Source organism: Mycolicibacterium peregrinum (genome assembly GCF_001665625.1).
GTDB lineage: Bacteria > Actinomycetota > Actinomycetes > Mycobacteriales > Mycobacteriaceae > Mycobacterium > Mycobacterium peregrinum_B.
In genome coordinates this window covers 1-57,671 of the sequence record NZ_LZSY01000107.1, presented here as the reverse complement: position 1 = coordinate 57,671, position 57,671 = coordinate 1, and the positions used below count along the sequence as shown (strand labels likewise).

Genomic DNA, 57,671 nt, shown 5'->3' with positions numbered 1-57,671 from the left:
GGTGTCGCCACAGCCCGTGGCCTGGCCAGGATGTACGGCGCAATCGCGAACCACGGCCGTTTCGGTGGCGCGGACTACCTGTCCGAGCGCATCGTTGGCGGCTTGGCCGGTCCGCCCGGTTTACGCCCGGACCGCAATCTCGGGGTGCCGCTCGGCTTCCATCTCGGGTATCACTCGGTGCCGTTCGGGATCATGCCCGGATTCGGTCATGTCGGGCTCGGCGGGTCGGTCGGCTGGGCGGACCCGGCCAGCGGGCTGGCGATCGGGTTCGTGCACAACCGTCTGCTGACTCCGATGGTGTTGGACATGGCCGCCTTCGTCGGTCTGAATGCCCTGATTCGCAAGGACGTGGCCCGTGCCCGCGAGCGGGGATTCGAGGCGGTGCCGAACCTCGGCGCGGACCCGTACGAGTTGTCCAAACCCGTCGCGGGATAGTTCACCCAAATGGGAGCCGACCGGTTGCAACCAGCAGGTCGGCTCCCGTTCGTTGCGGAGGGTTGAGCGCGGGCCAGGAACGGCCACGTACCGCTTCTACCTGCAGTGATATACATCACACTATGTCCCATATTTGGGAGGCTCGTCCCGTGGTTGCAGCGCATGTCCACCGTTAACCTCGGCAGATTTGCTTTGGTAGACACATTGTGGTTTTTGTCACGCATTCGCGTACGGCGTGGGCTGGATCTCAGTCGGCCTGTCCTGGCACCGGAATTTGGTACGTCTACGTCTCCTGTGTTGCGACAGTTTCCCGGTCTGCGGTGATCCATGCTGGTTATGACGTTGCATAGTCAATGATGACCATTAGCTGATGCGTGATGAGGGTACACATTCGTACCATTTTCGCGTGCCTGCCGCATGGAACATGAATTCGGTTCAACTACGGATCCCATAGTTTGCGTGGCGGTTGCCAGCTAACTATTCGCAGTCGACCTATGAATTAACTGTGAGTGGTGAATCAAACACCGTTTTCAAACTATGGACAACCTGTGAAAGCGCCGCTCCGCGTCTTAAAACGGCTCGGGGTTAGTTAGCGGGATAATTACCCCCGCGCCGTGGTGGGGGGACATTGAGGGATCAATAGTGTTGGTGCACAGCAGTATTGGTGAACTATGGCAGGTGCCGACGATCCGGGTCCGGTGCCTCGCTGATGAAATTGGCCGGTGCTGCCATTTCTCAAGAATTGGTCCGTGCAGCGAACGTCTGAACGTTTTTGCGATCGGGTGTTTCCAACATCCAGTTGGTCCACGCGCTAGGCTACGGACCCGCGTTGGCAACGACTCGTACCGGATACGGGGATTCGGTACCGTGCGTCGAGGGCGACGTAGCGCACATTCTTTTCCGCGTTCTAAGTATGTTGATCGACGCTTTGCTGATCGATCGCATCGAGAGAGGTGAGCCAACTTGGCCGAGACACCAGTCACCCCGATTGCCGTAATCGGCATGGGCTGCCGTCTGCCCGGAGGGATCGACTCACCGGCCGCGTTCTGGCAGGCACTTCTGCGGCGAGACGACCTCGTCACCAAGGTTCCCCTGGATCGCTGGGACGCGGACGAATACTACGACCCGGAGCCAGGAGTGCCTGGTCGTTCCGTGTCCAAGTGGGGTGCGTTCCTCGACGATGTTTCAGGATTCGACGCGGACTTCTTCGGTTACGGGGAGCGTGAGGCGCCGTCCATCGACCCGCAGCACCGACTCCTGCTCGAGACGTCATGGGAGGCCCTCGAGCACGCGGGTCGTGCTCCCGGCGACATCGCCGGATCGTTGACCGGCGTCTTCCTCGGTATGACGCACAACGACTATCAGATGGTCGCTGCCGAGGCGGACGCGCTGGACGGCGCCTACGGTTTCGCCGGAACGAACTTCAGCCTGGCGTCGGGGCGTGTCGCCTACGCACTGGGCGTACACGGACCCGCGCTGACGGTCGACTCGGCCTGCTCATCGGGCCTGCTGGCCATCCACATGGCGTGCCGGAGCCTGCACGAATCGGAGAGCGACCTGGCCCTGGCCGGCGGCGCCTCACTCCTGCTCGACCCGAAGAAGATGGTGGCGGGCTCGGCGCAGGGAATGCTGTCGCCCACGGGCCGCTGCCATGCGTTCGACGTCGGCGCCGACGGGTTCGTCTCGGGCGAGGGCGTCGCCATGGTGCTGTTGAAGCGTCTTGCCGATGCCGAGCGTGACGGCGACCGGGTGCTCGCCGTGATCCGCGGCACCGCGGCCAACCAGGACGGCCACACGATCAACATCGCGACCCCGTCGGAGGAGTCGCAGAGCGCGGTCTACCGCGCGGCGCTGGCCGCCGGAGCGGTCGATCCGGTGACCGTCGGCATGATCGAGGCCCACGGAACCGGAACGCCGGTCGGCGACCCCATCGAGTACGCCAGTTTGGCCGCGGTGTACGGCACGGACGGCCCGTGCGCACTCGGGTCGGTGAAGACCAACATCGGGCACGCCCAGTCGGCGTCCGGAGCGATCGGTCTGATCAAGGCCGTACTCGCCTTGGAGCACGGCGCCGTTCCGGCCAACCTGCATTTCACCGAGTTGCCCGAGGCGATGGCCCGGCTCAACAGCTCACTGGTCGTCCCGACCGAACTGATGCCGTGGCCGGTCGCCGGGGAACACCCGCGTCGCGCGGCCGTGTCGTCCTACGGGTTGTCCGGTACCAATGTGCACGCGGTGCTCGAGCAGGCGCCCGCAGCCGGGTCCGAGCCCGCCGGTGCGTCGGGCGGTGACGGCGAGCCGATGATGTTCCCGGTGTCGTCCACCTCGGCCGACGAGTTGCGGCGGACCGCAGGCCGGTTGGCCAACTGGCTGATCCACGAGGCCGGCGACCAGCCGCTGCCGGATCTGGCGTACACGCTGACGAGGCGCCGCGCTCACCGGCCGTTCCGCACGACGGTGACGGCGGCGACCGCAGAGGAACTCGGGGCAGCGCTGCGGGAGGTCGCCGAGGGCGACGCGGTCTACGAGCCGGCCGTCGGAACCGGCGAGCGCGGACCGGTGTGGTTGTTCTCCGGCCAGGGTTCGCAGTGGGCGGGGATGGGTGCGCAACTTCTTGCCACCGAGCCTGCCTTCGCGGCGGCCATCGCCGAACTGGAACCCCTCATCGCCGCGGAGTCGGGTTTCTCGGTGACCGAGGCAATTTCGGATTCGGAGCCCGTCCAGGGCATCAACCGGGTGCAGCCGACGATATTCGCGATGCAGGTCGCGCTCGCTGCCGCACTGAAGTCCAGGGGAGTGCAACCCGGAGCGGTGATCGGCCACTCGATGGGCGAAGCCGCAGCCGCCGTGGTCGCGGGGGCGTTGTCGCTACAGGATGCCGTGCGGGTGATCTGCCGGCGGTCGACCCTGATGACCCGGATCTCGGGCTCGGGTGCCATGGCCTCGGTCGAACTGCCGGCGCAACATGTGCTGTCCGAGCTCGCCGCGCGAGGCATCACCGACGTGGTGATCTCGGTGATCGCCTCGCCGAAGTCCACCGTCGTCGGCGGAACCACCGAACGCATTCGGGAACTCGTCGCCGATTGGGAACAGCGGGACATCATGGCGCGCGAGGTCGCCGTCGACGTCGCGTCGCATTCGCCGCAGGTCGATCCGATCCTCGACGAACTCGCCGAGGTGCTCAGTGACCTGACCCCGCTCACGCCGACGGTTCCGTACTACTCGTCGACGTCGTACGACCCCCGCGACGAGCCCTACACCGACGCCGACTACTGGGTCGACAATCTGCGCCACGCCGTGCGGTTCTCGGCTGCGGTGCAGGCCGCCCTCGAGGACGGCTACCGCGTGTTCGGTGAGCTTTCTCCGCACCCGCTGCTGGTTCACCCGGCCCAGCAGGTCGCCCGCAGCCTGGACATCAACATCGCGGCACTGCCGAGCATGCGGCGTGAGACCGAGATGCCCACCGGTCTGCTGCAGTACGTGGGCGACCTGCACAGCGCGGGCGCTGCAGTCGATTTCGGGACGCTGTACCCGGCGGGCACCCTCGCCGACGCACCTCTGCCCACCTGGACTCGTCTGCCGCTGACCGTCAGCCGGGACGCTCGCGAGCACGTTCCCGGGGGCGGACATCTGCTCAGCGTCCATCCGCTGTTGGGTGCGCACGTCGTACTTCCCGAAGACCCCGAGCGTCATGTCTGGCAGGCCGATGTCGGTGTCGACGCTCAGCCGTGGCTGGCCGACCATCAGGTCCACAACGTGGCCGCACTTCCGGGCGCCGCGTACTGCGAGATGGCGTTGGTCGCCGGTCGCTCGCTGCTGGGCGATGCCTGCGAGGTACGCGACATCACCTTCGAGCAGATGCTGCTGCTCGACGCCGAGACCGTGGTCTCGGCCGAGGCGAAGGTGACCCCCGAGGGGGCAGTGCAGTTCCTGGTCGAGACGGCCGGGGATGGCGAACAGATCCGGCGTGCCGCGGCGGTGATCGCCGAGGCGGAGCCCTCGGAGGCGCCGACCCGACTCGATCTGACCGAACTCAAAGCGGCCCACCCTCGCCGTGTCGAGGGCGATGCGCTGCGTAAATGGTTCGGGGACAAAGGTATTCAGTACGGGCCGGCGTTCTCCGGCCTGGCGGCGGCATTCACCGCCGACGGTCCCGTCACCAGTGTGCTGGCCGAGGTCGCACTGCCCAGCGCAATCCGGTCCCAGCAGGGCGCCTACCAGATCCACCCGGCCTTGCTCGACGTGTGCTTCCAGTCGGTGGCGGCGTACGCCGAAGGCGAGGACCCGGGCGGTCTGCTGCTCCCACTGGGCGTGCGGAGCCTGCGTGCGTCCGGGTCGACCCGTTCGGCGCACTACTGCCTGCTGCAGGTCACCAACGCCGACGCCACCAGCGTGGAAGCCGATCTCGATCTGCTCGACGAGGACGGTGAGGTCCTGCTCGCCGTTCGTGGTCTGCGGCTGGGCACCGGCATGACCGAAAGCGGTCAGCGGGAACGCATCTTCAACGAGCGCCTGCTCGCCGTCGAGTGGCACGAGCAGGAACTGCCGGAGGCCCGGACATCCGGGACGGGCAAGTGGTTGTTGATCACGTCCGACGGTTCGGATCTGCTGACCACGGAGTTGGCCGACGCGCTGGAACCCGACCTCGGTGACGTGTCCACAGTGGTCTGGCCCGAAGGGGCGAACCAAACCGCCAACGCCGAATCGCTGCGCAAACACCTCGGTGCCGAGACCTACAGTGACGTCGTCCTGGTCCTGGCCGGCGCAGCGGCAACGGGGGACCGGGAGTCGGCGTCCCGGGGCCTGGGGCTGGTCCAGCGCGTGGTTCACATCGTGCGCGAACTGATCGACGTCGACGATCAGGCTCCGCGCCTGCACCTCGTCACACGTGGCGCGCAGTCGGTGCTGCCCGGCGATGCGCTCAACCTCGACCAGCTCGGACTGCGCGGACTGGTCCGGGTGATCGGAAACGAGCAGCCGCAACTGCACGCGACGCAGATCGACGTGGACGAGCGCACCGATCCCAAGGACATTGCCCGCCAACTGCTCGCCGGCAGTCCCGAGGACGAGACCGCCTGGCGCGACGGTCAGTGGTACACCGCACGGTTGGGGGCCAGCCCGTTGGCTGCCGACGAGCGGCTGTCCACCACCGTGGACCTGTCCACCGATGCGGTGCGCCTGAGCATCCGGACCCCAGGTGACTTCGGTTCGCTGGAGCTGACCACCTTTGAGCGGTCGGCCCCCGAGAGCGGCTGCATCGAGGTGAGGGTCAGCGCGTCGAGCCTGAATTTCGTCGATGTTCTGGCGGCGTCGGGCCGGTATCCCGGTCTCGCCGAGCAGTCCGCAGCGCTGGGCCGCGATTTCGCCGGCGTCGTCACGGCCGTCGGACCCGACGTCACCGACCACAAGGTCGGCGATCGGGTGGCCGGGGTTGCGGCGACCGGTTGCTGGGGCACGTTCGTCACGTGCGCGTCCGACCTGGCCGTCGCGCTGCCAGATGAGCTGGCGGTGGACAGTGCCGCCGCGGTGCCCACCGCGCATGCCACCGCGTGGTACGCGCTGCGGGAGCTGGCGAGGATATCGGCACAGGACAAGGTGCTGATCCATTCGGCAACCGGAGGCCTCGGCCTGGCAGCCATAGCCATCGCACGCGAGTGCGGAGCCGAGGTGTTCGCCACCGCGGGCAGTCCCGAGCGTCGGCAACTGTTGCGCGACATGGGCATCAAGTATGTCTACGACTCGCGCACGCTGAGCTTCGCCGATGAGATCCGCCGCGATACCAACGGATACGGTGTGGACGTCGTGCTCAATTCGCTGACCGGGTCAGGGCAGCGCGCCGGACTGGAACTGCTCGCCTTCGGCGGCCGGTTCGTCGAGACCGGAGTCGCTGACCTTCGCGGTGACGCCACCCTTACGCCGGCGATGATCCGAGAGGGCCTGTCGTTCCACGCGGTCGATCTGTCGTCGCTGAGCCAGCGTCGACCCGACGTCGTCCGCCGACTGCTGCAGACGGTGTTCGGCAAGCTCGCCGAAGGCGCGCTACCGCTGCCGGAGATCAGCACCTATCCGCTGACCGGATGGGCCGCGGCGTTGGAACTGATGGATGCGGCCGGGCACACCGGCAAGCTCGTCGTGAAGATCCCGGAGTCGGGCTCGGATACGGCGGTGGTGCCGCCCGAGCACGCACCGGTGTTCCGCGCCGACGGGGCTTATGTCATCACCGGCGGCCTCGGCGGCCTCGGACGGTTCCTCGCCGAGAAGATGGCCTCGGCTGGTTGCGGCCGGATCGTGCTCAACGCGAGGTCCCAGCCGTCCGCCGAAGCACTCGTCGAGCTCGACCGGATCCGCGGCCTCGGTACCGAGGTGGAGGTGGTCACCGGTGACATCGCCGATCCCGCCACTGCCGCGGCGCTGGTGTCGGCGGCGACCGCCACCGGGCTGGCACTGCGTGGTGTCCTGCACGCGGCAGCGGTCGTCGAAGACGCCACGCTGACCAACATCACCGATGACCTGGTGGCCCGAGATTGGACACCAAAAGCTGTGGGCGCGTGGAACCTTCACGATGCGACGCGGTCGGAGTCGCTGGACTGGTTCTGCTGCTTCTCGTCGGCAGCCGCCCTGGTGGGCTCACCGGGGCAGGGTGCGTACGCCGCTGCCAACAGCTGGTTGGACGGATTCACCCAGTGGCGGCGAAACGCGGGACTGCCGTCGAGCGCCATCGCGTGGGGTGCGTGGACCGAGATCGGCAAGGGTGCCGGTTTTGCCGAAGCCTCCGATTCGGCGATCGCGCCCGACGAAGGTGCCCACGCGTTCGAGACGATGTTGCGGCACAACCGTGGCTACGCCGGCTATACGCCGATCGTGGGGGTGTCCTGGCTCGCCGACTTCGCCAAGCGGGTCCCGTTCGCCGAGTCGTTCCGTCCCGCGAGTTCCGGGGATTCCGATGCCAGCGGGTTCCTCACCGAGTTGTATGCCAGTCCGCAGGACGAATGGCCTTCGCGGTTGCGCCGGCTGGTCTCCGACCAGATCAGCGTGCTGCTGCGTCGTTCGATCGACCCGGATCGTCCGCTGGCCGAATACGGTATCGACTCACTGGGCAACCTCGAGGTGCGGACCAGGATCGAGACCGAAACCGGGGTGCGGATCAGCCCGGCGGACATCACCACCGTCCGCGGGCTCGCCGACAAGTTGTGCGAGAAGTTGGTCGCCAATGCCGACACGGAGCTGACACCGACGGCGTGATGCCGAATTCGGTTGAGTTTATAGAGGAGTCACGTTGCAGTTAGGGTCCGTTTCGATCGGTTCGGTCGAAGAGTGGGACGCACCGCCCGGTTCTGCCGTTTCCTGGCGAGCCTCGCCGGCCTCGTGCGCCAAGGCGGCTGAAGCGCCCGTCAGTGACGTGCCGGTCAGCTACATGCAGGCCCAGCACCTGCGCGGGTTCGTCGATCAGCGAGCCAAAGGCCTGGACTACTCCCGTCTGGTGATCGTGACGTGTGACATTCCAGGGCAATGCGACATCAGGGCGATGACCTACGTGGTCAATGCCCATGTGCGCAGGCATGACACGTTCCGTAGCTGGTTCGAGTACCACGATGTCCACGACATCGTGCGGCACACGATGCCCAATCCGGCCGACATCAAGTTCGTGCCCACCCGGCACGGCGATCTCACGTCGGAGGAACTGCGTCAGCTGACGCTGTCGACGCCGGATCCGCTGCACTGGGACTGCTTCACCTATGGCATCGTCCAGTACCCGGATCGATTCACGATCTACGTGAGCATCGACCACCTGCACATGGACGCGACGTTCGCAGGTGTCACGCTCATGGAGTTCCACGCGATGTACACCACCCTCGTCAGTGGTGGCGCGCCCCTGGCACTTCCGGAGGCGGGCAGTTACGACGCCTTCTGCATGCGTCAGAAGGAACTGCTCGGTGCTTTGACGCCGGATTCGCCGGAAGTCAAGGCGTGGGCCGACTTCGCGACCAGCAACAAGGGCAGTCTGCCGGACTTCCCACTGCCCCTGGGCGATCCGCTCGAGCCGTGTGGAGCGGAGATGTGGGTCGAGACCCTCATGGACGAGGAGCAGACGGCCAGTTTCGAATCGGCATGCGTCGCAGCAGGGGCCCGCTTCATCGGTGGCATGCTCGCCTGCACCGGGATGGCCGAGCATGAACTGACCGGAGCGGATACCTACTACGGGCTGACACCGAGCGATACCCGCAAGACCACCGCCGACCTGATGACGATGGGCTGGTTCACCGGGCTGGTCCCGATCACCGTCCCGATCGCGGGTAGGTCCTTTGCCGAGTCGGCCGTTGCGGCACAGCAATCCTTCGACGCCGGACATCAGCTCGTCGATGTCCCGTTCTACCGGGTGCTCGAGCTGCGACCCGAATTGGATTGGCCGAGGCCGAATTTCCAGGTGATCAACTTCCTGGATGCCGGGGCGGCCCCGTTGTCGGTGCTGCTCACCACCGAGCTGGAATCGATGCGGATCGGCATGTTCAGTGACGGCGTGTACTCGTACCAGATGACGGTGTTCCTGGTGCGATTGAAGGACCGCACGGCGGTCTCGGTGGTCTATCCGAACAATCCCGAGGCACATGAATCGGTCGGCAGGTACGTCAAGGTGCTGAAGTCGACGTGTGCACGGGTGCTGGAAAACCTCAGCGCAGGGTCGCGCAGGTGAGCCGCGGAATGAAGTCAGAACAGGAAGGCACACTCGATGGCTGAGTCAACACTCAACGGCGTGTTGCGTGAGCGGGCGAGCATGCAGCCCAATGACATCGCCTACACCTTCGTCGATTACGAACGCGACTGGGATGGCGTTGAGGAGACCCTGACCTGGGGTCAGCTCTACCGACGCATCCGGAATCTGGCGGGGGAACTGCAGACCCACGCCGCAGCGGGGGACCGCGCGGTGGTGCTGGCACCGCAGAGCCTCGACTACATCGTCGCGTTCCTGGCTTCACTGGAAGCCGGGGTGGTCTGCGTCCCGCTGTCGACGCCGATGATCGGCGCCCACGACGAGCGGGTCACCGCGGTCCTGCGTGACGCGGCGCCCACCGTCATCCTCACCACGTCCGCGATTTCCGCGACGGTGACCCCGTATGCGGTGGCCCAGGACGGCAACCCGGCACCCGTCGTGCTCGAGGTCGACACGCTCGACCTGGATTCCCGCAAGGCGGTACGGCTGAGGCGCGAAGCCGCCCCCGAGACCGCGTACCTTCAGTACACGTCGGGCTCGACGCGGACTCCCGCGGGCGTGATGGTCTCGAACCGCAACCTGACGGCCAACTTCGAGCAGATGATGGCCAGCTTCTATCCGGACTACAACCGCGTGCCACCGGCCGACACGACCGTCGTGACGTGGCTGCCGCTGTACCACGACATGGGGATGATGGCGGGCATCGTGGCGCCGATCCTGGGTGGATGGCGCACGGTGATGATGAGTCCGTTGGCGTTCCTGGCCCGTCCGGCACGCTGGATGCAGCAGCTCGGCAGCGTGACCACTGGCCTGACCGCGGGACCCAACTTCGCCTTCGACCTGGCTTCGGCCAAGACCACCGATGACGATATGGCGGGTTGTGACCTGGGCAACGTGCTGAGCATCATCAGCGGCGCCGAGCGTGTTCACCATGCGACCGTCGAACGCTTCACCAAGCGGTTCGCCGCATTCAATCTGCAGGGCAAGGTGATTCGTCCGTCCTACGGCCTGGCCGAGGCCACGCTGTACGTCGCGACGCGCGAGCCGGGCAAGCCGCCGGTGGTGGCCCACTTCGAGCCCGAGAAACTGGCCGCCGGGCACGCCGAGCGGTGTGCCAGCGGAACCGCGCTGATCAGCTACGGGACACCACAGAGCCCCGCCGTACGGATCGTCGATACGGAGTCCCACACCGAGATGCCCGCCGGGATGATCGGTGAGATCTGGGCGCAGGGCGAGAACATCGCGGCCGGATACTGGAACCGGCCCGCCGAGACGCAGGAGACCTTCGGCGCGACCGTCGACGGCGTCCCCGGCGGAACATGGCTGCGGACCGGCGATCTGGGCTTCATCTCCGAAGGCGAGTTGTTCATCATCGGACGGGTCAAGGATCTCCTGATCGTCCGCGGGCGCAACCACTACCCGGACGACATCGAGGCCACGGTCTCGGCGATCTCCCGTGGGCGCGTCGCTGCGATTGCGGTGAACCATGAAGAGGAAGAGAAGCTGGTCGCCGTCATCGAGGTCAAGAAGCGTTCCGACGAAAGCCCGGAGGACCTGTCTGAGCGTCTCACGTTGATGAAACGCGAAGTGATCTCCGCCATCTCGACGGCGCACGGACTCAACCCCGCCGACCTGGCACTCGTGGCCCCCGGCTCGCTCCCGATCACCACCAGCGGCAAGGTCCGTCGTCAGGCGAGTGCAGAGCTGTACCGGCGGCAGGAATTTGCGAGGTTGGACGCCTGATCGGGGCTGAACCGAAGCGCTGAAACCACCATGTGGGCAACCCTTTTGCTGATGGCCATCGCGGTCAGCCTCGAACCCGTACGGATCGGGCTGACCGTGTTGATGCTGAACCGTCCCCGGCCGGTGCATCAGTTGCTGGCGTTCCTGTGCGGTGGGTTCCTCATGGGCCTGGTGGTCGGCGGGACGGCGTTGCTGGTCCTCGACGCCGCACCGCTGGCCGCAGGCACGCTCACCGTGCCCAGGATGCAGATCGGGATCGGCATCCTCGCCTTGGTCGCCGCCGTGTTGGTCGCCGCCAACGTGGGCTCGCGGCGGACGCAAAAGGCGGAGCCGGCGCCTGAGGAATCCGGCTCCGGCCAGGTGGCAGTGGCGGCGCCGCGTGTCGGTCTGCGAGACCGGATACGTGCGGTCATGCAAGGCAATTCGCTGTGGATGGCCGGCGTCAGCGGGCTGGGTATCGCGCTGCCGTCGGTCGACTACCTGGCGGCACTGGCCGTCATACACGCCTCCGGTGTCGCACCCGGCACACAGGTTGGTGCGGTGATCGCCTTCAACCTGGTGGCATTTGCACTCGTGGAGATCCCACTCCTGAGTTACCTGATTGCGCCGCAACGTACGCTGGTGTGGATGACCCGCGTGCACACCTGGATCCGTTCGTGCACGCGGCGCGACGTAGCGATGATCCTCACTGCGGCAGGTGCTTTGTTCATCACGATCGGTCTGCTGGGGATTTGAGCGGCAGCATGACACCGCCGACGGGCGGTGCTCAGAAGGGAGACGGCAGGATGCCTGGAGTCAACGGAGGACGTCGGCGCCGCGTGCCGCAAGGCCTGCTGGCCGGAACCTTCGCCGTCGGCCTCGTCGCCGCGGGAACGGTGTTCGGCGCCGGAACCGCGTCCGCCGAGAACGCGCTGATCTTCGGCGGCGCCCGCGGCCCCGGCATTCCGTGGGACCAGATCACCAACAAGGTGGGCCGCGGTTACTACCCGAATGCGAACCGGCGCATCGTCGAGTATCCCGCCGGGATGGTGTACGGCCGGCTGCCGGACAAGTTGTGGCCCGGCAACGACATCTCGACCGACAGCGTGGGCGACTCGGTGGACATCGGTGCGCGCAACCTGAAGACCGCGCTGCAGAACACTCCCGGCCAGACCGTGGTGGTCGGCAACTCCGAGGGCGCGCTGGTGCTCAGCGAGGCGCTGGCGCGCCTGTCGCAGGATCCCGGTGCGCGCGCCCCAGAAGGCGTGTCCTTCACATTGTTCGGGCCCCCGCAGTCGGTGACACCCTTCAGCCATTCGGTCCTGTCATCGCTGACGCCGGGAACGTACGTGCCGCTGATCGACTACACGGTGCGCGGTCCGGTGGAGAGCCAGTACGACACCACCCTGGTCGTGGGTGAATACGATTTCATCGCCGACTTCCCCGATCGGCCGGACAACTTCCTGGCGCTCGCGAATTCGCTTGTCGCGCTGGAGTATCTGCACACCGAGACGTCGTACTCCACCCGTGAGGACGTGCCGCCGCAGAACATCTTCGTCACGGTCAACTCCAAGGGAGCCACGCAGACGGCGTATTTCCTGCCGACCCAACTCCTGCCCCTGACCAGGCCGCTTCGCGATCTCGGAGTTCCCAACGAGCTGGTCGACCAGCTCGACGGCGTGGTTCGTCCCATGGTGGACGCCGGATACTCCCGTAACGACTACCCGGGTGCACCGGCTACCGGTATCGATCCCGTGGCCCGGGCCAACGTCGAGGAGTGGCTGCGGCAGGCCGGCACCGGTCTGTCGGAACTGCCGCCACAGCCGGCTCCCGTGTCGCAGCCCACGATCAAGCTGAGCCGCACCGACCAGGAGAACATCGACAAGGCCGTGCAGGGCATCAAGGTGAGCCCCACCGATCAGGCCAACATCGACAAGGCTGTGAAAGACGTCAAACTCAGCCCCACCGATCAGGCCAACATCGACAACGCCGCTCAGCAGGTGAAAAACCTGTTCCCAGGGATCGGCTAGCCGGCTCCGCCCAGCGTTGCCGAGCTCGGCTCAGTTGCCGGGCTCGGCTTCCTGCTTGACCCCCACCCGCAGCCGACTGCGCACCCGCTCGACCTGCCGGGTGACGAAATCCGACGGCCACCAGTTCGCCGTGCCGATCAGCGTCGCGATGGCGGGCACGGTCAAGGTGCGCACCAGGAACGTGTCCAGCAGAATCCCCACGCCCACAACGAATCCGGCCTGCACGACGGTGGAGATACTGGCGAACAACAGCCCGAACATCGATGCGGCGAAGATCAGCCCGGCTGCCGTGATCACGCCGCCGGTGGATCCGACGGTACGGATCACACCCGACCGCACGCCATGGGGCGACTCATCGCGTATTCGGGAGATCAGCAGCAGGTTGTAATCGGCTCCGACGGCGACCAGCACGATGAAGGTCAGCGCGGGAACGCTCCAGTGCAACTGTTGGCCGAGGACATACTGGAACATCACGACCCCGATGCCCAGAGCCGACAGGTAGGAGATCACCACCGAGGCGATCAGGTAGATCGGCGCGACCAAGGCTCGCAACAGGACCACCAGGATCAGCAGCACGACAGCGATCGTGAGCGCGAGGATGAGCCGGATGTCGTGGTTGTAGAAGTCGCGGGTGTCGCGGAGCATCGCCGGATATCCGGCGATCGACACCGAGGACCCTTCGAGCGCGGTGTTGGGCAGGGCGCCACGCGCGGTGTCACCGATCGCATTGACCAGGTTCATCGCCTCGGTGCCGAACGGGTTGATGTCGGTCTGGATCAGGTAACGCGCGGTATGACCGTCGGGAGAGATGAACGTCGCTGCGGCCTTGCGGAAGTCGTCCTGGGTGAGGATCTGGGCGGGCACGTAGAACCCGGCCATCGGGGGACTGGCCGCGTCGGTCTTCATGTTGAGTAGGAATGCCGACGCCTCGTCGAGCCCAGATCCCATCCGCTTGGTCTCGGCGACCAGTTGCGAGACCCCGTCGGCGATCTGTCGGCTGGCGTCGGCGAGGGTGTCGGCACCGGTCTGCAGGGTGCTGAGCTGCGAACGTGCCTGGGCCGGGTTGGCCAGACCCATGGATTGCATGGCCTTGCTCGCGGTGTCGATGGTGGTGCTGAGCTTCTTGACCGTGTCATCGAGGGACTGCATCGGATCTGTTGCCCGTAGATCCCGGGCCAGGGCAGCGATCTGATCGAAGGTTCCATCGGTGCGGGCCGCGGCCAGACGGCGCAGGGCTCCGCGGGCCTCAAGGCAGGCTGGGTCGGTCAGACAGACGGGGCTGGTGTCCAGTCCCCGCAGGACCGGATCGATCCACGGCATTCCGTTGGTCAGATCGGAGAAGTTCGAACCGAGTGAGTCTCCGAGTGCCCGCATACTGCTGACAAGCTTTGCCGCGCTGTCGACCTGCTGAAGTGTCGTATTGCCACCGACCTGCTTCTGCATTGCCGCCAGGGCATCGACCAGGCCACGCGCTCCGGCCACGCCGCGGGTGACCTGTGTGCGCACGTCGAGAAGGCTGGTCGCCAGGGAATCGGCGCCGTCGGTCAGCCGGTTGAGATCGCTTGCGCGCCCGTTGATCTGGGTTGACGCGTCATTGAGCTTGGTCCCGACCTCGCCGGCCTGATAGCTCAGTCGTGCCTGCTGCAGCGATTCTCCCGTGGGACGGGTGATCCCGCGCACGACGGCGATCCCGGGAAGCTGGCTCACCCGCTGGGCCATCTGTTCCAGGTCGGCCAGTGCCTGCGGCGTACGCAACTCGTTCGGAGACTGGATGATCAGATACTGCGGAATGGCCGAGCTGATCGGGAAGTGGTCTTCCAGGGCCGCATACCCCATCGAGCTCTCGGCGTGCGCCGGCAGCGCCTTGCGGTCGTCGTAGTTGTACTGGACGAGGGATGCGCAACTGGCCAGTGCCGCGAGGACGACCAGGCTGGCGGCCAGATGGGACCACGGTCGGCGCACGATGCGGATGCCGGACCGTCGCCAGAGTCGGCTCGTGAGGTCACGGCGCGGGGCGATCCAACCGTGCCGTCCGACGAGCACCATCACGGCAGGCAACAGTGTCAACGCGGCCAACAGCGCGATGCCGATGGCGACGGCGAGCGCGGTGCCCACCGTGGAGAACACGCCGAGTTGGGCGAACGTCATCCCGAGGAAGGTGACGGCCACCGTCGCGGCGGACGCGGCGATGACTTTGCCGATCGAGCCGAGTGCTTGTTCGACGGCGCGATCGGACTCCAGTCCGTCGCGCAGATAGTCGTGATATCGGCTGATGAGGAACACCGCGTAGTCGGTCCCGGCGCCTGCCATCATGGCGGTCAGGAACACGACGGTCTGGTTCGAGATCCCCATCCCGAGCGAGGCCAGGCCGGCGACCACTGATTGCGCTGTCACCAGGGAGGCCCCGATGGTGAGCAGGGGCAGCAGCATCGTGACCGGATTCCGGTAGATCAACAGCAGGATCACCAGGACCATCCCGATCGTGGCGATCTCGATGGCGGTCGTGTCGTGTTCGCCGATGTCGGTGAGATCGGCGACGGTGGCGGCCGGGCCGGTGAGGCTCGCGGTGAGCGAGGCGTCGTGCACGCTGTCCTTGACGATGGCGGCGACCCGGGTATACGACGCGTACGACTGCGGCGAACCGACGTTGCCCGCGATGCCCACGGGCAGGATCCAGGCCTTGCCGTCCTTGCTGGCCATGAACTCGCGCAGGGGAGGGGTACTGATGAAGTCCTGCAGCATCACGACGTCGGCGTCGTTCTTGCGCAGGTTGTCGACCAGCGTGCGGTAGGTCGCTTCGTCGGCCGGGCCCAGGCCCTTGTCGTTGCTCAGGACGACCAACAGCACGTTTTCCGAGCCGGATTCGTGGAACGCCTCGGTCATCTCACGGGTGGCGAGGGTGACGGGTGCGTGTGACGGCAGGATCGCGACGGGCCGTTGCTGCACCATCAGCGTCAGCGACGGGAACGTCAGTGGGAGGGCAGCCGTGATGGCCAGCCAGATTCCGATGACGAGCCACGGCCATCGCACTATCAGTGAGCCGAGCCGGACGAACAGCGAGGAGTGTTCGGCCGTGCTCGTAGATTCTGTCGGCGACGGCACTTTACGATCCTACGGGCGAGCGGGACGGCAGCGGGCGGTGCCGTGGGGACAGTGAATTGATGTGCGCCTCGACCTCACCGATCACCGATTGCTCGGGGACAGCCACCGCGTCTTGATCCGCCAGGAATGCGCGGACGCGAGTGCGAAGATCGCGCCGCAGCCGCAGGCGAAAATCCAGACCAGTCGGCCGTTCTCGATGGGTTGCAGCGCCGGAACAAGCGAAGTGACGATCCGTGTCGCGCACGCGAGCACGCCGCTGATCGAGGCGAACAGATAGATGTTGGCGATCCGCCGGGACCGCGGATCCTTGCGGAGGATCAGCATGGCGCGGGCACCGTAGCCCAGCAGGTAGATCAAGGTGCCGCAGAGGATGATCCAGTACACGCTGAGCCAGAAGTCGGTCGGTACCTGGAAGAAGTCGGCTCGGTACACCGCGGCGCCGTTGCCCATCGAGAACGTGGCCAGCAGGACCGGGATACAGATCGTCGCCGGGCGCTCGACGTACTGCTTGAACGAGCGTTGCATGGCGCTGTCGTCCTGGAGCCGGCCCAGGGAGTTGTACACGATGGCCGACGCCGCGACGATGTAGCAGTCGTGCCCGATGTAGTCCTCGACATTCCACTTGCCCGTCAGCTCGTAGAGGACCTGTCCGATGGTCGCCGAGGCCCAGGACGACATCAGGAGCACGGCCAGGCCCTGGAGCGCGATGTTGAGGGTGGCGGCCACCTCCCACCGACACGACCAGGTGACCCTCCTGATCCACAGGCTCCACAGGATGCAGGCCAGTGTGATCAGGATGAGTGTGGCGACGGACATAACGATCTGCCTCGGACGGTGTTGCGGTTCAGCTGACGTGCGGGTTGCTCACAGCGGGGGTGCGTCGGATCTCGGGGTCAATTGGGACAGTCTCTTGGAGCGGTGGACGGTCGGGCGCACGCGGGTGGCGGTATCCGTCGGTGCCACCGTCACCGGCGACGACTCCATGTAGTGCCAGACTTCCTGGCGGCTCATCAGCCCGAACCGGATCTGCAGGTCGGGGTAGCTGAGATGGAAGCGGTCGGCCACCTGCCGCAATTCCTCGGCATTGGGGTAGTCGGCTTCTTTCACACGCCGGTAGTACGTGCTGCTGGACACGCCCAGCGCGCTGTACACGGCCTTGGCGTCGACCTCGCCGTCCAGCAGATAGTCGAGCAGGGCCTTGAGCTGCCTGCCGTTCTCGTCGGTTCGCGGCATCAGAACACAATAGACCCCGGGCCCGGAGTTGGTCACAGCGAACCGCAGGGAAGCCAGCAATGACGTAATTGACAACGATGTCAGAGTTTTGGCACAGATCTCCCATTTTTGGGACTCTCTGGCTACCGTTACACCTATGTCTGTTTCCGTCCTGCCCCATGCATACGGCGCGAGCTCGTGGATCGCCGACTACGGCACCGCGGGGCCTCCCGTTGTCGCAGATCTGGCGTCGGTGTCCAGTTCGCTGGACGAGGTGTTGTCCGCGGAGGTGCACGAAGCCCAGCTCGCGATGGGTTGCACCGCCGAGGAGCTGCTGCTGGCTGCGCTGGGCCGGACGGTCGCCCGCACCATCGGTGAAGGTGTGCTGGTCGTCGACGTCGTCACTGGTCCCGAGCGCGCCGGATACCGCCGCGTCGGGGTGCCCTGCATGTCGCATCGTGGCCTGTCTGGGCACGAATTGCTCGCGGCGGCGCGGCCCGTCGTCGACAACGGGGACCACCCACCGGCGGACATCGCCTTCGCCTACGGCGAGGGGCCCCGGGCCGGTCAGTGCGAACATCCGCTGTCGTTGCACATCCGGCGTGACAGTGCGGCCACGATGAGCCTGGACTGGCGGTTCGACAGCCGCGGGTTCGACGAGTGCACGGTGCAGGAATTGGCCGAGCAGTTCCCGCTGGCACTGATCGAGGTCACCTCCGGTTAGGTGTGATTTCTCGACGATTTGCGGTGCTCACTAGACTGGGCGCATCGGCGCTGATCCGGCCATCACCGGGGAGCCTTCGGAAGAACAGTTGCGGGATCCGCGGCTCAGTAGAACCGGACGGGTGGGCCCGTGATCGCCTGAAAGTTGAGCGGCGCGCTGCGTGACAGCGCGCAAGCGGGGTGGTACCGCGGCGCTTGCGCACCCGCGCGACGTCGTCCCCGTGCCTAGGACACACAGGCTCCTCAATGAGGGGCCGGCGACGCGGCCCCACGGCCACGTCATAGGCACAGGAGACGCGTCAGTGACTGCCCAATCGGAGTCTTCAACGTCGGCCGGATACCCCAAGCCGGCGGCACCCAACTTCCCGGAGCGGGAACTCGAGGTGCTCGACTATTGGGCCGGCGACGACACTTTCCGGGCCAGTATCGCGCGCCGTGCGGATGCCGAGGAGTACGTCTTCTACGACGGACCGCCGTTCGCCAATGGTCTGCCGCATTACGGCCACCTGCTGACCGGCTACGTCAAGGACATCGTGCCGCGATACCGAACCATGCGTGGCTACAAGGTGGAACGCCGGTTCGGGTGGGATACGCACGGCCTACCCGCCGAACTTGAGGTGCAGCGCCAGCTGGGCATCGCGGACAAGGCCCAGATCGAAGAGATGGGCATCGAGAAGTTCAACGCGGCTTGCCGAGCCTCGGTCCTGAAATACACCGACGAGTGGCGCGCCTATGTCACGCGGCAGGCCCGCTGGGTGGACTTCGACAACGACTACAAAACCCTCGACCCGACCTTCATGGAGTCGGTGATCTGGGCGTTCAAGCAGCTGTGGGACAAGGGCCTGGCCTATGAGGGCAACCGGGTGCTGCCGTACTGCTGGAACGACGAGACCCCGCTGTCCAACCATGAGCTTCGGATGGATGACGACGTCTACCAGAGCCGGCAGGATCCGGCGGTGACGGTCGGCTTCACGGTGACCGAGGGCCCGCTGAAGGGCGCCCACCTGTTGATCTGGACGACGACGCCCTGGACGCTGCCGTCCAACCAAGCTGTCGCCGTCAACCCCGACATCGACTACGTCCTGGTGAAGGGCACCGACGGGCGGCGGTACGTGTTGGCCCAGGCGCGGCTCGCGGCCTACGCGCGCGAACTCGGGGAAGAGCCTGAAGTCCTCGGCAGCTATACCGGGCGCGACCTGCTCGGGACGCACTACCTGCCGCCGTTCCCCTACTTCATGGACGCACCCAATTCGTTCCAGGTGCTGGCCGCCGATTTCGTCAGCACCGAGGACGGCACGGGCATCGTGCACATGGCCCCCGCCTACGGCGAGGACGACAAGGCCACCGCCGACACCGCCGACATCGTCGCGGTCACCCCGGTGGACTCGAAGGGCCGTTTCGACGCGACCGTGCCCGATTACGCGGGTCAGCATGTCTTCGACGCCAACTCGCAGATCATCCGCGACCTCAAGAACGGTGACGGGCCTGCTGCCGCCAACGGCGCGGTGCTGCTGCGGCACGAAACCTACGAGCACTCCTACCCGCACTGCTGGCGGTGCCGCAATCCGTTGATCTACCGCGCGGTCTCGTCGTGGTTCATCAAGGTCACCGACTTCCGGGACCGGATGGTCGAGCTCAACCAGCAGATCACCTGGTACCCCGAGCACGTCAAGGATGGACAGTTCGGTAAGTGGCTCTCCAATGCGCGCGACTGGTCGGTGTCTCGAAACCGGTACTGGGGCAGCCCGATTCCGGTGTGGAAGTCCGATGATCCGGCCTATCCGCGGATCGATGTCTACGGCAGCCTCGACGAGCTCGAACGCGATTTCGGGGTGCGGCCGACGGATCTGCACCGACCGTTCATCGATGAACTGACCCGGCCCAACCCCGACGATCCGACCGGCAAGTCCACGATGCGCCGCATCGAGGACGTGTTCGATGTGTGGTTCGACTCGGGTTCGATGCCGTACGCGCAGGTGCACTACCCGTTCGAGAACGCGGAATGGTTCGACGGCGTCGGCGGTGCCGACAATGAGACCGGGGGCAGCGGCGAGGACGCGCATTTCCCGGGCGATTTCATCGTCGAGTACATCGGCCAGACCCGCGGCTGGTTCTACACCATGCATGTGCTGGCCACCGCGCTGTTCGACAAGCCGGCTTTCAAAACCTGTGTGGCGCACGGGATCGTGCTGGGCAACGACGGTGCGAAGATGAGCAAGTCGCTGCGCAACTATCCCGATGTCAGCGAGGTCTTCGACCGCGATGGGTCCGACGCCATGCGCTGGTTCCTGATGGCTTCGCCGATCCTGCGCGGCGGCAACCTGATCGTCACCGAACAGGGCATTCGTGAAGGTGTCCGTCAGGTGCTGCTGCCGTTGTGGAACGCCTACAGCTTCCTGGCGTTGTACGCGCCGAAGAAGGGCACCTGGCGCACGGACTCGGCCAACGTGCTCGATCGCTACATCCTGGCCAAGTTGGCGCAGTTGCGTGACGATCTGACCACTTCACTGGACACCTGTGACATCTCCGGGGCGTGCGACGAACTGCGGCAGTTCACCGAGGCACTCACCAACTGGTATGTGCGTCGGTCACGTTCGCGTTTCTGGGAAGAGGATGCCGACGCGATCGACACCCTGCACACCGTCCTGGAAGTGACGTGCAGACTCGCGGCTCCGCTGTTGCCGTTGGCCACCGAGGTGATCTGGCGGGGCGTGACCGGTGAGCGTTCGGTACATCTGACCGACTGGCCCGAAGCCGATGTGGTGCCGCACGACGCCGAGTTGGTGGCCGCGATGGATCAGGTCCGCGAGGTGTGTTCGGTGGGCTCGTCGCTGCGCAAGGCCAAGAAGCTGCGGGTGCGGCTGCCGTTGCCGAAACTGACTGTCGCGGTCGAAAACCCAACTGCCCTCGCCCCGTTCGCGGATCTCATTGCCGACGAGCTCAACGTCAAGGCGGTCGAGCTGACCGACGACATCGACGCCTACGGCAAGTTCGACCTCGCCGTCAACGCCCGCGTCGCGGGTCCCCGGATCGGTAAGGACGTGCAGGCCGCGATCAAGGCCGTCAAGGCAGGGGAGGGCGTGGTCAATCCCGACGGCACCCTGACCGCGGGACCGGTGGTGCTGCAGCCCGAGGAGTACACCGCCAAACTGGTTGCCGCCGACCCGGAATGGACCGCGGCTCTGCCCGACGGTGCGGGCCTGGTGGTGCTCGACGGCACAGTCACCGAGGAGCTTGAGGCCGAGGGCTGGGCCAAGGACCGCATCCGCGAACTGCAGGAACTGCGCAAGTCCACCGGCCTTGAGGTGTCCGACCGGATCGTCGTGCAGATGTCGGTGCCGGCGCAGTACGAGCCATGGGCGCGGGCCCATCGTGATCTCATCGCCGGAGAGATCCTGGCCACCGGTTTCGAATTCATGAGCACGGACACGGTGCTGGAGGGCACAGAGATCGGGGACGGAGTGCGGGTCGCGATCGCAAAAGCGTGAGGCGGTGGGTTCAGCCGCCGGCCACGCGCGCACTGCGGCCGGCGAACGCGACGGTGTCGCCCGGTCGTAGTTGGCGGCCGCGGCGCAGTTCGACCTCGCCGTTGACGCTGACCAGGCCGTCGGCGATGACGGACTTCGCGTCGGCGCCGCTGTCGATCAGGGAGGCCAGCTTGAGGAACTGTCCCAGGCGAATCGACTCGTCCCTGATCGGCACGTCATCCGGCGTCATGAAAGTCAGGCTAGCGCCATAGCATCAGCAACTATGAACGGCGCCGAGGTCACGGGCGCGGGCGGACGCTGGGTTCTGCACCTCGACATGGATGCGTTCTTCGCATCCGTCGAACAACTGACGCGTCCCACCCTGCGCGGCAGACCCGTGCTGGTCGGCGGCCTCGGCGGGCGCGGTGTGGTGGCGGGGGCCAGCTACGAGGCGCGCCGCTACGGCGCACGGTCGGCGATGCCGATGCACCAGGCCCGCCGGCTCGTCGGTGCACCCGCCGTGGTGCTGCCGCCCCGTGGCGCGGTCTACGGATTGGCGAGCCGACGCGCACTCGACACCGTGCGCAGCGTCGTCCCGGTGCTCGAGCAGCTGTCCTTCGACGAAGCCTTCGGCGAACCGGTGGAACTGGTCGGCGCCACCGCCGCCGACGTCGAACAGTTCTGTCAGCAGTTGCGGGCCAAGGTCCTCGAGCAGACCGGGCTGGTGGCCTCCGTCGGAGCCGGCTCGGGAAAACAGATCGCCAAGATCGCATCCGGGCTCGCCAAGCCCGATGGGATCCGGATCGTCCGCCGCGACGAGGAAGCGCTGTTGCTCGACGGCCTACCGGTACGCAAGTTGTGGGGGATCGGCCCGGTGGCCGAGGAGAAGCTGCACCGACTCGGTATCGAGACGGTGGGCGCATTGGCCGCGTTGTCGGATGCCGAAGCCGCCAGTGTGCTCGGCACGGCGGTGGGCGCCGCGCTGCATCGGCTGGCCCGCGGGATCGACGACCGCCCGGTGGCCGAGCGCGCCGAGGCCAAGCAGATCAGCGCGGAATCGACTTTTCCGGAGGATCTCACCACTCTTCGTCAGTTGCAGGACGCGATCGCACCGATCGGCGAACATGCGCACCGTCGCCTGGAGAAAGACGGTCGTGGTGCCCGGACCGTGACGGTCAAGTTGAAGAAGTCGGACATGAGCACGCTGACTCGCTCGGCCACGCTGGCCTATGCCACGACCGAGGCCGCCACCCTGATCGGCACCGCCCGCCGGCTGCTGCTCGACCCGGTGGAGATCGGTCCGATTCGCCTTGTCGGCGTGGGTTTTTCGGGGCTGTCGGACAGCAGGCAGGAATCCCTGTTTCCGGACCTCGAGCAGCTCGACGACATCTCCGACTCGCACCAGCATGAGGCCACCGAGGCTGCGCAGAGCAGCCCGACCGGCTGGCGCATCGGCGACGACGTCGCGCACCCCGACCACGGTCACGGCTGGGTCCAGGGGGCCGGTCACGGCGTGATGACCGTGCGCTTCGAAACCAGGGCCAGCGGTCCCGGGCCGGCCCGCACGTTTCCCGACGACACTCCCGGTTTCAGCCGGGCCGATCCGGTCGACAGCCTGGACTGGGGCGACTATCTCAGCGGCCTGGCCGACTACCAGAGCACGCCGTAGGTGGCATTCAGGATGAAGCCGTGCTCGCCATACGTCTTGCACGTCACCGTGCCCTGATAGCCGACCCCACAACTCGCGCCCCAGTTCTCCAACCGATGCCCCTCGGGCAGCACGTCGACATCGCGCGTGAACGAGGCCGTGTCGGAGTGGCGGTAGGAGGCGGGCCCGCCACTGTTGACGAAGATCTGGTTGCTGCCCGCCGGTGCATCGATCGGCACTGCGTCGCAACCGACCGGTCCGCCGTTGGGTCCGATTCCGCAATGCCGGCCGTCCGGGGTACGGAAGAACACGCCGTAGAAGTCGGTGGGTGAGCTGTAATGCCCCTCTGCTTTGGGATAGCTGTCGATGTCGTCGGCGCCGGGTGGTGGCTCCGCTGCCGCGGTCGGGGCCGGTGTCAGCGTGAGCAGGCCGATCGCCGCAATTGCCATGAGGTGATGGCGCATAGGTTCCATTGAACCGACGCCGTCAACCCCCGTGGCCGACTACCAGAGCACGCCGGAAGCGGCATCGAGCGAAAAGCCGTGCCGGCCGGACGTTTTGCAGATCAGTGTGCCCTCGTGGGTGACAGCGCAGGCGGCCTCCCAGTTCTCCAGTCGATAGCCTGCGGGCAGCACGCCTACATCCCGGGTGAACAGCTTGCTCCCCGAATAGCGGTAGGACGCCGGTGCTCCGGCCTCGACGAAGGTCTGGTTCATGCCCTCGGGTGCATCCGCGGGCACCGCGTCGCACCCGACCGGACCGCGGTTGGGAAGGATTCCGCAGTACCGACCGTCTGGGGTCTGGAAGTACAGCCCGTAGAAATCGGTGGGCGAGGTGTAGTTGCCCTCGGCGATCGGGTAGCCGTCGATGTCCTCGATCCCAGGTGGCGGCGGCCACGGCCAAGCCTGCGCGGTCGGAAGCGGGCCGAACACCGATAGGCCGACGGCAGCTGCCGCCACAATGTGGAAACGCACGTTCGCTATTTCAGCACAGGTCGTCAACCCCAGGCGTCGACGACCTCCGTTACGGGTCGCCCGGCAGCCAGTGCGGCCATCAACAGAACCCGCGCCTGCGCCGGGCGCAGGCAAGGGACCATCGTGGCGCCGGCGTCGACCAACTGCCGGCCGGGTCCGTACTGCGCGACCACCGGGCCGTCGGGAACCCGGGTCGACACCGCGATCACGACACCGGCGCGGCAGTACCGGCGCACCGCGTCGATCAGCGCAGTTCCCGCATTGCCCGAGCCCATCGCCTGGAGCACGACCGCGCGTGCCCCGGCGTCGACGCAGGCGTCCAGGGCGGTCGAGTCTGCTCCCGGATACGCGGCGACGATGTCGACTCGCGGTGCCGTCGCTGCGGACAACTCGCCGAGAAACGTGCGACGTTTGGTCGCGGCCGCTTCAAAACGACCATCGATGACCGTTCCGATCGCGTCGCCGGTGAAGGCGTTCAACTCGTCGGTGTGACGCTTACGAAGACCCAGCGGTTGCCACACGGTCCCGGCGAAGCTGACGACCACCCCGAGGTCCCGGGCCTGCGGACTGGCCGCGACGGTGATGGCGTGCCGCAGGTTGGCGGGACCGTCGGCGTCGGGCGCGTCGGCGCTGCGCTGCGACCCGGTCAGTACCACCGGCACGGCTCCGCCGTAGGTGAGGTCGAGCCACAGCGCGGTTTCCTCCAGGCTGTCGGTTCCGTGCGTGATGACGACGCCCTCGGCCCGGGCCGCTGCGGCGCCGGCCGCCGCTCGGATCACGTCCCAGTTCGCAGGTGTCAGCAGGGCGCTGTCGGTCGAGAGCACATCGACGATCTCGACGTCCGCGTCAACCGCCAGCCGGGCCGTCAGCTCGGCCCCGGCACGCGTCGGACGCCGGATCCCGGCGTGGTCGGTGCTGGTCGAGATGGTGCCGCCGGTGGTGATCACGACGACGCGGCGGCGCGGCGCCACAGCTCCTGTCACGGTCTCCGTCACGGTCCAGATTGTCCCGCAATTGTCCCGGCTCGACTGTTTGGGATGATGGGGGAGTGACTGATGAAACGTCAGGCCCGGTAGAGCCGGTGACCGACGCAACCGGGGATGCGAAACCATCCCCCGTAACCGCTGCTCCGCCCCGGCGGCGGCTGCGTCTGCTGCTCACCGTCGCCGCGGTCGTGCTGTTCATCGACCTGGTGACCAAGGTGCTCGCGGTACGCCTGCTGACGCCCGGACAGCCGGTGTCGATCATCGGTGACACCGTGACCTGGACGCTGGTACGAAACTCCGGCGCGGCGTTCTCGATGGCAACCGGATATACCTGGGTGTTGACGCTCATCGCGACCGGAGTGGTGATCGGAATCGTCTGGATGGGCCGCCGTCTGGTCTCTCCGTGGTGGGCGATCGGTCTCGGGATGATCCTGGGCGGTGCGACGGGAAACCTGATCGACCGCTTCTTCCGTGCCCCCGGACCGCTCCGTGGGCACGTGGTGGACTTCTTCTCGGTCGGCTGGTGGCCGGTGTTCAACGTGGCCGATCCGGCGGTGGTCGGGGGCGCGATCCTGTTGGTGGCGCTCTCGTTGTTCGGATTCGACTTCGATACCGTCGGGCGGCGGCGCCTGAACGACGACGCCGACGACAAAGCGGGCGACGACAAAGCGGCCGACGATGATCAGTCCGAGAAGGTTGATGACGCCGATCCGGAGACTGCGGCCGAAGACGAGTCGAGCGCGGTCGGGCGCCAGGCCGAGACGTCATAGTGACCACCCGGTCGATGCCGGTGCCCGAGGGCCTGGCGGGAATGCGGGTCGACGCCGGCCTGGCCCGGCTCCTGGGGCTGTCGCGTACCGCGGTGGCAGCGATGGCCGAGGACGGCGGTGTCGATATCGACGGCGCGCCGGCAGCCAAATCCGACAAGCTCGTCGCCGGGGCATGGCTGGAAGTTCGGCTTCCTGAGGCGCCCCCACCGGTCGAGAACACCCCGGTCGACATCGAGGGCATGGGCATCCTCTACTCAGACGACGACATCGTGGCCGTGGACAAGCCGCCGGGTGTGGCCGCGCATGCGACCGTGGGTTGGCATGGCCCGACGGTCCTGGGCGGGCTGGCCGCCGCCGGGTTCCGGATCAGCACCTCGGGCATCCACGAACGCCAGGGCATCGTGCACCGACTCGATGTCGGCACCTCCGGAGTCATGGTCGTGGCGTTGTCGGAGCGGGCGTACACCGTGCTCAAGCGGGCGTTCAAGCAACGCACCGTGGACAAGCGGTACCACGCGCTGGTGCAGGGACACCCCGATCCGTCGAGCGGAACCATCGATGCCCCCATCGGGCGGCATCGTGGTCACGACTGGAAGTTCGCGGTCGTCGAGGGCGGACGTCACAGCATCACCCACTACGACACCCTGGAGGCGTTCCAGGCCGCCAGCCTGCTGGACGTCCACCTGGAGACCGGCCGCACACATCAGATCCGCGTGCACTTCTCCGCGCTGCACCACCCGTGTTGCGGCGACATGACCTACGGCGCCGACCCGACGTTGGCGAAAAAGCTTGGGCTGGAACGTCAATGGCTGCATGCCCGGTCGCTGGCCTTCGCCCATCCGGCCGACGGCCGCCGCATCGAGATCACCAGTCCGTATCCGGCTGACCTGCAGGCTGCCCTCGACGTTCTGCGCCGCCACTAGCGGTGGGTGTGCAGGCACCCGCGCAGCAGACCGGCGCCACCCGCGCCGGGGTGCTCTACGGTGCGGGTGCCTACATCTGGTGGGGTTTGTGCCCCGGCTTCTTCCTGTTGTTACTCCCGGCGGGAGCGCCGGAGGTGCTGGCCCACCGCATCGTGTGGAGCGCAGTGTTCCTGCTGCTGGTGCTCGCGGTGGCCCGGCGGCTCGGTGACCTCCGCAGGTTGACGCTGAAGACCTGGCTACAGCTGCTGATTGCCGCCGCGTTGATCTCCGTCAACTGGGGGACCTACATCTATGCCGTGACCACCGGCCACGTCGTGGACGCGGCTCTCGGCTACTTCATCAATCCCCTGGTGAGCGTGCTGCTGGGCGTGCTGGTGTTCCGCGAACGGATCAGCCGATGGCAGGCGGTCGCCTTGGTGCTCGCACTCGTCGCAGTGGTGATCCTGACCGTGGAGCTGGGCGCGCCGCCATACATCGCGGTCGTGCTCGCGCTGTCCTTCGGCATTTACGGCCTGATCAAGAAAGTGGTGCAGGCCGACCCGAGAGTGAGCGTGGCCACAGAGACATTGGCAGCGTTTCCCTTCGCGGCCGGTTATCTGATCACGCTCGAGGTGCTGGGCCGGGGAAACTTCCTCGACCACGGCACCTGGCACGCGCTGCTGTTGTTGCTCGCCGGGCCGGTCACCGCGGTCCCGCTGCTGTTGTTCGCCGCGGCCGCACAGCGCCTCCCGATGGTGACACTGGGCCTGTTGTTCTATCTCAACCCTGGGCTGCAGATGGCCTGGGGGGTGTTCATCGGCCACGAGCCGATGCCGTTGGGCCGGTGGATCGGGTTCGCCCTGATCTGGGTGGCGTTGGTGATCATGACGGTCGGGGCGCTGCGCAAAAAGCCGGCCGAGATTTCGGCCGACTTTGTCGATCAGGTGCAATCGGAATCGTCATCACGGTGACAGGCTGAAAACCGAAACCGGGAGGACACCGTGCAGTACTGCCTACTCATGCATTATCAGGAGGGCCCGGAGGCGGGCCTGAGTGACGAGGACATGGAACCGGCGCGGGCCGCATTCGCCCGCTATGCCGACGATCTTGACGCGGCCGGAGTGCTCATCGGGACACAGGTACTCCAGTCGGCGTCAGCCTCCACGACCTACACCGCACGTACCGGTGCCGTCGAGATCCAGGACGGCCCGTTCGCCGACACCAGAGAGCGGTTGGGCGGCGTGTTCGTGATCGACGTGCCCGATCTCGATGCGGCATTGGCGTGGGCGGCGAAATGCCCCGCCGCGGCGTGGGGTTCGATCGAGATCAGGCCCGTCGCCGTGACCTATCGCAGTGGCCGGGGCTGGTACGCCCCCTGAACACACCGGCCTCGGCGCGCCTCGCGCAGGTGGTCGGCCGGTCCTACGGCCGACTGCTTGCGTTGCTGGCCGCCCAGAGCCGCGACATCGCCGCGGCCGAGGACGCCTTGGCCGACGCGCTCGAACGCGCCCTGCAGCGGTGGCCACGCGACGGCGTTCCGGCCAATCCCGAGGCGTGGTTGGTGACCGTGGCGCGAAATCGACTGCGGGACATGTGGAAATCGCCTGCCTATCGGCTGACCGGGCCATGGACCGAGGACCACGACGTCGCCTGGGAGATGGCGGACCCCGCGGCGGTGATTCCCGACTGTCGGCTCGAACTCATGCTGGTGTGCGCCCATCCGGCCATCGCCGCCGACATCCGCACCCCGTTGATGCTGCAGACGGTTCTGGGGGTGGAGGCCGCCGCCTTCGCCTCGGCCTTCGCGGTTGCCCCGGCAACCATGGCGCAACGACTGGTGCGGGCCAAGAAGCGCATTCGGGACACCGGGATCCCGTTCACCCTGCCGGAGCGCGCCGACCTCGATGCGCGGCTACCCGAGGTACTCGAAGCGGTCTACGGCGCTTACTCGATCGACTGGCTGTCCGTCCCGCAGACAACGACCGTCGAATCGCTGTCGTCCGAGGCCCTGCACCTGGCCATGGTGCTCGTCGAGTTGTTGCCCGAGGAGCCCGAGGTTCTGGGCCTGGCCGCACTGATGTGTCTGTGCGAGGCACGTCGTCCCGCGCGCCTCGACTCGGACGGCAACTTCGTGGCGTTGGACGATCAGAGCCGGGATCGGTGGGACGGCGAGCTGCGCGCGCGGGGGGAGCGCCTGCTTGCCCGTGCACACGGCTTCGCGCGTCCGGGCCGGTTCCAGTACGAGGCCGCGATTCAATCGGCGCACTGCGCCCCCGACGTCGACCGGCATGCGCTGCGCAAGTTGTATCGGGCGCTGATGCGGGTCGGGCCGTCACTGGGAGCGGCTGTGGCTTTGGCGGCCCTGGACGGCGAAATCGACGGCGCTGACGCCGGACTACGCACCCTCGACACGATCGCCGACCGCTCCGCCGGAGTGTTTCAGCCGGCGTGGGTCACCCGCGGGCATCTTCTCGCCGAGGCAGGACGGGTCGACGAGGCGGCCGCGGCATACCGCCGTGCCATCGAACTGACCGCCGACGATGCGGTGCGGACCTACTTGGCCGGACGGCTGATGGGGCTCCGATCGACCGGCCAGACCGGACCGGGGTCGTGACCCATCTGGGAGACTCTTTGCGAACGCATCTTTTGACCTCATTCTGGCAATGTCATAGTGTTTGCTGAATGACTGTGCGAAGCGGGCCTCGGGCCGCTCGTCGGCCCGGTAGGCCGGTTGGCGCCGACGCTGCGCAAACCCGTGAACGCATCCTGCACGCGGCCTATGAAGTCATCAACGAGCGCGGCTACGCGGCGGCGACATTCCAGGAGATCGCGAATCGCAGTGGTCTGAGCCGCCCGACCCTCAACTATTACTTCGCCAGCCGCGAAGAGCTCTACAGCGCGCTGCTCCAGCAGGCGCACGATGTCGTCGTTTCGTGCATTCGCGTGGCGAAACAGCATGAAGGAACGTTGGATCGGTTGCATGCCTACATCGATGCGGTGGTGGCGGTGTGGCATCGGGACCAGGCTGTGGTCGGGTTCCTGGCCAATGCGCGGCTTGAGGCCTACCGGCACCCGGGCCTGCCCGCCGCCACCGTCGCGGCCACCCGCGGGTTCCTCGGCGAGGTGGTCACCGAGGCGATCGCCCGACGCGAGGTGTCCCCGTACACCGAGCCGGCGACCCTGGTCGAACTGCTGTACGCGATGATGTGGGGAGTGGGTGCCTACAGTGGTTGGCAGGGCCGGCCGGTTGATGTGCCGGCGATAGCCAAGCAACTGCATCAGGTGATCGGAAACGGGTTGCTGTCGATCGCTGATCGTGATCGCTGAAACCTCGGCGCAGACACGCGTGGCGACACGCCCGGAGGGTGTCGGTGGTCGGCAATAGACTGGCCACTCTATGAGCGGTTCATCTTCGGGGTCCTTCGTACACCTGCACAACCACACCGAGTACTCGATGCTGGACGGGGCTGCGAAGATCACGCCGATGCTGGCCGAGGCTCAGCGGCTGGGCATGCCGGCGATCGGTATGACCGACCACGGCAACATGTTCGGCGCCAGTGAGTTCTACAACTCGGCAACCAAGGCCGGCATCAAACCGATCATCGGCATCGAGGCCTACATCGCGCCGGCGTCGCGGTTCGACACCAAACGGGTTCAGTGGGGTGACCCGAGCCAGAAGAGTGACGATGTCTCGGGCAGCGGCGCCTACACCCACATGACCATGGTCGCCGAGAACGCCACCGGTCTACGCAACCTCTTCAAGCTGTCCTCGCTGGCATCGTTCGAAGGTCAGCTCGGCAAGTGGTCGCGCATGGATGCCGAGATCATCGCCGAGTATGCCGAAGGCATCATCGCGACCACCGGTTGCCCGTCCGGTGAGGTGCAGACCCGGCTCCGGCTGGGTCACCGCCAGGAGGCGCTGGAGGCGGCTGCCAAATGGCGCGAGATCTTCGGCCCCGACAACTTCTTCCTGGAGTTGATGGACCACGGCCTCGACATCGAGCGTCGGGTCCGTGAGGGCCTGCTGGAGATCGGGCAGAAGCTCAACATTCCGCCGCTGGCCACCAACGACTGCCACTACGTGACGCGCGAGGCCTCGCAGAACCACGAGGCCCTGCTGTGCATCCAGACCGGCAAGACCCTGTCGGACCCGAACCGTTTCAAGTTCGACGGCGACGGCTACTTCCTCAAATCGGCCGAAGAGATGCGGGCGCTGTGGGATTCGCAGGTTCCGGGCGCGTGTGATTCCACGGTCCTGATCGGCGAGCGGGTGCAGTCCTATGCCGACGTGTGGGCGCCCACCGACCGCATGCCGGTGTTCCCGGTGCCCGACGGCCACGATCAGGCATCGTGGCTGACGCACGAGGTGACGGAGGGGCTGAACCGGCGGTTCCGTGGAGACGCCGTACCCGCCGAGTACACCGACCGTGCTGCCTACGAGATCAAGGTCATCTGCGACAAGGGCTTCCCGTCGTACTTCCTGATCGTCGCCGACCTGATCAACTACGCCCGTTCGGTCGGTATCCGGGTGGGGCCCGGCCGTGGCTCGGCCGCGGGATCGCTCGTGGCGTACGCGATGGGCATCACCAACATCGATCCCATCCCGCACGGCCTGCTGTTCGAGCGGTTCCTCAACCCGGAACGACCCTCCGCACCTGATATCGACATCGACTTCGACGACCGCCGCCGCGGCGAGATGCTGCGGTACGCGGCCAACAAGTGGGGCAGTGACCGGGTGGCGCAGGTCATCACCTTCGGCACCATCAAAACCAAAGCGGCGCTGAAGGACTCGGCCCGCGTGCATTACGGCCAACCTGGTTTCGCGATCGCCGACCGCATCACCAAGGCGCTGCCGCCGCCGATCATGGCCAAGGACATCCCGGTGTCGGGGATCACCGATCCCAACCATGAGCGGTACAAGGAAGCCGCCGAGGTCCGCGCCCTGATCGACACCGATCCGGATGTGCGGACCATCTTCGAGACGGCGCGCGGCCTGGAGGGCCTGGTCCGTAACGCGGGCGTGCACGCCTGCGCGGTGATCATGAGTTCCGAGCCGTTGGTCGACGCGATCCCGCTGTGGAAACGGCCGCAGGACGGCGCCATCATCACCGGCTGGGACTATCCGTCGTGCGAGGCCATCGGCCTGCTGAAGATGGACTTCCTGGGCCTGCGGAACCTGACGATCATCGGCGACTGCATCGAGAACATCAAAGCCAACCGCGGTATCGACCTCGACCTCGACACGTTGCCTTTCGATGACCCGGCCGCCTATGAACTCCTCGGCCGCGGCGACACCCTTGGCGTGTTCCAGCTCGACGGCAGTGCCATGCGTGACCTGCTCCGCCGGATGCAGCCCACCGGGTTCAACGACATCGTCGCGGTGCTCGCGCTGTACCGCCCCGGCCCGATGGGCATGAACGCCCACAACGATTACGCGGACCGTAAGAACGGTCGCCAGGCCATCAAGCCCATCCATCCTGAGCTCGAAGAGCCGCTCAAGGAGATCCTCGCCGAGACCTACGGCCTGATCGTCTACCAAGAGCAGATCATGTTCATCGCGCAGAAGGTCGCCTCCTACACCATGGGTAAGGCCGATGCGCTCCGCAAGGCCATGGGTAAGAAGAAGCTCGAAGTGCTCGAGGCCGAGTACAAGGGCTTCAAGGAGGGCATGACCGCCAACGGGTTCTCCGAAGCCGCGGTGAAAGCCCTGTGGGACACCATCCTTCCGTTCGCCGGGTATGCGTTCAACAAGTCGCACGCGGCCGGCTACGGCCTGGTGTCGTACTGGACGGCCTACCTCAAGGCGAACTATCCCGCCGAGTACATGGCCGGTCTGCTCACCTCGGTCGGTGACGACAAGGACAAGGCCGCGGTCTATCTGGCCGACTGCCGTCGTCTCGGCATCACGGTCCTGCCGCCCGACGTCAACGAGTCGGTGCAGAACTTCGCCTCGGTGGGCGATGACATCCGGTTCGGTCTGGGGGCCATCCGCAACGTCGGCGCGAATGTCGTTGCGTCGCTGATCAGTACCCGTACCGAGAAGGGCAAGTACGCCGACTTCTCCGACTACCTCAACAAGATCGATATCGCGGCCTGCAACAAGAAGGTCACCGAATCATTGGTGAAGGCGGGTGCGTTCGATTCGCTCGGCCACCCCCGCAAGGGGCTGTTCCTGGTGCACACCGACGCTGTCGACTCGGTGCTCGGCACCAAGAAGGCCGAGGCGATGGGCCAGTTCGACCTGTTCGGCGGTGCTGACGACGGCGGCGGCACCGACGCGGTGTTCACCATCCGCGTGCCCGAGGAGGAATGGGAGGACAAGCACAAGCTGGCGCTCGAACGCGAGATGCTGGGGCTGTACGTGTCCGGCCATCCGCTCAACGGGATTGCCCACCTGCTGGCCAACCAGGTCGACACCCAGATTCCGGCGATTCTCGACGGCGATGTCGCCAACGATGCGCAGGTGGTGGTCGGTGGCATCCTGGCCTCGGTCAACCGTCGGGTGAACAAGAATGGCTTGCCTTGGGCCTCAGCCCAATTGGAAGATCTCACCGGTGGCATCGAGGTGCTGTTCTTCCCGCAGACCTACTCACTGTTCGGTCACGAGATCGCTGACGACGTGGTGGTACTGGTCAAGGCGAAGGTGGCTGCCCGGGATGACCGGATCTCGCTGATCGCCCATGAACTGGTGGTACCCGACTTCAGCAGCGCCCAGGCCGACCGGCCGCTGGCGGTGAGCCTGCCGACCCGGCAGTGCACCATCGACAAGGTCAGTGCGCTCAAGCAGGTGCTGGCCAACCATCCCGGCACGTCCCAGGTGCATCTGCGGCTGATCAGCGGTGAACGGATCACCACGCTGGAACTGGATCAGTCGCTGCGGGTGACGCCGTCCTCGGCGCTGATGGGCGACCTGAAGGCGTTGCTCGGGCCGGGTTGCCTGGGCTGATCGTCCAGGTCGATCTTCACGATCGCGCTGTCGGGCCACAGTGCCCGGTCCCGCGCGCGCCGTAGTTTTTGCAGCAACGGAAGGTTGCTGTGCACATTGGTTACTCCGGGGATCTTCAGTAGCGGCATGATGTTCCACTGCCAGCCGTAGCGCCGGTGCAGCGCACGGTTGGCCTCCTCGGCGTCCTCACCGTGCAGGACCGTGGCCCGACCGGTCAGCCAGGTGGTGCCCGTGATCCGGCCCCGGTGATCGCAGATCACCAGTTCGACGTCGGGCCGCGCCGTGATTCTGCGGGTCTTCGGGCCGATCTTGGTGCGGAACAACGCCGTTCGGCCGTCGAGCACGAACCAGATCGGGGTGTCTGCTGCGGTGCCGTCGCGGCGAAAGCTGCGCAGCAGCGCGTATCGGGAGTGGCTCAGGGTCTCCAACGTGGATTCGGTGTGTGGCATGTAGCCAGTCAACGACTTAGAGTTGACTCTAAGTCAAGCGCAGAAGGAGGGCAGATGGGCGCGACGCTGACCATCGGAGACGTCACGCAGCGGTCGGGCATCGCCCAGACCGCGCTGCGCTACTACGAGCAGGTCGGCTTGTTGCCTGCACCGCATCGCGTGGGCGGGCAGCGCCGCTACCAGGAGTCGGTCCTGATGCGGCTGGAGGTGATCAGGTTGTGCAAGACGGCGGGCTTCTCGCTGACAGAGATCGCGCTGCTGCTCAAGGACGACACCCCGGGCCGCCCCTTGGCTCGCGAACTGGCGCAGACCAAACTGGCCGAGATCGACGAGCAACTGAAGTCGCTGGCGCGGGCGCGGGCCATCATCGAGTGGGGGATGCGGTGCACCTGCCCGTCAATCGAGTTGTGCACGTGCGGGATTCATCACGAATTGCCGGCCTGACGAAGGAGCGGCAACAGCCGCTCGGGTCGATTATCTCGCGCGGAATGGCGTGGCTGCGTCAGAACCGGTAGCGCAGAATGCGCGCCTTGCGTGCAGTGGCCTTGCTGAGGCCGGAGGCCCGCGTGGCGATCCGCAGCATTCCGGGGAAGCGGTCGACTTCGGGCTGGTAGGCCAGGCTGGACTCCTCGATCAGACGCAGCTGCGGGTTCCAGGATTCGGGATGGTGTGCATCCTTGAAACCCGCATAGCCCCATTGGCTTCCGACGTCTTTGAACATCTTGGCGGGGAAGAACTTCAGCGCCGCCTTACTCATCCATCCGATGCGACCGTAGTCATTGAATGCGAGCTCGCCGGATTCGAAGTGTTCCGTGATGGTCCGGAAGATACCGGCGATCACCGGTTCGGTGAGGAACGCGAACAACCCGTCGGCCACCAGCATGGTGGGGCGATCCGACGGGATCGGGTCCGTCCAGTCCGGGTCGGCCAGCGACGCAGAGACGGTGTGCGCCTGGGGGAGTGAGGGCAGCACCCGATCTCGCAGTTCGCTGATTCCGGGCAGATCGACGCTGTACCAGTCGACCGCGGCCGGCGGCGCGACGCGATGGACGCCGCTGTCCAGACCTCCGCCGAGGTCGACCACGACGGCATCGGGATGATCGACGACGAACGCACGGACCCGATCGTCGAGCATCTTGGCGCGCAACGCCGACTGGCACACCACGCTGGTCTGTACACCGAGTCCGGCGAAGTCGTAGTCGAGTCGTGCCACCGTTTCGTCGGCCATCGTGTCGCCGAGGATGGGGTTCGCCCATCTGCTGTCGAGCGCCCTGGCATACAGGGTCAGGAACGCGGTTTCCTCCACCGGCGTCAGGCCCGTCGTCGCAATACCCACAACCCGACGGTACACCCGGTAAGGACTGAACATTTGGGCGAAAACGTTTACCGCCCTTACGATCACGCGCTGCCGACCGGTGGTGTGGGTGAAAGGGGGGTGGGCAGTGAGCTGACCGCAGCCTACGGTGGGAGCCATGCGCAGCATGCACGTGAGCGTCTGGATCGAGGTTGCCGCGGACGCGGTGTACGCCTACGCGGCAGATCCGCAGCACCTGGCGAACTGGGCGGCGGGGCTGGCTGAAGGTGGGCTACGACTCACCCCGCGCGGATGGGTCGCCGATTCGCCGATGGGTGAGGTCACCGTCGAATTCGCCGGCCCCAACACGCTGGGAGTGCTTGACCACGTGGTGCGGTTGCCCTCGGGTGAGGCCGTCTACAACCCGATGCGGGTGGTGCCGGGCGGCGTCGACGCCGAGTCGTGCGAAGTCGTGTTCACCGTCCGGCAGCGGCCCGGCGTGACGGACTCGGAGTTCGAAGCAGACGTGGCTGCGGTGGCAGCGGATCTAGCGACCTTGCGGCGGCTGCTGGAGGGTCACTGATCAGACGGCGAAACGTGGCCGAGGCTCAGCCACACGACGATGGTCGCCGCGGCTGCGGAGAGTACCGCCGGGGCGGCGCTCATGGTTGCCACGCCGACGATCACCAGTACCAGCGCACCGACCGCCAGGGCGATCAGCTTGTAGGTCGGCCAGGGCACCCCGGCGATGTCCACTTGGTGATCGGCCCGGGAGGCGACACTGCGAAAGTTCCCGGCGGTGGTCATGTATTGACGATAGCTCGCAACATTGATTTCGGCTAGCCGAAACCTTGGATGTGGCGTGTCGCTTTATCGGTCCAGACTGCTCAACAGCGGGCTTCCATCCGGTACTGGACCTCGGCCGGTCGGGTGGGGCGGTCCGCGAACCAGCCACGCGCCGTGCCGCTGATATGGAATGTGGTGCCATCGACGCTGGCGTCGGCAGGCGCTGTCACATTGGCCGAGCCGCCGGTGAACCCTTCCAACCCGGTCAAGCGCATGACTTTCGGCTCGACGGTGGCGCCGGTCTGGATGATGGCCGTGAAGCCGGGCGTTTCCGGCTGAGTTTCGATGGTCCACAGCCAGGACCGCTGCGTGCAGAGCACCGAGAACGTGGTCGGGACCTGCTCGCCGTTGATGAAAATCCGCGCCGTGTAGGCATCCGCAGGGATGCCGGTGGCCGCCGCGCAGGCAGATAACGCCAGCGCGCCTACCGAAACGGTGTGTGCCGCTACCCGCCGCGCCCGCTGCTGCATGTGCCGCATGACGGTTGTTTTCCCAGTTCGGAGTCCCTTCAACCACCTGCTGTTGCTTTCCTCGCGATAGCCGTCCAGCTGCCGGGGTCCCGTCGCGTGTCCCCACCCAACTGCAGAGAAATGCCTGGCCAGTGGCACCATTGAACGGTGACTGCCGATCTGAGCAAGGGCTCCCGAGTCTCCCCGCTGGCTGCGCCGCTTTCCGCGGCCGACATCGACGAGGCCGCCAAGCGAATTTCCGGCGTGGTCACCCGCAGTCCGCTGCAGTTCAACGAACGGCTCTCGGACGCGACCGGAGCCAATGTCTACCTCAAGCGTGAGGACCTGCAAGCAGTGCGGTCCTACAAGGTGCGCGGGGCGTTCAACCTGATGGCGCAGCTCTCTCCCGAGGAGCTCGCCGCCGGCGTGGTGTGCTCATCGGCGGGCAACCATGCGCAGGGCTTCGCCATGGCCTGCCGGTCGATGCGGACCCACGGTCGCGTATACGTGCCGGCCAAGACGCCCAAGCAGAAGCGGGACCGGATCAGGTACCACGGCCGCGAGTTCATCGAGCTCATCGCGGTCGGGTCGACCTACGATCTGGCCGCTGCCGCGGCGCTCGACGACGTCGCCCGGACCGGGGCGACCCTCGTACCTCCGTACGACGATGTGCGGACGATGGCCGGGCAGGGCACCATCGCTGCCGAGCTGCTCGACCAACTCGACGACGAGCCGGACCTGGTGATCGTCCCCGTCGGCGGCGGCGGCTGTATCTCCGGAATCACCACCTACCTCGCCGAGCGTGCCTCGGGCACGTCGGTACTCGGCGTCGAGCCGGCCGGTGCGGCCTCGATGATCGCCGCGCTGGCCGCGGGCCAGCCCGTCACCCTCGATCACGTCGACCAGTTCGTCGACGGCGCGGCAGTGGCGCGGGCCGGGGCGCTGCCGTATGCCGCGTTGGCCGCGGCCGGTGACATGGTCTCGCTCACCACGGTCGACGAAGGCGCGGTGTGCACCACGATGCTCGACCTGTATCAGAACGACGGAATCATCGCCGAGCCTGCCGGTGCGTTGTCGGTCGCGGCGCTGCTGGAGGCGGACATCGAACGCGGTTCCACCGTCGTGTGCCTGATCTCCGGCGGGAACAACGACGTGTCGCGGTACAACGAGGTGGTCGAGCGGTCACTGGTGCACCTGGGGCTCAAGCACTACTTCCTGGTCGACTTTCCGCAGGAACCCGGGGCGTTGCGCCGTTTCCTGGACGAGGTTCTCGGACCGGGCGACGACATCACGCTTTTCGAGTACGTCAAGCGCAACAACCGCGAGACCGGTGAGGCACTGTGCGGTGTCGAGTTGAGTGCAGCGACCGACCTCGAAGGCCTGCTGGCCCGGATGGCGGACTCCGACATCCACGTGGAGTTGCTCGAACCCGGGTCGCCGACGTACCGGTACCTGACCTGAGGAACCCGACCTGAAGGGCGAGCCTTCAGGCGCTGATCCCGGTGGCCTCGAATCCGGCGCTCACCGCGGCGACCTTCTCATCCCGAACGCTTTCGGAGTCTCCGCGGAACAGAGACTTGGCCACCAGTTCCACGGCCCGGCGGCTGTCACTGAAACCTGACGTCCGCGAAAGATGAAGTGTCAGTGCGAGGTAGAACAGCGCTGCCACATCCTGGGGCGTGAAGAGATGGCCCTGGCCGTTTTTTGCGCTGATGATGTTGAACGCCGCCTTGTTGTGGATGCCACTGTTGGTGTGCACACCGCCGTTGTCCCGGGTCGTGTGTACATAGTCGCGCATGTGCGCGGGCTGGCCGCGCCGGGCCGGATCACTCAGATCCCTCAGGGGTACGCCGGTACCGTCGAGTTCTTCACCCATTTCCCAGTTCCAGCTGTCGATGTCGGGTTTCTGGGAGTTCGCGATGATCGTCCCCATGATGTCCGAGTAGGACTCGTTCAGCGCGCCGGACTCGTCCTTGTACTCGAGACGGGCCGTGTTGTCGGTCAGTCCGTGCGTCATTTCATGCGCCACGACGTCCATCGCCACTGCATACGACCGCAGTTCGCCGCCGACACTGCGCTGCCCGTACACCATCTGGGTGCCGATCCAGGCGGCGTTGCGCCATTCCTGGGGTGTCGCGGCCTGGATAGAGGTGCAGTTGATGGACGAGATGAACGGACCGCCCTGGTTGTCGAGGCCGTTGCGCTGCAACGTGTTCAACAGATAGTCGGCAACCTCCTGGGCGTTGGCGTGGGCACTGATCGCCGCCGGGCTCCAAGGTGCCGGTGGATTGGAGATCGGCGCCGCGCCCGGTAGTGAGCGGAACTGCGATTCGATCTTGCGGAACCCGAAATCGTAGGTCTCGATGCGCCGGGTGGGATCCACCAGTCGCTTGTTGTCGTTCTCGTCGCGTTCGGCCCGGATGCGGCGGGTCTGGCCGAGGGCGTCGGTCGAGTCCAGCTCTTCCAGGGTCCACGAAATCGTCTGGGTGCGGGGAAGTTTGGCGACGAGATCGCCGGAGTGCGCGTCGACAACGTAGTCGAAGAGCTCCGGCAGGGTCTCCGGGTGACCGTCGGAGGTGCGCTCGCGGTGGCGCTGTACGTTCTTGGCGATGTACACGAGGCGCCAGACGCTGGAGTCTGCACTCTTGTCGAAGTAGAAGTAGAGCCGGGGTGGCTCCGGCAGTGGCAATGCGTCTTTGCCCGCATCCTTGACGATCACGTCCTGGGCCTGCGCCGGCGATATGGTCGCGACCGCGTCGACCCCTTCGGGATTACCGATCGCCGAGTTGACGGCCAGCATGTTGTTCGCGTCGTCGAGTTCGATCGTGACGAGCGACCCGTACACCGGGATGCGTTGGCGGTATTGGGCGAACTTCACGACGGTGGATTCGGTCAGCGGAATCGACTCGGTGCCCAGGGCCAGGTACTCGGTCACCGGGCCTGCGCTGCTGTCGGTGATCGAGGGCACCTCGGGGCTGGAGATCATCTGGTTGAGGTAGCGGCGTGCCGCCGATTCCGGATCGAGCGTTGCCACGTCGATCGCCTGCGCCCCACCGGGCACAACCGCCTCGTCATTGATGGCCTGTACTGCCGGGCCCTGGTACTTGTCCGCGCTGTGCAGTGCAAAGCTCTCTAACCCGTTGTCGTTCATGAGTTCTCACATCTCCTGCTCCGAGGGTTGGGCTGCCCGGGTGCGGACCGGCCTGCGCCGGCGCCGTGGCACGGCCTGATCATGCGCCAGAGTGCGGCGCAGATGCGTGCGTAGTGGCCTACTCGAATATCGCGGCGATCGGGAGCTTGGATGCGTGTGCGGGCCACCGCGATGCGCGTGCTGCCGGCGTCGACGCCGAACACAGGTAGTGATGTACGCGCGCGCCCCTGCCTCCGGGCGCTTACCGTCCTGACGTGGGTATTCGCCCCACTGGAGATCCGCAGCAAGGAAGAGCCGACCATGGCCGAACACATCATGCAGTCCGGTGACACCCTCACGGTCGCGGAGTCGGCATCGACCCGCGTTCGGCGCAACATCTGGACGCTCGATCACATCGATCACTGGCACCCGACGATCTACGCCTACGCCCGCGCAGTTCAGGTGCTGATCGGCCGGACAGATGCGGATCAGCTGGATCCGATCGGTTGGCAGTATCAGTCTGACATTCACGGCACCACCGTGAAGCCCGACCGGTTCCGCAATCAGTGCCAGCACTTCTGCTGGTTCTTCCTGCCCTGGCACCGGATGTATCTGCAATGGTTCGAGCGGATTGTCACGTCGGCCATCCAGGAACTCGACGACGTCGATGAACAGACCAAGTCGACCTGGGCGCTGCCTTACTGGAACTACACCAGCGACGACCCGGACCGCCGCCGGCTGCCGCAGGCCTTCCTCGATACGACCCTGCCGGACGGGGTGACACCGAATCCCCTGTGGGTGCCCGGACGGAACCTCAACGACGGCTCGTCACTGCCTGCCTCCGATGTCGACCTGACGAGTGCGCTGGCGCCCGTCGACTTCGCCGGGTTCGGCGGGTTCGCCGGTGGGCGTACGGGATTCAGTCATGCCGGCGAGGACCCCGGTGCGGCGATGGGACCGTTGGAAGGAACGCCCCACGGTGCCGTCCACGTGGGTGTGGGTGGACTGATGGGATCGTTCAACACGGCGGCGCTGGACCCCATCTTCTGGCTACATCATGCCAACATCGACCGGATCTGGGAGATCTGGCGGACGATGCCGGACCGCGCCAACACCACGGAGGCCGCCTGGCTGAGCGGTGTGACCTTCCACTTCCATGACGAGAACCGGGCGACGCTCACCGAGACGGTTCAGGAGGTGCTCGAAACTGCCCCTCAGCTCAGCTACAGCTATGAGGACATCGCCGCCCCTGTCGCACTGGAGGCACTCATGCCAACCGCACCTGCGCCCGAGAACCCACCGGAACTCGTCGGAGCATCGGATCGCGCGATCGCCCTCGCCGGTGAGGCGACGAACGTCACCTTCGCCATCGCGCCACCCCTGGGCCCTCTGGCCCAGGAGGAAAGCCCGGTATCCCGCGCTTTCCTTCGGATCGAGGATGTGACGTCCCCGGCGCCGGTGGGCGTCACCTACAAGGTGTATCTCGACGTGGGCGGCGGTGAACCCACTGTCGATGATGACCATTTCGTCGGTGTCGCCGCATTTTTCGGGATCGAGGAAACCATCAATCCCGACAATGAACACGGCGGGATGCGGCTCGCCTACGACATCACCGGTCTGTATCAACGGTTCACCGCCGAAGGGCGGTGGAGTGACCAGGTCAGCGTCACCTTCGTGCCGCAGTACGTGGAGCCGGCCGCTCATCCCATCCGGCTACCGGGGGCTCAGGCCTCGGCACCGCAGGAGCCGGGACAGGCGCGCGTCGGGCGCGTGAGTGTCTTCCTGCAATGACTCTGGCTGCAGCACCGGCGCGGCCATCGCCCTGGCGACGGTTGTGGTGGCGGCATCCGGAGTTATCCGTGCTCACGGTTTCGGTGGCTGCCTGGTCGGCGGTGACGGTACTGCACGTGATGATTCCGGGTCACGTTGGCGCCCATCACTGTTCGGCAGTGCCTCACGCTGCGGCCCACCACCATGGGGCGTCAGGGTTGGGCGTCGTCGCAGAACGCTGCGCGGCGATGGGTCCCGGTGTGCCCGAATTTCCTGCCTCGCTGGGAATGTGGGTGGTCATGGCCGCGGCGATGATGCTGCCCACGACGCTGCCCGCCGTGCGGTCGATATCGATGAACGGCAGGTGGAATCGGCGGCACCGCAGCCAAGTGTTGTTCGTACTCGGTTATCTCGCAGTGTGGTCGGTGTTCGGTGCCGCAGCGCTGGCCATTGTCTGGTCGATCGGTGTGAAAACAGTTGGTGTTCCGGTGGTCTCGGGTCTGCTCGCGGGCGCGGCAGCCTGGGAACTGACCCGCCGGAAGCGGTTGTTCCTGCGGGCGTGTCATCGGGTACAGGCGCTGCCTGCGGACGGCCGGCGAGCGGACCGGGCATGCGTCGGCGAGGGCCTGCGTAACGGGCTGCGCTGTGTGGGCGCCTGCGGCCCGATGATGCTGCCCATGGCGTTGGCTCCGCACGCACTGTGGCTGATGGTGGTCCTCTTCGGAGTCGCGGCGGGGGAGAAGTTGGTCACGAAAGCCGTGGACCATCTGCCGGTGTTCGCGGCAGTTCTGGCACTGGTCGCCGTCATCGTGGCGTTCGGTGCGCCGGTCCGCTGACCGCCCACGTGACGAGGGCGCAGCCGGCGAAGGCGGCGCCGAGGAGCGCCGAGGCGGTCCAGCCTGCAGCCGAGAACGCGGCGGTCGTGGCGGTCGCACCCAGGGCTGAGCCGAGTGAGTAGAAGAACATATAGCCGCCGATGACGCTGCTGGTGCGGTGCGGGTGGGCAGTGGTCAGCAGGTGCTGATTGCTCACATGGACAGCTTGCACCGCGAAGTCGAGCACGAGGACACCGACGACGATCGGCAGCAGCGACCATGACACGTGCCCGATGGCCAGCCACGATACGGCCAGTAATGCGAGCGCCCCGCCGGTGACCGTACTTGCGAACCCGGCGTCAGCCCAGTGTCCGGCCCGGGCGGCGCCGAGTGCGCCTGCGAGGCCGGCGATTCCGAAGAGTCCGATCTGAGCTGTGCTCAGATGCCACGGATCCGCCGCCAGTGGCAGCGCCAGGCCGCTCCACAGCGTTCCGAACGAGGCGAACAGAAAGAACGCGATCACCCCGCGCGAGACGAACAGGCGGTCACCGAACAGTCGGCCCAACGACGCCAGCACCTCGACGTAGGTGGTGTGCGCACGGGGCGGGTCTGGCGGTGCTGTTGCTGACGCTGGCATGTCTCGTGCTGCGGCTCCTCCCGCCGCCACGCGGGATCCGAGGATGCCAATGACGACTCCGGAGGTCACCACGCCGAGGGTTCGGCCGCGTTGTTCGGGTGTGGACAGAGCCGCAGCGTAGGCGACCGTGGTCTGAACGACTACCGCGAACAGGCCGGCCACCGCCAGGCCGGCTAGCAGTAGCCAGGACTGTGCGGCCGTCGCGGCCAGTGTTACGCCCACTGCGGCCAACACCAGGTGCCCGCTGATGAGCCGGCGGCGATCGACCATGTCGCCGAGCGGGACGAGGGCGAACAGTCCCACCAGATAACCCAGTTGTCCGGCGGTGACGATCGATCCCAGCTCGGCATCGGGCACGCCCAGGTCGTGGCCGATCAGGGTCAGCACCGGCTGTGCCGCATAGATCGTTGCCACGGCCACTGCGCACACGGTGGCGAGAAGCATCTTCAGGCCGACGGTCGGTTTCATCTACCCTCCAATTGGTTGCATATTGCAACTGAACCGACGCTACGGCAGAATAGTTTCATTCAGCAACTCTTCAGGGGGAGCGATGGGCGAGGCGATGCCGTACAGCGATGACGTGACCTGGACCGATCCCGCATGTCCGGTGGCGCGCACCCTCGACCTGGTGGGGGATCGCTGGAGCCTGTTGATCGTGCGTGACGCCATGGACGGAGCCCGCGCCTTCACCGATTTTCAGCAGCGGACCGGCATCGCGCGCAACATCCTGACCGACCGCCTGCGCCGATTGGTCGACCGCGGCATTCTCGACCGGGAGACGGCCGCGTCGGGCCGGCGGCAGGTGTACACCCTCACCCAGACCGGTCGTGACCTCTTCACGGTGGTGGTGGCGCTGCGCCAGTGGGGTGAGCGGCATGCGTTCGCATTTGGCGAGACGCACTCGGTGCTCGTCGACACGAGCGGTGATCGACTTTCGGAACTACGGCCGACGAACTCGCGCGGTGCCGTCGTGGACCTCGACGGCACGTCCGTGCGAAAGGTTCACTGATCGCGCTTGCTACGCAGGACGGCGAATGAGTGGCCGGCCAACACCATGGATTCGGCGCGGATGTCGGGGGTTTCCCACGCCAGGAGCAGCTCGCCGGAAACGGGAACCGTCACCGCCTCGGTGCCCAGGTTGCAGGCGATCGACACGGCCCCTCGATGCAGCAGAATCCAGCGCTGCTCTTCGTCGAAGTCGATGGACATGTGGTCGAGCCACGGATCTGCGAGGTCGGGTTCGCTGCGCCGCAACGCGATCAGGGCGTGATACGTGCGGTGCAGCCGATCATGATCACCCTCGGTGACCTCGCCCCAGTTCAGTTTGGAGCGCTGGAAGGTCGCCGGGTCCTGCGGATCGGGAATCTCGTCGGCGTCCCAGCCATGCTCGGCGAACTCGGCTTTGCGCCCCTCGGCAGTGGCGCGGGCAAGGTCCGGCTCGGGGTGTGAACTGAAGAACTGGAACGGCGAGGAGGATCCCCATTCCTCACCCATGAAAAGCATCGCCGTGTAAGGAGATCCGAGTGCCAACGCGGCCTTGACCGCCAGCTGGCCGAAGGTCAGCAACTGTGACGGCCGGTCGCCGACGGCGCGGTTGCCGACCTGGTCGTGGGTGAGGGTGTAGGCCAGCAGCCGAGTACCCGGAATCGTGGCGGTGTCCAATGGCCGACCGTGCCTGCGGTGCCGGAACGACGAATAGGTGCCGGCATGAAAGTAGCCGTGCTTCAACGTCTGCGCCAACGTCGCCAACGATCCGAAATCCGCGTAGTAGCCCTGCCTTTCGCCGGACACCGCGGCGTGGATGGCGTGGTGGATATCGTCGTCCCACTGTGCGGCGAGCCCGTACCCGCCGCGGTCGCGAGGAGTGATCAGCCGCGGATCGTTGAGGTCGCTTTCGGCGATCAGCGACAGCGGTCGCCCGAGTTCCCCGGCCAGGGCGTCGGTGTCGGTCGCCAGTTCCTCGAGCAGATGGATTGCGGTGTGGTCCACCAGTGCGTGCACTGCATCCAGGCGTAGGCCGTCGGCGTGGAAGTCGCGCATCCAGCGCAGCGCGCAATCGATGATGTAAGTGCGCACCTCGTCGGCGTCGGCATCGGACAGGTTGATCGAACTGCCCCACGGGTTGTGGCCGGATGACAGGTAGGGGCCGAACCGCGGAAGGTAATTGCCCGAGGGGCCGAGATGGTTGAACACCGCGTCGATCAGTACACCGAGACCACGCCCATGGCAGGCATCGATGAGCCGGATCAGTCCGTCGGGACCGCCGTAGGGCTCGTGCACTGCGTACCAGAGCACGCCGTCGTAGCCCCACCCATGGGTGCCGTTGAAGGCATTGACCGGCATCAACTCCACGAAATCGACACCGAGATCCAACAGGTGGTCGAGCTTGTGGATGGCGGAATCGAATGTGCCCTCGGGAGTGAAGGTTCCGACATGAAGTTCGTAGATCACCGCGCCGCTGATCGAGCGGCCCGCCCAGCCGCTGTCGGTCCAGGCATCGGGCGCGGGCTGCCACAGCTGGGAGCGTTCATGTACACCGTCGGGTTGGCGCGCTGAGCGAGGATCGGGCAGCACTGTCGGATCGTCGTCGAGAACGAACCCGTATCGGGCGTCGCTACGGCTGGCGACCTCGGCACGCCACCAGCCGTCTTCGGAGCGCACCATGTCGTGCAGCGTTCCGTCGACGTCGACCCGCACGCGGTCGGGGGCCGGTGCCCACACGGTGAATTCAGTCATCGGTACGCTCCAGCAGCGCCACCGGCGAATCGGCGAGCAGCTCGGTCAGCGGGACCGACCCAGCCCACTGACGCCCGCTCAGTCGATCCAGCCACTGGCCCACGGGCAGCGGCAATATTGTGTCTTCCCAGCCGGTTTCGGCCAGCGCCACGGTCCATCGACAGGCGGCCACCACCACATCCTGACCTCGCAGAAACGCCACCAAGTGTCTCGCGGCACTGCCGGTCGCCGGCAGCGGGGCGTAGGCGCCGGCCAGGAATGTCTCGGGCCGGGCCCGGCGGAGCGCCAGGGCGGCCATGGTCACGCGCAGCTTGTCGTCGTCGCCGCGCTCCGCAGCTCCGCGCAGTGCCGCATGGTCGACCGGGCGCCGGTTGTCCGGATCGACCAGGCTGTCCTCGGTCGTCTCGGTGCCCTGGTAGACGTCGGGGATGCCGGGTGCCGTGAGCTGAATGAGTTTCTGGCCAAGGATGTCGTTGCGGGCATGGGCTTCGAGTCGGCTCACCAATGCCGTCAGTTCGGCTGCGACCGGCCCGTCGAGCACGCGGTCCAGCCAAGCGTGTACCTCGTTCTCGAAATCCACGTCGGGGTCGTGCCAAGACGTCCTGGTGGCGCCCTCCCGGATCGCCTTCTCGGCGTAGCCGTGCAGCCGGGAGCGAAGCTCGTCGGTCACGGCGCCGTCGACCGGCCAGACGCCGAAGATGTTCTGCCACAGGAACAGTGCGGTGTCACGGTCGGGGGGAGTAGACGTTGCAATCCACCGCTCGACCGAATCTGCCCACGTCTCGGGCACCTGGGACAGCAGGCCGATGCGGGCGCGGACATCCTCGCCGCGCTTGGTGTCGTGGGTCGACAATGCGGTCATCGTGGCCGGCCAGGCACACATTCGCGCCGTCGCCCGCTGATGGAACTCAGCCGCCGTGACCCCGAACAACTCCGGTGCGCCGCCGACCTCGTTGAGCGACACGAGACGCGCCTCGCGGTAGAACAGGCAGTCTTCGACGGCCTTGGCGGTCGCGGCGCCACACAGTTGGTTGAACCGGGAGACCACCTCGCCGCTGCGGGACATGGCTACCGAGATGGCGGTCAACGCTTCGGTGAGTTCGGGTGCGGCGCAGGCAGACTCCTGTATCGCCACCGGGAGGATCGTGCCCAGTGCCGGATAATCACTGCGGTACACGCCGATCCTGCTGATCAGTGTGGCCAGCGCCGCAGGCAGTCGGGGGTCGTGCTGCCCGGTCACCGCCGTGACGGATCGGCACAGTCGGCCCAACTCGCTGGCGAGGGTCTCGGCCACAGCAGCCCTCTTGAGCGTCGATTCGGCCTCGGGATCCGGATCGCCACTCACCGCGGTGAGCGGGCTCTCGGCGGCCGGGTCGACGAACAGTCCGCCGATCTCACGCAACGTGTCGTACCCGGTGGTGCCGTTAACCGGGAGCGATGCATCGAGGCTTTCGTCGGCGGCCAGGATCTTCTCGACCACGATCCACGCGTCGGGGCCGGTGAGCTCACGCAACCACCGCAGATAGCCTGCGGGATCAGACAATCCGTCCGGATGGTCGATACGCAGACCATCCACCAATCCTTCGTCGAACCAGCGTTTGACCTCCACATGGCTGGCGTCGAAAACGGCACGGTCTTCCTGGCGCAGTGCGGCCAGAGACGTGATCGAGAAGAAGCGCCGGTAGCCGCAGATTCCGCTGCGCCAACCGGTCAGCCGGTAGTGCTGGCGATCGTGCACTTCGCTGCCGGTACCCGCGCCGGTCCCCGGTGCGATGGGGAAGACCAGATCGCCCAGGCGCAGCACGTCGCCGTCGACCACGAGGTCGGCGACGTCGTCATCGGAACCCAGGACCGGCAACACGATCCGGCCGGCATCGAGATCCCAGTCGATGTCGAAGTAGCCGGCGTAAGCGGAATCTCGGCCGTGCCGAAGTAGGTCCCACCACCACGGGTTCTGCTCGGGATGGGCAACACCGACGTGGTTGGGCACGATGTCAACGATCAGCCCCATGCCGCGGGATCGGGCCGCTTCCGACAGGCGCTGTAGACCTTTGGATCCACCAAGTGCGGTCGACACCGTGGTGGGATCGGTGACATCGTATCCATGGGTCGATCCCTGTGCGGCCGACAGGATCGGCGAGAGATAGAGGTGTGACACACCGAGACGGTCGAGGTAGTCGAGCAGGTTCACCGCATCGTCGAATGTGCAGCAGTCCCCGCGCATCTGGAGCCGATACGTGGACAGCACCGGGCGCGGCATGTCAGGCCGTCTTGCGTAGGACGAGTAGGGAGCGGGCCTGTAGCGAGATCTTCTCGCCGGCGGCCACCACCAGATCGGAATCGCCCGTCGGACTGGCGGTGTCGAGGTCACCGGTCCATTCGGCGGCATAGTCGCCGTTGGGGGTGACGAAATCCTGCTCGTGGTCATTGGCGTTGAAGCACAGCAGGAACGTGTCGTCGACCACGCGTTCACCGCGGGCATTGGGGGCGGGGATGGAGTCGCCGTTCAGGAACACCGCGACACAGGTTCCCAATCCCGTTCCCCAGTCCTCCGGAGTCATCTCGGTGCCGCCCGGAGTGAGCCAGGCGATGTCGCGGACCTGATCACCACTGCGGATCGGTTTGCCCTCGAAGAACCGGCGACGACGGAACGCCGCATGGCGCTTACGGAATGCCAGTACCTTGCGGGTGAACTCGAGGTGCTCGGCATTGGTCTCCAGCAGCGACCAGTCCATCCAGGACAGCTCGGAATCCTGGCAGTACACGTTGTTGTTGCCCAACTGGGTACGGCCGATCTCGTCGCCGTGCGCGATCATCGGGGTGCCCTGCGACAGCATCAGCGTCCCCACGATGTTGCGCATCTGCTTGGCGCGCAAGGCCAGAATCGCCGGATCGTCGGTCGGTCCCTCGACCCCGCAGTTCCACGAGCGGTTGTGACTCTCGCCGTCGCGGTTGTCCTCACCGTTGGCCTCGTTGTGCTTCTCGTTGTACGACACGAGGTCGTTGAGAGTGAACCCGTCGTGACAGGTGACGAAGTTGATGCTGGCACCGGGACGACGGCCGGTGGCCTCGTACAGGTCCGAGGAGCCGGTCAGCCGGGAGGCGAACTCCCCCAGAGTTGCGGGCTCGCCCCGCCAGTAATCGCGCACAGTATCGCGATACTTCCCGTTCCATTCGGTCCACAAACCTGGGAAGTTGCCGACCTGGTAGCCACCCTCGCCGATGTCCCACGGCTCGGCGATGAGCTTGACCTGGCTGACCACCGGATCCTGCTGGACCAGATCGAAGAACGCCGAGAGGCGGTCCACGTCATAAAATTCGCGGGCCAGTGTGGAGGCCAGGTCGAACCGGAACCCGTCGACGTGCATCTCCAGGACCCAGTACCGCAGTGAGTCCATGATCAGTTGCAGCGTGTGTGGGTGCCGCGCGTTGAGGCTGTTGCCGGTCCCGGTGAAATCCTTGTAGTACTCGGGCTGTCCGTCGAGCAGACGGTAGTAGGCGGCGTTGTCGATGCCGCGGAAGTTGATGGTCGGACCGAGGTGGTTGCCTTCGGCGGTGTGGTTGTAGACCACGTCGAGGATCACCTCGATACCCGCGTCGTGGAACGCCTTGACCATGGTCTTGAACTCGGCCACCGCGCCGCCGGCGTGCCGGGTGGCGGCGTACTGGAAATGCGGGGCGAAAAAGCCGACTGTGTTGTAGCCCCAGTAGTTTCGCAGCCCGAGATCCAGCAGGCGGTGGTCATGCATGAACTGGTGCACCGGCATCAACTCGATCGCGGTGATGTTCAGCGACTGGAGGTATTCGATGATCACCGGGTGACTGAGTCCGGCGTACGTCCCCCGGAGTTCCTCCGGGATTCCCGGGTGGGTCTGGGTCATGCCCTTGACGTGTGCCTCGTAGATCACCGTGTCGTGATACGGCGTCTTGGGCGCCCGGTCGGATCCCCACTGGAAGAACGGGTTGATCACCACGCTGGTCATGGTGTGACCGAGAGAGTCGACCCCGGGCGGGTTTCCGGTACCGGGCGGCTCGGCGTTCAGGTCGTAGGAGAACAGGGCCTGGCTGAAGTCGAAGTCACCGTGAAACGACTTGCCATACGGGTCGAGCAGTAACTTGCTGGGATCACACCGATGGCCGCTGCCCGGATCCCATGGGCCGTACACCCGGTACCCGTAACGCTGGCCGGGGGTGACCGTAGGTAGATAGGCGTGCCAGACGTACCCGTCGACCTCTTCGAGGTTGATCCGATGTTCTGTGCCGTCCTTGGCGATCAGACACAGCTCGACCCGTTCGGCGACTTCGGAGAACAACGAGAAGTTGGTGCCGGCACCGTCATAGGTGGCCCCGAGCGGGTAGGCCTCGCCGGGCCACACAGTCGACATCGGCGTGGGTGCTGACGATGGAGGCACGGGAGATGACGGCGGCATGGGTTCACCACCAACCGGTGGCGACCGCCATCTGACGGCCCAATTCACCTGTCATCGTGCGCATATACGTCGTCGAAATATGGTGAGAATCGTGGTACAGCAACACATTTCCCTCCACCACGCGGCAGTAGTCCTTCCGGCACACCGCATCGCTCATGTCCAGTGGCTTGAGCAGAGGAAACCTCCCGACGAAATCCAGCGTGGGGTTGTGGTCGGAGAGTACCTTGGACCGATCGATGCCGCAGGAGATGGCATCGCCACCGTTGGCCAGGCAGTCGTAGGGGAAGTACGGCTTGCCGTTGCGGGTCAGCCACGGGGTGTCGCGCATTGCCAGAACCGGAATGTTGTTCTGGGAGAGGGTTTCCCAAATTCCGATGTAGGTGCCCGGCATGACGTCGCCGTCTTTGATGTTCCAGGGCCGCGTCGATGTGGTGAACACGAATTCGGGGCGATCGGCGATGAGCTGGGTCATCACCTTCTGGTTCCACTCATGGCATTTCGGATAGGGGCGGTTGTCGCCCATCACCAGCGGGGTTTCCTCGGTGGTGAGCGGGCAACCCATCTTGAGGTAGGTGACCACCTTGAAGTTGTGCAGACGGCCCAGTAGATCGAGCGCGGTGATCCAGTGCTCGGCATGTGAGCCGCCGGCGACCGCGATGGTGCGCGCCGCGTCCTTGTCGCCGTAGGTGCAGTTGATCACGTCGGTGTTGCCGAAATCGCTGATACAGCCGTCGGTCGTGGACGCGGGCAGATCGTCCTTGGCTTCGAGCACCGTCGGGCGCATCGGCAGCTTGGGCACGCGGGCATGGTCGATCAGTGCGCGGGCCCCTGGGTAGTCGCGGGCCGACAGTCCGGAGAGCTCCTTGCCGTTGGCGCGCTGCACGGTGACGTGCTCGCGCCAGGTGAAGGAGGTGGCCGTCAACGCGACACCGAGCAGTCCGACGATGGAGCCGAGGACGATGGTGGGCCGACGCAGCCGGACCCGCCACGGAATGGCGGGCATGGACACACTCTGGGTGGTGTCCTTTGCTTTTTTCTGCGAGCGCAGCGGCTCCTCGATGTAACGGGTGGTGAGCCAGGCGAGCACGCCCGACACCAGCAGCACGATCGTGCCCTCGAGGAAGTTGGCGTGCGCGTGGCCCGAGTAGGACAGCCAGAAGATGAGCAACGGCCAGTGCCAGAGGTAGAGCGAGTACGCCATCGAGCCCAGCGACACGAACGGCTTTGTTGCCAGCATCCGGTTGGGTGCGGGTAACCGCTGGCCCGCGCTCGGATCCTCGGACCGGTTCGCGGCCGCCAGGATGAAGAGGACGGTGGCGCCGACCGGAACCAGCGTCCACGGCCCCGGGAACTCCTTGACGCCGTCGATCAACCAACCGCACGACAGGATGGCCGCCAACGCCACGGTGGACAAGATCGTGCGCAGCCACATCGGCCACCGCACCGCCGGAACCAAAGCCCCGGCGAGCGCGCCGATCAGCAGCTCCCAGCCGCGGGCGAAGCTGTTGTAGTAGGCGGTGGCCTGGTCGTTGTTGTGGGCGATGATCGCGTATACGAAGGACGCGATGGTCAGGGCGCCCAGTAAAACGATGAACGCGGTGCGTAGGTGCCGTCCGAAGATCCGGCCGCCGAGGAAAGCGAACCCGAAGACCAGCGCCAGGAACGCCACGTAGAACTGCCCCTGGACCGACATCGACCAGATGTGCTGCAGCGGACTGACCGCCTCACCGGCGCGAAGGTAGTCCGCGGCGGTGTTGGACAGTTCCCAGTTCTGGTAGTAGCCCAGGCTCGCCAGACTCTGGTCAGCAAACGTTTCCCAGCGGGTCTCTGGCTGCACGAGGATCGTCAGCACGGCGGCTGCGGCAAGCACCACGACCAGTGCTGGAAGTAGGCGCCGAATCAACCGGACCAGTTCGGGAACGGGCAACAGCGGAGCTTCGGGGTTGAGTGCGATCCGCAGGAGTTTGCCGCCGAAGAAGAATCCGGACAGCGCCAGGAAAACGTCGACACCACCGGAAACTCGACCGAACCAGATGTGGAACATCGCCACGAGGGCAATCGCGATACCGCGCAGTCCGTCCAGATCGTGGCGGTAGAAACCTGATGCACGGGTGCCCATGACTGCGTGCGGAACGGAACCGGATTCGGTGCCGGGCTCCGTCCGGGGGGCGTCAAGGGTTTTCATGGTCGAGGCCAATTTACCTAACATCGGCCCGCCGCTCACATTTCGGATGCGTGCGTCACACCCTGTGAGCAAAGGGCTAGGCTGCCCGACTGTGGCCGAGCTGACCCCGGCGCAGATCAGCGCCATCGACGCAGCCCACATCTGGCACCCCTACAGCGCCATGGGCGCGGACACGCTACCGCCGGTGGTGGCGGTCGGGGCCAAGGGCGCGTGGCTGACTGTGATCGACCCTACCGACGGCGCACCGATCGAGGTTCTCGATGCGATGGCGTCGTGGTGGACTGCCGTGCACGGACACGGGCATCCGGTGCTGGACCGTGCCATCAACAACCAACTCGCCACGATGAACCACGTCATGTTCGGCGGTCTGACCCACGAGCCGGCCGCCCGGCTGGCCCAGCTGCTGGTCGACCTCACCCCCGAACCCCTGGAGACCGTGTTCTTCAGCGACTCGGGGTCGGTGTCGGTCGAGGTGGCAGTCAAGATGGCGCTGCAGTATTGGCGCAGCGTCGGCCGAGGGTCGAAACATCGTCTGATGACCTGGCGCGGCGGCTATCACGGCGACACCTTCACCCCGATGAGCGTGTGTGATCCCGACGGTGGCATGCATTCCCTGTGGTCCGACGTTCTGGTGCCCCAAGTTTTCGCACCGCCCGTCCCCGGCGACTACGAGCCGTCCTATAGCGAGGCGTTCGAGCGGCAACTGGCCGAGCACGCCGATGAGCTCGCCGCCGTCATCGTCGAACCCGTTGTGCAGGGTGCCGGGGGAATGCGGTTTCACGACCCGCGGTACCTCGCGGACTTGCGGGCGATCTGCGATCGCCACCATGTACTGCTCATCTTCGACGAGATCGCCACCGGGTTCGGTCGCACCGGAAAGCTGTTCGCCGCCGAGCACGCCGGGGTGAGCCCGGACATCATGTGTGTCGGCAAGGCGATGACCGGCGGCTACATCACCCTGGCGGCCACGCTGTGTACCCGTGAGATCGCACGGACGATCAGTGCGGGGGAGCCCGGCGCGCTGATGCACGGGCCGACGTTCATGGCCAACGCGCTGGCCTGTGCAGTCGGTGTCGCCGCGGTGGAACTGCTGGTCGCCAGTGACTGGCCGGCACGGGTGGCCGAGATCGAGGCGGGCCTGCGACTGGGACTGGAGCCGGCCCGCGCGCTGCCCGGCGTCGCCGATGTTCGGGTGCTCGGCGCCATCGGCGTGATCGAGATGCGCGAGCCGGTCGACATGAGGGTGGCGACGCTGGCGGCGTTGCGGCACGGGGTCTGGCTGCGCCCGTTCGGCAAGCTGGTCTATGCCATGCCGCCGTTCATCTGCACGCCTGCAGAGGTGGAACAGATCACCGCCGGCATGGTCGGCGTCGCTCGTGCACTAACCTGAACGGTGTTCAATGGTCGTCGGCCCGAGGGAGCACTACGTGACGCGCACGGATCTTTCACCGCTGGCCTGGCTCACCGACGTCGAGCAGCAGCGCAGGCAGGCCGGGCTTCGTCGTGAGCTGCGCACCCGCCCCGCTGTGGCGACCGAATTGGACCTTGCCTCCAACGACTATCTGGGGCTGTCGCAACACCCTGAGGTCCTCGACGGCGGTATCGAGGCGCTGCGCACCTGGGGTGCCGGCGCCGGCGGATCGCGGCTGGTCACCGGAAACACCGAGTTGCACGAAGAGTTCGAGACCGCGCTGGCGACGTTCGTCGGTGCCGAGTCGGCATTGGTCTTCTCGTCGGGTTACACCGCCAACCTGGGTGCCGTCGTCGCGTTGAGTGGCCCCGGCTCACTGCTCGTCTCCGACGCCCTGACGCATGCCTCGCTGGTCGACGCCTGCCGGTTGTCCCGTGCGCGGGTGACCGTCACGCCGCACCTCGACGTCGACGCCGTAGATGCCGCACTCTCGTCGCGGACCGAGGACCGCGCGGTGGTGTTGACCGAATCGGTGTTCAGCACCGACGGAGTGCTGGCGCCGCTGCGTGAACTGCACGCGGTCTGCCGCCGACACGGCGCGTTGTTGCTCGTCGACGAGGCACACGGGCTCGGCGTGCGCGGTCCGGGCGGACAGGGCCTGTTGTACGAGTCGGGCCTCGCGGGAGCGCCGGACGTGGTGATGACGACGACACTGTCGAAGGCGCTCGGCAGCCAGGGTGGCGTGGTGCTCGGCCCCGAGCCGATCCGCGCCCACCTGATCGACGCGGCCCGTCCGTTCATCTTCGATACGGGGTTGGCACCGGCGGCAGTCGGTGCGGCGTCGGCCGCGCTGCGGGTGCTGATCGCCGAACCCCAGCGAGCGCAAGCGGTTCTGAACCATGCCGCCGAGCTGGCCCGCATCTCCGGGGATACCGCGGTGCCCGATTCCGCCGTCGTCTCGGTGATCCTCGGTGAGCCCGAGGTCGCGGTGGCTGCTGCTGCCGCCTGTTTGGACCGCGGCGTACGGGTGGGCTGCTTCCGGCCACCGACGGTTCCCGAGGGCACCTCACGTCTGCGCTTGACGGCCCGGGCCTCGCTGACCGCCGACGAGATGGATCTGGCCCGTCAGGTGTTGACCGAGGTTCTGTCGGAGGCCCGGTTGTGAGCACGCTCGTCGTCACCGGGACCGACACCGGTGTCGGCAAGACCGTGACGACCGCGGCGCTGGCCTGCGCGGCCCGGCTTGCCGGGCTCGATGTCGCGGTATCCAAGCCGGTGCAGACCGGAACCGTGGACGGTGACAACGACCTCGGTGAGGTGAACCGGTTGTCCGGGGTCGGCAATCTGCACGGCGGATGGCGGTACCCGGAACCGCTGGCGCCCGTGGCGGCCGCGCAACGTGCCGGCCTTCCGTTGCCGACGCGTACCGAGTTGGCGGATGCGGTACGCGCTGCCGAGGTTCCCGACGGGCTGACCCTCGTCGAAGGTGCCGGCGGTCTGCTGGTCGAGCTGGGGGCTGACGGCGTCACGCTGCGTGATCTGGCCGTCGACCTCTCCGCCGCCGTCCTCGTGGTGGTCTCCCCGGGGCTGGGAACGCTCAACCACACCGCATTGACATTGGAAGCTCTTGCCGGGCAAGGAATTACCTGCGCCGGCCTGGTGATCGGGGCGTGGCCGGACCACCCCGGGGTCGCCGAGTCCGGCAACCGGGACGCGCTGGCACGGTTGGCGCCGGTGCGTGCCGTACTGCCCGCAGGGGCGGGCCGGGCGAGCGCCGAGGAGTTCGAGAAGATCTGCGCCGACGCCTTCGATCTGAACTGGCTGACCGGCCTGGCTTGAGATGGTCCATTCCGTCGAGCTGGTATTCGACCCGGACACCGAAGCCGCGGTCCGGCAAATCTGGGATGCACTGCGCGAGGCCGACATTCCCAGCCAGGCGCCCGCCGGCAGGCCGCACGCGACGCTGACCGTCGCCCAACACGTCGACGTTCAGGCTGACGTCGTGCTCACCGAACTCGTCGACCGGTTCCCGCTGCCGTGCCGGCTGGGCGCGACGCTGATCTTCGGGCGCTCGGCCGGAGTATTGGCACGGCTGCTGGTCCCGACGGACGAGCTGCTCGAGGTCCAGGCCGAGGTGTATCGACTGTGTCTGCCGTTCATGGACCCGGCTGCGATGCCGCACACCGAACCGGGGAATTGGACCCCGCACGTCACGCTGGCCCGGCGGATCGCTCCGGGCCGGCTGACCACCGCTGTGCGGATCGCCGGGCGACCCGCCGAGATCGTCGGTCAGGTGACCGGGCTACGTCATTGGGACGGCGACAAGCGCCTGGGTCACCCGATCGGGAACTGCCCCTAGGTCTGTCCGGCCCGAATTCGCCCGCAGCGTCGGTGGGTGGTGGCATAATCGAACACATGTTCGACTCACTGTCTGATGTGGAGCTGATCGACAAGGTCAGTGCTGCTACGCGGGCCGAGTCGGTGGCGATCGCCGGACGGTTGGCCGCGATCGGGGCGTTGGACAGCCTGCGTGAACAGGAACTGGCCGACAGCATTTTGTGGCGCACCGATCCGTTCGAAGAGGTTTCGGCGGAGGTGTCGGTGGCGATGCGGATCAGCCGGGGCCGCGGCGGCACCCAGGTACATCACGCTCGGGTCTTGCGCGACAAACTGCCCCAGGTGGCAGCCCGCTTCGCCGTCGGCGATATCGACTATCGGGTGGTGCGGATGATCATCGCCCGCACCGAGACCACGGACCGCGCGGTGTGGGCCGGGCTGGACGCCGAGTTAGCTGCGCGGGCGCCTCAGTGGATGCGGTTCTCCGAGCGGCAGTTGCGGGATCGGATTGATCAGTGGATCGCGAAGCTCGATCCGAACGGGGTCCGGGTGCCGCCGGATCTGGCGCAAGACCGGTTTGTGCAGGTCGATCCGGGCAGCCCCGGTCAGGCCACCATCGTCGCCAATGTGGATGCCGCCGACGGGGCGGCGTTCGATCAACGCCTGGATGCGCTGGCGGACACGGTGTGTGAGCATGATCCGCGCAGCCGGGAGCGGCGCCGTGCCGATGCGATCGGGCCGTTGGCGCGGCGGGAGGCCCACTTGACCTGCCGGTGTGGTCGGGATAATTGCCCGGCCGCCCAAAAGCGTGCGGCGGCGGATGCGGCGGTGGTGCACGTGCTGGCCGAGCAATCCACTCTCGATGGCACCTCGCAGAATCCGGGGTATCTGCCTGGGTATGGCATCCTGCCCGCCGAATCCGTTCGCGACCTGGCGGCCGCGGCCAAGATCAAGCCGGTGCGGATGCCTGCAGCGCCTAAGACTCCGGCCGAACAAGGCACGGTGTCTGACACGGTTGAGTCGACCGAATCGAGCGGTTCGCCTGAGGCGCCGATCGAACCCAGCGAGTCCGCCGCCCCCGAGGGGGCTGAGCCGGGGTATCGCCCGTCGGTGGCACTGTCGGAGTTCATCCGCTGGCGCGATCTGACGTGTCGGTTCCCCGGTTGTGACGCCCCGATCGCCCGGTGCGACATCGACCACACCGTGCCCTATCCGGCGGGCCCGACGCATCCATCGAACACCAAGCTGTACTGCCGGGCCCATCATTTGGTGAAGACGTTTTGCCCCGGCTGGTCGGATCGTCAATTACCTGACGGCACAGTCGAAATCACCACACCGACCGGCCACACGCATGTCACCGAACCGCACGGCGCGGGTATGTTCCCCACCCTGGGTCAACCCACCGGGAACCTCAACTTGTCCGAACCCGGAGCCCCCAACGAGAATCCGCACCGGAGCGCGATGATGCCCAAACGCCCACACACCCGCGAACAAGACAGCCAAGACCGCATCGCCGAAGAACGACGCCTACGCGCCGAACTCAACAACGACCTCG

43 protein-coding genes and 1 pseudogene (1 of these 44 running past the window's edge) are annotated in these 57,671 nt (G+C 66.3%); 27 read left to right on the top strand and 17 right to left on the bottom strand.

What is annotated here, in order from left to right:
- The 6 genes from lipL to A5779_RS16120 all read left to right on the top strand — a co-directional run.
- Positions 1 to 435 carry the end of an esterase/beta-lactamase LipL gene (gene lipL, locus A5779_RS16145; RefSeq protein WP_064883527.1) on the top strand. Its footprint begins 831 nt before the window's first position, so only the last 435 of its 1,266 coding nucleotides appear in the window; its start codon lies beyond the left edge, outside the window; it ends in the stop codon at positions 433 to 435.
- 963 nt (positions 436 to 1,398) lie between these two features.
- Positions 1,399 to 7,677, top strand: a complete 6,279-nt coding sequence (gene pks2 / locus A5779_RS16140; protein ID WP_064883525.1) for a sulfolipid-1 biosynthesis phthioceranic/hydroxyphthioceranic acid synthase — start codon at positions 1,399 to 1,401, stop codon at positions 7,675 to 7,677.
- Positions 7,678 to 7,711: 34 nt separating this feature from the next.
- Entirely contained in the window at positions 7,712 to 9,127 is a 1,416-nt protein-coding gene (locus A5779_RS16135) for a condensation domain-containing protein (protein WP_064883523.1), read from the top strand.
- Positions 9,128 to 9,163: 36 nt separating this feature from the next.
- Positions 9,164 to 10,888 carry an AMP-binding protein gene (locus tag A5779_RS16130; protein WP_064883521.1) on the top strand — a complete coding sequence of 575 codons (1,725 nt, stop codon included), beginning with the start codon at positions 9,164 to 9,166 and terminating at the stop codon, positions 10,886 to 10,888.
- A 30-nt stretch (positions 10,889 to 10,918) separates the two neighbouring features.
- Positions 10,919 to 11,623, top strand: coding sequence for a GAP family protein (locus tag A5779_RS16125; protein ID WP_064883519.1), 705 nt, complete (start codon positions 10,919 to 10,921; stop codon positions 11,621 to 11,623).
- Between the two features lie 50 nt (positions 11,624 to 11,673).
- Positions 11,674 to 12,897, top strand: a complete 1,224-nt coding sequence (locus A5779_RS16120) for a PE-PPE domain-containing protein (protein WP_165609794.1) — start codon at positions 11,674 to 11,676, stop codon at positions 12,895 to 12,897.
- A gap of 30 nt (positions 12,898 to 12,927) precedes the next feature.
- On the opposite strand, the gene A5779_RS16115 is transcribed toward A5779_RS16120, so the two are convergent.
- From A5779_RS16115 to A5779_RS16105, 3 genes are all read right to left on the bottom strand, one after another.
- Positions 12,928 to 15,927 carry an MMPL/RND family transporter gene (locus tag A5779_RS16115; RefSeq protein ID WP_330220073.1) on the bottom strand — a complete coding sequence of 1,000 codons (3,000 nt, stop codon included), beginning with the start codon at positions 15,925 to 15,927 and terminating at the stop codon, positions 12,928 to 12,930.
- Positions 15,928 to 16,080: 153 nt separating this feature from the next.
- Positions 16,081 to 16,815 (bottom strand): hypothetical protein, encoded by a 735-nt coding sequence (locus A5779_RS16110; RefSeq protein WP_064883517.1) that lies wholly within the window; start codon positions 16,813 to 16,815, stop codon positions 16,081 to 16,083.
- Positions 16,816 to 16,863: 48 nt separating this feature from the next.
- A complete protein-coding gene (locus tag A5779_RS16105; RefSeq protein WP_064883587.1) occupies positions 16,864 to 17,232 on the bottom strand; it encodes a hypothetical protein in 369 nt (122 codons plus the stop codon).
- 136 nt (positions 17,233 to 17,368) lie between these two features.
- Here A5779_RS16105 and A5779_RS16100 point away from each other — a divergent pair, with 136 nt between their 5' ends.
- Positions 17,369 to 17,935 (top strand): hypothetical protein, encoded by a 567-nt coding sequence (locus A5779_RS16100; RefSeq protein ID WP_064883516.1) that lies wholly within the window; start codon positions 17,369 to 17,371, stop codon positions 17,933 to 17,935.
- Positions 17,936 to 18,236: 301 nt separating this feature from the next.
- Positions 18,237 to 21,422: an isoleucine--tRNA ligase gene (ileS, locus tag A5779_RS16095; RefSeq protein ID WP_064883514.1), complete on the top strand. Its 3,186-nt coding sequence runs from the start codon at positions 18,237 to 18,239 to the stop codon at positions 21,420 to 21,422.
- 10 nt (positions 21,423 to 21,432) lie between these two features.
- On the opposite strand, the gene A5779_RS16090 is transcribed toward ileS, so the two are convergent.
- On the bottom strand, positions 21,433 to 21,651 hold the full coding sequence (locus A5779_RS16090; protein WP_055113809.1) for an RNA-binding S4 domain-containing protein: 219 nt from the start codon (positions 21,649 to 21,651) through the stop codon (positions 21,433 to 21,435).
- 33 nt (positions 21,652 to 21,684) lie between these two features.
- On the opposite strand from A5779_RS16090, the gene A5779_RS16085 reads away from it, so the two are divergent.
- The gene (locus tag A5779_RS16085) at positions 21,685 to 23,070 is read left to right on the top strand and encodes a DNA polymerase IV (protein WP_064883512.1); all 1,386 of its coding nucleotides are present in this window, start codon (positions 21,685 to 21,687) and stop codon (positions 23,068 to 23,070) included.
- On the opposite strand, the gene A5779_RS16080 is transcribed toward A5779_RS16085, so the two are convergent.
- From A5779_RS16080 to A5779_RS16070, 3 genes are read right to left on the bottom strand one after another with little or no spacing between them, the layout of a single operon-like run.
- A complete protein-coding gene (locus A5779_RS16080) occupies positions 23,052 to 23,513 on the bottom strand; it encodes a hypothetical protein (protein WP_064883510.1) in 462 nt (153 codons plus the stop codon). The genes A5779_RS16085 and A5779_RS16080 overlap by 19 nt on opposite strands.
- 39 nt (positions 23,514 to 23,552) lie before the next feature.
- On the bottom strand, positions 23,553 to 24,023 hold the full coding sequence (locus A5779_RS16075; protein WP_064883508.1) for a hypothetical protein: 471 nt from the start codon (positions 24,021 to 24,023) through the stop codon (positions 23,553 to 23,555).
- A 23-nt stretch (positions 24,024 to 24,046) separates the two neighbouring features.
- A complete protein-coding gene (locus tag A5779_RS16070) occupies positions 24,047 to 24,994 on the bottom strand; it encodes an asparaginase (RefSeq protein ID WP_064883507.1) in 948 nt (315 codons plus the stop codon).
- A gap of 77 nt (positions 24,995 to 25,071) precedes the next feature.
- On the opposite strand from A5779_RS16070, the gene lspA reads away from it, so the two are divergent.
- The 7 genes from lspA (at position 25,072) to dnaE (ending at position 33,627) form a co-directional block, all read left to right on the top strand.
- Positions 25,072 to 25,779 (top strand): signal peptidase II, encoded by a 708-nt coding sequence (gene lspA, locus A5779_RS16065; protein WP_064883505.1) that lies wholly within the window; start codon positions 25,072 to 25,074, stop codon positions 25,777 to 25,779.
- Positions 25,779 to 26,702, top strand: a complete 924-nt coding sequence (locus tag A5779_RS16060) for an RluA family pseudouridine synthase (RefSeq protein WP_064883502.1) — start codon at positions 25,779 to 25,781, stop codon at positions 26,700 to 26,702. The genes lspA and A5779_RS16060 overlap by 1 nt, the downstream gene beginning before the upstream one ends.
- Positions 26,703 to 26,752: 50 nt before the next feature.
- Positions 26,753 to 27,652 carry an EamA family transporter RarD gene (gene rarD / locus A5779_RS16055; RefSeq protein WP_064883585.1) on the top strand — a complete coding sequence of 300 codons (900 nt, stop codon included), beginning with the start codon at positions 26,753 to 26,755 and terminating at the stop codon, positions 27,650 to 27,652.
- A 30-nt stretch (positions 27,653 to 27,682) separates the two neighbouring features.
- Positions 27,683 to 28,060, top strand: a complete 378-nt coding sequence (locus tag A5779_RS16050; protein WP_064883500.1) for a YciI family protein — start codon at positions 27,683 to 27,685, stop codon at positions 28,058 to 28,060.
- Positions 28,061 to 28,113: 53 nt separating this feature from the next.
- Positions 28,114 to 29,295 carry an RNA polymerase sigma factor gene (locus tag A5779_RS16045; RefSeq protein ID WP_064883583.1) on the top strand — a complete coding sequence of 394 codons (1,182 nt, stop codon included), beginning with the start codon at positions 28,114 to 28,116 and terminating at the stop codon, positions 29,293 to 29,295.
- Positions 29,296 to 29,363: 68 nt separating this feature from the next.
- Entirely contained in the window at positions 29,364 to 30,008 is a 645-nt protein-coding gene (locus A5779_RS16040; protein WP_064883498.1) for a TetR/AcrR family transcriptional regulator, read from the top strand.
- A gap of 70 nt (positions 30,009 to 30,078) precedes the next feature.
- Positions 30,079 to 33,627 (top strand): DNA polymerase III subunit alpha, encoded by a 3,549-nt coding sequence (gene dnaE / locus A5779_RS16035; RefSeq protein WP_064883496.1) that lies wholly within the window; start codon positions 30,079 to 30,081, stop codon positions 33,625 to 33,627.
- A gap of 5 nt (positions 33,628 to 33,632) precedes the next feature.
- Here dnaE and A5779_RS16030 read toward each other — a convergent pair.
- Positions 33,633 to 34,076 (bottom strand): annotated as a pseudogene (locus A5779_RS16030) (PPOX class F420-dependent oxidoreductase); the annotation flags it as partial.
- 54 nt (positions 34,077 to 34,130) lie between these two features.
- Between A5779_RS16030 and A5779_RS16025 the strand changes: the two are divergent.
- On the top strand, positions 34,131 to 34,520 hold the full coding sequence (locus A5779_RS16025) for a MerR family transcriptional regulator (protein WP_064883492.1): 390 nt from the start codon (positions 34,131 to 34,133) through the stop codon (positions 34,518 to 34,520).
- A gap of 58 nt (positions 34,521 to 34,578) precedes the next feature.
- On the opposite strand, the gene A5779_RS16020 is transcribed toward A5779_RS16025, so the two are convergent.
- Positions 34,579 to 35,412, bottom strand: coding sequence for a class I SAM-dependent methyltransferase (locus tag A5779_RS16020; protein ID WP_064883581.1), 834 nt, complete (start codon positions 35,410 to 35,412; stop codon positions 34,579 to 34,581).
- A 136-nt stretch (positions 35,413 to 35,548) separates the two neighbouring features.
- Here A5779_RS16020 and A5779_RS16015 point away from each other — a divergent pair, with 136 nt between their 5' ends.
- The gene (locus A5779_RS16015; RefSeq protein ID WP_064883490.1) at positions 35,549 to 35,953 is read left to right on the top strand and encodes a hypothetical protein; all 405 of its coding nucleotides are present in this window, start codon (positions 35,549 to 35,551) and stop codon (positions 35,951 to 35,953) included.
- Here A5779_RS16015 and A5779_RS16010 read toward each other — a convergent pair.
- Positions 35,947 to 36,177 (bottom strand): hypothetical protein, encoded by a 231-nt coding sequence (locus A5779_RS16010; protein ID WP_064883488.1) that lies wholly within the window; start codon positions 36,175 to 36,177, stop codon positions 35,947 to 35,949. The two genes, A5779_RS16015 and A5779_RS16010, sit on opposite strands and share 7 nt — an antisense overlap.
- Positions 36,178 to 36,257: 80 nt before the next feature.
- On the bottom strand, positions 36,258 to 36,695 hold the full coding sequence (locus tag A5779_RS16005) for a lipoprotein LpqH (protein WP_064883485.1): 438 nt from the start codon (positions 36,693 to 36,695) through the stop codon (positions 36,258 to 36,260).
- A 138-nt stretch (positions 36,696 to 36,833) separates the two neighbouring features.
- Here A5779_RS16005 and ilvA point away from each other — a divergent pair, with 138 nt between their 5' ends.
- Positions 36,834 to 38,126, top strand: coding sequence for a threonine ammonia-lyase IlvA (gene ilvA, locus A5779_RS16000; RefSeq protein ID WP_064883483.1), 1,293 nt, complete (start codon positions 36,834 to 36,836; stop codon positions 38,124 to 38,126).
- A gap of 25 nt (positions 38,127 to 38,151) precedes the next feature.
- On the opposite strand, the gene A5779_RS15995 is transcribed toward ilvA, so the two are convergent.
- Complete coding sequence (locus A5779_RS15995) at positions 38,152 to 39,816, bottom strand: M4 family metallopeptidase (RefSeq protein WP_064883481.1); 1,665 nt, start codon at positions 39,814 to 39,816, stop codon at positions 38,152 to 38,154.
- Between the two features lie 150 nt (positions 39,817 to 39,966).
- Between A5779_RS15995 and A5779_RS15990 the strand changes: the two genes are divergently transcribed.
- Both A5779_RS15990 and A5779_RS15985 read left to right on the top strand, forming a co-directional pair.
- Positions 39,967 to 41,586 carry a tyrosinase family protein gene (locus A5779_RS15990; protein ID WP_064883479.1) on the top strand — a complete coding sequence of 540 codons (1,620 nt, stop codon included), beginning with the start codon at positions 39,967 to 39,969 and terminating at the stop codon, positions 41,584 to 41,586.
- A gap of 158 nt (positions 41,587 to 41,744) precedes the next feature.
- Positions 41,745 to 42,401 (top strand): DUF2182 domain-containing protein, encoded by a 657-nt coding sequence (locus A5779_RS15985; protein WP_165609793.1) that lies wholly within the window; start codon positions 41,745 to 41,747, stop codon positions 42,399 to 42,401.
- Here the strand turns inward: A5779_RS15985 and A5779_RS15980 are convergent.
- Positions 42,370 to 43,485 carry an MFS transporter gene (locus A5779_RS15980; protein WP_064883475.1) on the bottom strand — a complete coding sequence of 372 codons (1,116 nt, stop codon included), beginning with the start codon at positions 43,483 to 43,485 and terminating at the stop codon, positions 42,370 to 42,372. The genes A5779_RS15985 and A5779_RS15980 overlap by 32 nt on opposite strands.
- An 82-nt stretch (positions 43,486 to 43,567) precedes the next feature.
- Here A5779_RS15980 and A5779_RS15975 point away from each other — a divergent pair, with 82 nt between their 5' ends.
- Positions 43,568 to 44,026 carry a winged helix-turn-helix transcriptional regulator gene (locus A5779_RS15975; RefSeq protein WP_064883473.1) on the top strand — a complete coding sequence of 153 codons (459 nt, stop codon included), beginning with the start codon at positions 43,568 to 43,570 and terminating at the stop codon, positions 44,024 to 44,026.
- On the opposite strand, the gene treZ is transcribed toward A5779_RS15975, so the two are convergent.
- Genes treZ through A5779_RS15955 form a run of 4 tightly spaced genes read right to left on the bottom strand, consistent with a single transcriptional unit; the run spans position 44,020 to position 52,368 of the window.
- Positions 44,020 to 45,753, bottom strand: coding sequence for a malto-oligosyltrehalose trehalohydrolase (gene treZ / locus A5779_RS15970; RefSeq protein ID WP_064883472.1), 1,734 nt, complete (start codon positions 45,751 to 45,753; stop codon positions 44,020 to 44,022). The two genes, A5779_RS15975 and treZ, sit on opposite strands and share 7 nt — an antisense overlap.
- Positions 45,746 to 48,013, bottom strand: coding sequence for a malto-oligosyltrehalose synthase (gene treY / locus A5779_RS15965; RefSeq protein WP_064883470.1), 2,268 nt, complete (start codon positions 48,011 to 48,013; stop codon positions 45,746 to 45,748). Before treY ends, treZ begins: the two co-directional genes overlap by 8 nt.
- Before the next feature lies 1 nt (position 48,014).
- A complete protein-coding gene (gene glgX / locus A5779_RS15960; RefSeq protein WP_236734786.1) occupies positions 48,015 to 50,138 on the bottom strand; it encodes a glycogen debranching protein GlgX in 2,124 nt (707 codons plus the stop codon).
- A gap of 49 nt (positions 50,139 to 50,187) precedes the next feature.
- On the bottom strand, positions 50,188 to 52,368 hold the full coding sequence (locus A5779_RS15955; protein WP_064883467.1) for an acetyltransferase SucT: 2,181 nt from the start codon (positions 52,366 to 52,368) through the stop codon (positions 50,188 to 50,190).
- A 91-nt stretch (positions 52,369 to 52,459) separates the two neighbouring features.
- On the opposite strand from A5779_RS15955, the gene A5779_RS15950 reads away from it, so the two are divergent.
- The 5 genes from A5779_RS15950 to A5779_RS15930 form a co-directional block, all read left to right on the top strand.
- Positions 52,460 to 53,758: an adenosylmethionine--8-amino-7-oxononanoate transaminase gene (locus A5779_RS15950; protein WP_064883466.1), complete on the top strand. Its 1,299-nt coding sequence runs from the start codon at positions 52,460 to 52,462 to the stop codon at positions 53,756 to 53,758.
- A gap of 10 nt (positions 53,759 to 53,768) precedes the next feature.
- Positions 53,769 to 54,944, top strand: a complete 1,176-nt coding sequence (locus A5779_RS15945) for an 8-amino-7-oxononanoate synthase (protein ID WP_207549084.1) — start codon at positions 53,769 to 53,771, stop codon at positions 54,942 to 54,944.
- Positions 54,941 to 55,618: a dethiobiotin synthase gene (bioD, locus tag A5779_RS15940; protein ID WP_064883463.1), complete on the top strand. Its 678-nt coding sequence runs from the start codon at positions 54,941 to 54,943 to the stop codon at positions 55,616 to 55,618. Before A5779_RS15945 ends, bioD begins: the two co-directional genes overlap by 4 nt.
- Before the next feature lies 1 nt (position 55,619).
- Positions 55,620 to 56,138: a 2'-5' RNA ligase family protein gene (locus tag A5779_RS15935; protein ID WP_064883461.1), complete on the top strand. Its 519-nt coding sequence runs from the start codon at positions 55,620 to 55,622 to the stop codon at positions 56,136 to 56,138.
- A 56-nt stretch (positions 56,139 to 56,194) separates the two neighbouring features.
- Positions 56,195 to 57,671 (top strand): HNH endonuclease signature motif containing protein (locus A5779_RS15930; protein WP_064883459.1); only part of this gene is annotated, 1,477 nt, incomplete at its 3' end.

Bases quoted from the DNA above. Each gene is read 5' to 3' on its own strand.
- A5779_RS16090 (WP_055113809.1), bottom strand. From the start codon at position 21,651: ATGACGCCGGATGACGTGCCGATCAGGGACGAGTCGATTCGCCTGGGA.
- A5779_RS16015 (WP_064883490.1), top strand. From the start codon at position 35,549: ATGCGCAGCATGCACGTGAGCGTCTGGATCGAGGTTGCCGCGGACGCG.
- treZ (WP_064883472.1), bottom strand. From the start codon at position 45,753: ATGACTGAATTCACCGTGTGGGCACCGGCCCCCGACCGCGTGCGGGTC.
- A5779_RS16120 (WP_165609794.1), top strand. From the start codon at position 11,674: ATGCCTGGAGTCAACGGAGGACGTCGGCGCCGCGTGCCGCAAGGCCTG.
- A5779_RS16040 (WP_064883498.1), top strand. From the start codon at position 29,364: ATGACTGTGCGAAGCGGGCCTCGGGCCGCTCGTCGGCCCGGTAGGCCG.
- A5779_RS15995 (WP_064883481.1), bottom strand. From the start codon at position 39,816: ATGAACGACAACGGGTTAGAGAGCTTTGCACTGCACAGCGCGGACAAG.
- A5779_RS15980 (WP_064883475.1), bottom strand. From the start codon at position 43,485: ATGAAACCGACCGTCGGCCTGAAGATGCTTCTCGCCACCGTGTGCGCA.
- treY (WP_064883470.1), bottom strand. From the start codon at position 48,013: ATGCCGCGCCCGGTGCTGTCCACGTATCGGCTCCAGATGCGCGGGGAC.
- A5779_RS16125 (WP_064883519.1), top strand. From the start codon at position 10,919: ATGTGGGCAACCCTTTTGCTGATGGCCATCGCGGTCAGCCTCGAACCC.
- A5779_RS16105 (WP_064883587.1), bottom strand. From the start codon at position 17,232: ATGCCGCGAACCGACGAGAACGGCAGGCAGCTCAAGGCCCTGCTCGAC.
- A5779_RS15945 (WP_207549084.1), top strand. From the start codon at position 53,769: ATGGTCGTCGGCCCGAGGGAGCACTACGTGACGCGCACGGATCTTTCA.
- A5779_RS16010 (WP_064883488.1), bottom strand. From the start codon at position 36,177: ATGACCACCGCCGGGAACTTTCGCAGTGTCGCCTCCCGGGCCGATCAC.
- glgX (WP_236734786.1), bottom strand. From the start codon at position 50,138: ATGTCGACTGTGTGGCCCGGCGAGGCCTACCCGCTCGGGGCCACCTAT.
- A5779_RS16005 (WP_064883485.1), bottom strand. From the start codon at position 36,695: ATGCGGCACATGCAGCAGCGGGCGCGGCGGGTAGCGGCACACACCGTT.
- A5779_RS16130 (WP_064883521.1), top strand. From the start codon at position 9,164: ATGGCTGAGTCAACACTCAACGGCGTGTTGCGTGAGCGGGCGAGCATG.
- A5779_RS16100 (WP_064883516.1), top strand. From the start codon at position 17,369: ATGTCTGTTTCCGTCCTGCCCCATGCATACGGCGCGAGCTCGTGGATC.
- A5779_RS16110 (WP_064883517.1), bottom strand. From the start codon at position 16,815: ATGTCCGTCGCCACACTCATCCTGATCACACTGGCCTGCATCCTGTGG.
- A5779_RS16025 (WP_064883492.1), top strand. From the start codon at position 34,131: ATGGGCGCGACGCTGACCATCGGAGACGTCACGCAGCGGTCGGGCATC.
- A5779_RS16085 (WP_064883512.1), top strand. From the start codon at position 21,685: ATGAACGGCGCCGAGGTCACGGGCGCGGGCGGACGCTGGGTTCTGCAC.
- dnaE (WP_064883496.1), top strand. From the start codon at position 30,079: ATGAGCGGTTCATCTTCGGGGTCCTTCGTACACCTGCACAACCACACC.
- A5779_RS16080 (WP_064883510.1), bottom strand. From the start codon at position 23,513: ATGCGCCATCACCTCATGGCAATTGCGGCGATCGGCCTGCTCACGCTG.
- A5779_RS15975 (WP_064883473.1), top strand. From the start codon at position 43,568: ATGGGCGAGGCGATGCCGTACAGCGATGACGTGACCTGGACCGATCCC.
- A5779_RS15935 (WP_064883461.1), top strand. From the start codon at position 55,620: ATGGTCCATTCCGTCGAGCTGGTATTCGACCCGGACACCGAAGCCGCG.
- A5779_RS15990 (WP_064883479.1), top strand. From the start codon at position 39,967: ATGCGTGTGCGGGCCACCGCGATGCGCGTGCTGCCGGCGTCGACGCCG.
- A5779_RS15955 (WP_064883467.1), bottom strand. From the start codon at position 52,368: ATGAAAACCCTTGACGCCCCCCGGACGGAGCCCGGCACCGAATCCGGT.